The organism is Mesorhizobium sp. WSM1293 (assembly GCF_000513875.1).
Lineage (GTDB): Bacteria > Pseudomonadota > Alphaproteobacteria > Rhizobiales > Rhizobiaceae > Mesorhizobium > Mesorhizobium ciceri.
The window spans coordinates 389,440-445,970 of record NZ_AZUV01000001.1 but is presented as its reverse complement, the minus strand read 5'-3'; the positions used below and the strand labels follow the sequence as shown (position 1 = coordinate 445,970).

Here is a 56,531-nt window from a genome sequence, read left to right as displayed (position 1 = left end):
CCATGAACAAGGAGCAGGCCAAACGGGTTGCCAAGGCGGTCGGCATCGTGGTCGCCGAATCGAAGGTCGCCAGCCGCTTCGCCATCCAGAACAAGCATCCGATGAAGCCGCCCTATGTGGTCAAGCCAGTCAATGAGGGCTCAAGCTTCGGCGTCGTCATCGTGCATGAAGGTCAGTCGCATCCGCCGCAGGTTCTTGGCTCGTCGGAATGGAAATATGGCGATACCGTCATGGTCGAGCGCTACATTCACGGCAGGGAGCTGACCTGCGCGGTGATGGGCGATGTGGCGCTGGGGGTCTGCGAGATCATCCCGACCGGCCATTCCTTCTACGACTATGATTCAAAATATGTCGCCGGGGGATCAAAGCACGAATGCCCCGCAAAAGTTTCACCGAATATTTACCAAAAAATACAAACACTGGCGCTCAAGGCTCACCAAGCGATCGGCTGTCGGGGCGTTTCCCGGTCGGACTTCCGTTATGACGATCGGCATTCCGAAAACGGCGAGATTGTCTGGCTCGAGGTCAACACCCAGCCGGGTATGACGCCGACGTCCTTGGTGCCTGAAATCGCCGCCCAGGCCGGGCACTCGTTTGGCGATTTGTTGAGTTGGATGGTGGAGGACGCTTCGTGTCTGCGTTGAAATGGGGACAGGGTAGGGAGAGGGGCGCGGCCGGTCCGGCGCTGTTCGGCCTGTCGTTGTCGTTGGACCATTTCGTGCTGCCGCGGATGCTGCGCCGCCCGGTGCGCATTATGGCGCGCCTCGGTGTCGGGGAATTCCAGGCGCCACGCTTTTCCGCGGCCATGATGTCGGCCGTGCTGATTTTCTCGAGCAGTGCCTATGGCGCCTATCTCGGCGGTCATGTCGACGGTATCGTGCAGAGCATCACCGCCCGTACCGGATTTGCCGTCGATCAGGTCAAGGTGGTGGGCAATCGCCAGACCTCGGAAATCGATATACTCGACAGGCTTGAACTCGACGGCTGGACGTCGCTGATCGGCTTTAATGCCGAGGCCGCGCGGGAACGAATTGCGACCTTGCCGTGGATCGAGGTCGCGGCGGTGCGCAAGGTCTATCCGCATACGCTGGAAGTGCGTGTCGAGGAGCGTGAGGCTTTCGCGCTCTGGCAGCAGGGTGACGAGCTTTCGGTCATCGAGAGGAATGGCGCCATGATCGCGCCGTTCTCGGGCGGCAAGCAGGTGCTTCTGCCGCTGCTGATCGGCACCGGCGCGCCGGCGAGCGCGCCCGATTTCCTGGCCAAGGTCGAAAAATATCCCGAGCTCGCGAACCGGATCAAAGGTTATATCCGTGTCGGCGAACGGCGCTGGGACCTGAAGCTGGACAATGGCATCACCATCAAGCTTCCCGAGGACGACGAGGATCAGGCGCTCGCCGAACTCGTGAAGATGGATCATGACAACGGTTTGCTGTCGCGCGACATCGCCGCCGTCGACATGCGCCTGACGGACCGGCTGGTCGTCCAGTTGACGGCGGAAGCGGCGACGCAGCGCGAAGCCGCCCTCAACGAGAAACCCAAGAGCCTGAAGCGCAAGCCGGAGACGAAGATATGAGCTGGCTTGGCAGTCCTGGCGATGCCGCGTCGCGCCGGTCTGGCACCCTGACGGTGCTGGATGTCGGTTCGAGCAAGGTCTGCTGCATGGTGGCCAAGCTCAAGCCGTGCGATGACGGCAAGCTGCTGCGCGGGCGTTCGCACCGGATCCAGGTGATCGGCATCGGCCATCAGAAGTCGCAAGGCGTGAAGTCGGGTGTCGTGGTCGATCTCGACAGGGCGGAGCATGCCATCCGCCTTTCCGTCGACGCAGCCGAGCGCATGGCCGGGCTGACGGTCGATTCGCTGATCGTCAACATGACGGCCGGCCGGCTGAAGAGCGAAGCCTTCTCCGCCACCATCAATCTTGGCGGCCACGAGGCCGACGAGGCCGACATCAAGCGCGTTCTCGGTGCTGGCGCCAAGCAGGCGCTGAAGGCCGAGCGCGAAGTGATCCATTCGCTTCCCGTCGGCTTCTCGCTGGATGCCGAACGCGGCGTGCGCGATCCGCGCGGCATGGTCGGCGACGCACTCGGCGTCGACATGCATGTGCTGACCGGCGACGCCGCGCCGATGCGCAATCTGGAGCTGTCCATCAACCGTTCGCATCTGTCGGTCGAGCGCATGGTGGCGACGCCCTATGCCAGCGGGCTGGCGGCGCTGGTCGACGACGAGCTGGAAATGGGTGCGGCCTGCATCGACATGGGCGGCGGCACGACGACGATCTCGGTGTTTTCGGAAGGCAAGTTCGTCCATGGCGACGCCATCGCCATCGGCGGCAATCATGTCACGCTGGACATGGCCAAGGGGTTGTCGACCTCGCTTGATGCCGCCGAACGGCTGAAGGTGATGCATGGTTCGGCGCTGCCCGGCAGCGCCGACGATCGCGACCTGGTCTCGATCCAGCCGATCGGCGACGATGGCGACGTGCCCTTGCAGATCCCGCGCTCGGTGATGACGCGTATCGTGCGCGCCCGCATCGACGAGACGCTCGAACTGCTGCGCGACCGGCTGAACAAGTCCGGCTATGGCAATGCAGTGGGCAAGCGTGTGGTTCTTACCGGCGGCGCCAGCCAGCTTGCCGGCCTGCCGGAGGCGGCGCGCCGCATCCTGGGACGAAATGTGCGCATCGGCCGCCCGCTCGGCGTGGCCGGCCTGCCGGAAGCGGCGAAGGGGCCGGCCTTCTCGGCCGCGGTGGGGCTTCTGATCTACCCGCAGATGGCGAGCTTCGAGAGCCATCCGGCGAAAGGAATTTCCGGTCTCAAAATGACCGGAACGGGCGGAAAACTGCATCGCATGAGTCAGTGGTTGAGAGACAGTTTCTAAAATTGACGGGGACAGCCCCATAGGCGGCCGCGGCGGCGAAGCGGCGTGAAAGGCAAAGGACGGAGACAATGACCATCAATCTGCAAAAGCCGGACATCACCGAGCTTAAGCCGCGCATCACCGTGTTCGGTGTCGGCGGCGGCGGCGGCAATGCCGTCAACAACATGATCACCGCCGGTTTGCGCGGCGTCGAGTTCGTGGTGGCCAACACCGACGCGCAGGCGCTGACCATGTCGAAGGCAGGCCGCCTGATCCAGCTCGGCGCTCACGTCACCGAGGGGCTCGGTGCGGGATCGCAGCCGGAAGTCGGCCGTGCGGCGGCGGAAGAGTGCATCGATGAAATCCTCGATCACCTGACCAACACCCATATGTGCTTCGTGACAGCCGGCATGGGCGGCGGCACCGGCACCGGTGCTGCTCCCGTCGTTGCCCGCGCAGCGCGCGAAAAGGGCATCCTCACCGTCGGCGTCGTCACCAAGCCGTTCCACTTTGAAGGCCAGCGCCGCATGAAGACCGCGGACTTCGGCATCGAGGAATTGCAGAAATGCGTCGATACGCTGATCGTCATCCCCAACCAGAACCTGTTCCGGCTGGCCAATGACAAGACCACCTTCGCCGATGCCTTCGCCATGGCCGACCAGGTGCTCTATTCCGGTGTCGCCTGCATCACCGACCTGATGGTCAAGGAAGGCCTGATCAATCTCGACTTCGCCGACGTCCGTTCCGTCATGCGCGAGATGGGCAAGGCGATGATGGGCACCGGCGAAGCTTCGGGCGAGGGCCGCGCGATGGCCGCCGCCGAAGCGGCGATCGCCAACCCGCTGCTCGACGAGACCTCGATGAAGGGCGCCAAGGGCCTGCTGATCTCGATCACCGGCGGCCGCGACCTGACGCTGTTCGAAGTCGACGAAGCGGCGACCCGTATCCGCGAGGAAGTCGACCAGGACGCCAACATCATCCTGGGCGCCACTTTCGACGAGGAACTCGAAGGCGTCATCCGCGTCTCGGTGGTTGCCACCGGCATCGACAAATCGGCGGCTGAAATCGCCGCTGCGCCGATCTCGATCCGCACAGCGCCTCCGAAGCCGGTCAGCCGCCCGGTGGCTCAGATCGCGGAGGCTCGCCCGGCGCCTGTCCAGCAGGCGGCCTACGAGCCACGCGCTGTCGACCCTGTCGCCGAAGCCATCCAACTGGCCGAAGCCAATGCCGCGGCGATGGCGCAGGCGCGCCCGGCTCCTGTCGCTCACGCAGAAGATTTCCGCCCGCAGAGCAAAATCTTCCAGGCGCCGCCAGCACAGCCGATGCCGCAGCCGGTGGTCCAGCAGATGCAGCCGGCCCCGCAGCCGCGCGAGATGCTGCGCGAAGCCCCGCAGCCTGTTGCCATGGCGCCTCAGCGTATGCCGCGCGTCGAGGACTTCCCGCCGGTCGTCAAGGCCGAGGTGGATGCCAAGAGCCGCCCGGTTGACCACGAGAACAACAGCGGACCGATGGGCCTGCTGAAGCGCCTGACCAACGGACTGACCCGCCGCGAGGAAGAACCCGCAAGGCTGCAGCCGGCGCAGCCGCGCGAGCCCAAGCTGCGCCAGGCCGCGCCCGAAGTGCGCCGCCTCGCCAGCCAGGATGCGCAGCTCTATGCGCCGCGCCGTGGCCAACTCGACGATCAGGGCCGCCTGACGCCGCAGGTGAGGACGACTCAGGAAGACGATCAGCTGGAGATTCCGGCGTTCCTGCGCCGCCAGGCCAACTGATTGGTAAACGGACTGTAACATTTGTTAACAGGCAAGCGAGGAATCGCTTGCCTGTTAACGTTTTAAATGATGTGATTTCAACAACTTACAAAGTCGCACCCATTCCAGTTCGCGGTTACACAGAGTAAGAAACCGTGATTTGGAGTCTCCCTGACGGGACATTATCTTCGCTGCCTACCATCATCGGTTTGCCGGGATTTCGGGGGAAGTCGCCCTGCCAGCCGATTCACACAAGAGCCGCGCCCTCGGGCTGGAGAAGCGGACCTAGGCATTACGGGCTTATGGGGATTGTCTTGCACGACTATCAGACGACATTGAAGACGCGCGCGTCGCTTACCGGCACCGGCGTCCACAGCGGCAAGGAAGTGTCCATCAGCTTCATGCCGGCGGATGCCGACACCGGCATCGTTTTCCAGCTTTTCAACGGTGCCGAGCAGGGCCGCGAGTTTCGTGCCCTGGTCTCGGAAGTCGGCGCCACCGACCTGTGCACCATGCTTGGTGATCCCGCCGGCGAGCATATCGCCACGGTCGAGCACATCATGGCGGCGCTGTTTGGGCTCGGCATCGACAATGTCGCTGTCGAGATCGACGGTTCCGAGGTTCCGATCTTCGATGGCAGCGCCATGGCGTTCGTCGAAGCCATCGACCAGGCGGGCATCGAGACGCTTTCGGTCAAGCGCCGCTATATCAGGGTCATCAAGCCGGTCCGCATCGAGAACGGCGCCTCGTGGGCGGAGTTTCGGCCCTATGACGGAACCCGTTTCGAGATCGAGATCGACTTCGAAAGCCCGGCGATCGGCCGTCAGCTGTTTGCCTCCGACCTCAATGCCGATATTTTCCGTCGCGACATCGCGCGCGCCCGCACCTTCGGCTTCATGAAGGATGTCGAGCGGCTGTGGGCTGCAGGCTATGCGCTCGGCTCCTCGCTGGAGAATTCGCTGGTGATCGGCGACGACAACCGCGTCATCAATATGGGCGGCCTGCGCTATCCCAACGAATTCGTGCGCCATAAAACGCTGGACGCCATGGGCGACCTGGCGCTGGCCGGCGCCCGTTTCATCGGCTGCTTCCGCTCCTATCGCGGCGGCCACAGGATGAATGCCGCGGCCCTGCGCCGCCTGCTGTCGGATCGCACGGCGTTCGAGATCGTCGAGACGACGCGCCGGGAGCGTGGCCGCAGCGCCGAGATGAACGCCGTCAACGCGCCGCTCTACGCGCCCTGGATGATCTGATTTTCCCAGGTTTTTCGGGTTCCATGGGGGATTGCCCGTGTTGCAGGAATGCACCACCCGCCAGTGAAATTGCATTGATGTCCAAGCTGCGTCCGGCCGCCACAAAAATGTGCGATTGGCCGGAGATAGCGTTGCCGGGCAAGGCGGTTATGGTTTATGGCTGCTGCCGTCGATTAGTGCATGTCGTTCAAAAGTGGGGACCAGTTTTGAAACAATGGCATGCAACTGGCATTGAAATAGCGCCGAAAGGGCGAGATCCAATCATGTTCTTCAAGCGAGTTGGTCAATTGAAAGCACCGCAGAGGGCCGTTTTCCTGGCGCTTTCAGTAGTTGTTCCATCGCTCTTCCTGTCGGCCTGCATGTCGTCGGAGAAAGATATCGACCTGTCGACCTATGTCGACCAGACCGAGCCGGCCGATGTTCTCTACAACCAGGGCCTTGCCAATCTCAATGCCGGGCGCCTGCAGGAGGCGAGCCGCAAGTTCGACGCCGTCGACCGCCAGCATCCCTATTCGGAATGGGCCCGCAAATCGATGGTGATGGGCGCTTTCGCCGACTATCGCCAGGGCAATTACGATGAGGCTATCGGCTCGGCCAAGCGCTATCTCACGCTTTACCCGTCGACCGATGACGCCGCCTATGCGCAGTACATCATCGGCTTGAGCTACTACCGCCAGATCAAGGACGTGACGCAGGACCAGAAGGAAGCGCGCCAGACCGTGCAGACGATGCAGGATCTGGTCACCCGCTGGCCGACATCGGAATATGTCGACGACGCCAAGGAAAAGATCCGCTTCGCCAATGATCAGTTGGCAGGCAAGGAGATGCAGATCGGCCGCTACTATCTCGAGCGGCGTGAATACATCGCCGCCGTCAAGCGCTTCCGCACCGTGGTCGAGAACTATTCCAACACGCGCCATGTCGAGGAGGCGCTCGCTCGTCTGACCGAAAGCTATTACGCGATGGGTCTGACTTCGGAGGCGCAGACCGCCGCCGCCGTGCTCGGCACCAACTACCCTGACAGCTCGTGGTACAAGGATTCCTACAAGCTCTTGCAGAGCAATGGGCTTGCACCGCGCGAAAATGCAGGGTCGTGGATATCCAAGGCCGGAAAGATGATCACCGGCGCCTGACGTATGAGCATCGACTGAAGCGTTCACAGCGCTTTTCGGATTGATCCGGTGCTCAAACAAAAAGATAGTGCGGCGCTGCGACTGCAAATGGTCGCGTGCCGTTCTAGATTCGGGTTCTGATGCTTTCCAGACTGTCGATCCGCGATATCGTCCTGATCGAGAAGCTGGATATCGACTTCCAGCCGGGTCTTTCGGTGCTGACCGGCGAAACCGGTGCCGGCAAATCCATCCTGCTCGATGCCCTGTCGCTGGCGCTCGGTGCGCGCGGCGACGCGTCGCTGGTGCGCCATGGCGCGGCGCAAGGCCAGGTCATCGCCGTCTTCGACGTGCCGCGCAATCATCCGGCGCGTGCGCTGCTTGCCGACAATGCGATCGAGGATGACGGCGACATCATCCTGCGCCGCCTGCAAACGGCGGATGGCCGCACCCGTGTCTTCGTCAACGATCAGCCTTCGAGCGTCACGCTGATGCGCGATGTCGGGCGCGCGCTGGTCGAGATCCACGGCCAGCACGATGAACGCGCGCTGGTCGATCCCGGCGCGCATCGCGAGGTGCTCGATGCTTTCGGTGGCCATCTCGGCGCCGTCCGCTCGACCGGCGAGGCATGGCGGCACTGGCGCGCCTGCGAGCAGGAGTTGTCGCGCCACCGCGCCAAGGTGGCGGCGGCCGCGCGCGAGGCCGACTATCTGCGCGCGGCGGTGGCGGAGTTGACGAAGCTCGATCCGCAGCCGGGTGAGGAGACGGATCTCGCCGAACTGCGGGCGTCGATGATGCGGGCCGAGAAGATCGCTTCCGAAATCCATGATGCGCAGGATGTGCTGTCCGGCCCGTCCTCGCCCTTGCCGCAACTGGCCAGCCTGCTGCGACGACTGCAGCGCAAGGTGACGGAGGCGCCCGGCCTGCTCGACGACGTCGTCAAGTCGCTCGACGAGGCGATGCTGTCGCTCGACGCGGCGCAATCGGGCGTCGAGGCAGCACTTCGCGCCACCGAATATGATCCGCAGCGGTTGGAGAAGGCGGAGGAGCGGCTGTTTTCGCTGCGCGCGGCCTCGCGCAAGCACAGCGTCGCCGTCGACGATCTGGCGCAGCTTCGCGACACGATGTCGGCCGATCTTGCCGATCTCGATGCCGGCGAGGAGCGCCTGCACGGGCTGGAAAAACAGGCCGCCGCGGCACGCGAGGCCTACGACATTGCCGCCGCGCAGCTGTCTTCGCTTCGCCACGCGGCGGCGGTCGGCCTGACCAAGGCGGTGATGGCGGAATTGCCGGCGCTCAAGCTCGAACGCGCCGCCTTCATTGTGGAAATGAAGAGCGAGGCCGAGAGCCGCATGGAAGAGGGCATCGACCAGATCGAATTCTGGGTGCGCACCAATCCAGGCACGCGGCCCGGGCCGATGATGAAAGTGGCGTCCGGCGGCGAACTTTCGCGCTTCCTTCTGGCGTTGAAGGTCGCGCTGGCCGACCGCGGCTCGGCGCCGACGCTGGTTTTCGATGAAATCGATACTGGGGTGGGCGGCGCCGTCGCCGACGCCATCGGCCAGCGGCTGGCGCGGCTGTCGAAGCGCGTCCAGGTGCTCTCGGTGACGCATGCGCCACAGGTCGCGGCACGCGCGGCGACGCATTTCCTGATCTCCAAATCCGGCACCACCGACCGTGTCGCCACCGGCATTGCCGAGATGGACCGGCCGGCGCGGCAGGAAGAGATCGCGCGCATGCTGGCCGGCGCCACCATCACCGACGAGGCCCGCGCCGCCGCCGAGCGATTGCTGCGCGAGAACACCACGGCTGCATAAGAACAACGCGTGTCAGGGATCGAGTCAGGATATGGCTCCATCCTGCTGTTCAGGAATGATTTTCCCAAAATCCTGATCTATTGTGGCAGGCCACCGTCCGGGGAAGGAAAGCATGGCTGAAAAACCTGTCGATTCGCTCAGTGAGAGCGAGGCCGAAGCCGAGCTGAAGCGGCTGGCGGAAGAGATCGCCGAGCACGACCGGCGCTACCATACCGAAGATGCGCCTGTTATCACCGATGCCGAGTATGATGCGCTGGCGCGGCGCAACCTTGCCATCGAGGAGCGCTTTCCGGCGCTGGTGCGCGAGGATTCGCCATCGCTCAGGGTCGGAGCAGCGCCCGCGGAAGGCTTTACCAAGGTGCGCCATGCCGTGCCGATGCTCAGCCTTGCCAAGGCCTATACAGACGATGATGTCACGGATTTCATCGAACGCGGGCGGCGGTTCTTCGATCGCGACAAGGAACTCGACATTGCGTTCACGGCCGAACCGAAGATCGACGGGCTATCGGCTTCGCTGCGTTACGAAAACGGTGTGTTCGTGCAGGGCGCAACGCGTGGCAACGGCGCCGTCGGCGAAGACATCACCGCCAATTTGAAGACCATCGCCGACATTCCTGCAAAGCTGAAAGGCTCGGGCTGGCCCGAAACCATCGAGATCCGCGGCGAGGTCTACATGACCTATGCGGAATTCGAGGCGCTGAAGCAGCGCTCGGCCGCCGTCGGCGGCCAGGACTACGTCAATCCGCGCAACACGGCGGCCGGGTCGCTGCGCCAGAAGGATCCGTCCGTCACCGCCAGCCGAAATCTCAAATTCTTCGCCTATGCCTGGGGTTACACGACAGCGGATCCGGCTCCGACCCAGTATGATTCGGTGCAGAAATTCGCCGAGTGGGGGTTCAAGATCAGTCCGCTGATGGTGCGGGCGAAATCGGCCGAGGAGTTGATCGCGCACTATCATCGGATCGAGGAGCAGCGCTCCGCGCTCGGCTACGATATCGACGGCGTCGTCTACAAGGTCGACCAGCTGGAGTTGCAACGCCGCTGGGGCTTCGTCACCGGCGAACCGCGCTGGGCGATCGCGCATAAATTTCCGGCCGAACAGGCGATGACGACCGTTCAGAAGATCGACATCCAGGTCGGCCGTACCGGTACGCTGGCGCCGGTCGCGCGGCTGGCGCCGGTCACGGTCGGCGGCGTCGTGGTCGAGAACGTCACGCTGCACAATGAGGATTACATCAAGGGCCTGGACTCGACCGGCCAGCCGATCCGCGACGGCATCGACGTGCGCATCGGCGATACGGTCGTGATCCAGCGGGCAGGCGATGTCATTCCGCAGATCGTCAGCGTCGTCATCGACAAGCGGCCGGCCGATGCCGTGCCGTACGAATTCCCGCACACCTGTCCGATATGCGGCTCGCCGGCGACGCGCGAGATCAACGAGAAGACCGGCAAGGAGGATTCCCGCCGCCGCTGCACCGGCGAGCTGATCTGCCCGGCGCAGGCGGTGGAAGGATTGCGCCACTTCGTGTCGCGCGGTGCCCTGGACATCGAAGGCCTCGGCGCGGAGAACATAGACACGTTCTTCAACGCGGGATTGATCAGGACCGCCGCCGATATCTTCACGCTCAGGGATCGCCGTCCGGCTGTCACCAGGGCGCTGGCGGAACGGCGCGAGGAACAGGCGAGGCAGCGCGAGGCCGCATCGGGCAAGACGCGCAAGAACGTGCGCAGCGTCGAGGACCGCAATTATGAGGGCCTCGACAAGCTGTTCGCGGCCATCGACTCACGCCGCGAGCCGGAACTCGACCGTTTCATCTTCGCGCTCGGCATCCGCCATATCGGCGAAACGACGGCGGCTGTGCTTGCCCGCACCTTCTCGACCATCGAGGAACTGATCCGCGTGGGCAAGGAAACAGCGGCAGCGGAAGATCCGCACAGTGTCTTCCCCTCAGTCAACGGTATCGGCGATACCGTGATCGACGCGTTGCGCGACTTCTTCGGCAATGAGCGCAATGACGACGTGCTTGATGCGTTGCTCCGCCAAGTCAAGCCGAAGCCGTATATCGTCAACGTCTCGGCCGACAGCGAGGTCGCCGGCAAGACGGTCGTGTTCACCGGCTCGCTGGAAAAGATGACACGCTCCGAGGCCAAGGCGATGGCGGAGCGCCTCGGCGCCAAGGTCGCGGGCTCGGTTTCGGCGAAGACGGATCTGGTGGTCGCCGGGCCGGGTGCCGGCTCCAAGCTCAAGCTCGCCAGCGAACTCGGCATCGAGGTCATCGACGAAGATGCCTGGCTGGCGCGGATCGGCAAGGCCTGATGGACGGCGCATTCAAAGGGTTCGGCCCAAAAGCCATTCCGTTCCTCAAGGCGCTGGATTTCCACCAGAGCCGAGAGTGGTTTTTGGAGAACCGTGACTTGTTCGAACAGGAATTGCGCGATCCGCTCAGTGATCTCGTCGACACGCTGACCGAGCGCTTCGCAAAGGCGGGTCTCGGCCTGCGCGGCGACCGCAAGAAGTCGCTGTTCCGAATCAAGCGCGACGTGCGCTTCGCCAAAGACAAGCGGCCTTACAACAGGCATTTGTCGGCCATCCTGTCGCCCGACGGCACCAAGATGGAGCAGGGCGTGTTCTACGTCCATATCGGGCTTGAGCGCTGCTTTGCCGACATTGCCTGGTGGCAGCCGGAGCCGGCGCTGCTGCTGGCGATGCGCAAAGCCATCGCGACGAAGCCGGACAGGTTTCGCGCCCTGGTGGCGGCGTTGAAGAAGAACCGGCTTGAACTCGAGACCGAAGGCCGTATGAAGCGTACGCCACGCGGCTTCGAGGAAATCAGCGATCCCAACCTTGTCGCCGCCATCCGCAACCGGCATTTTGTCGTCCAGCATGTTATCGATCCCGCGGGAATCCATACGGCTGATCTGGTCGACGAGCTCGTCGATTTCACCTTGCGCGCCAAGCCGCTGCTCGACTGGGGCAGGGCGATCGAGGGCAAGATCCTGAAGGAATAAGCGTCTAACTCAGCCGATCCCGCGATCATTTCCGCTGATCGTTTGGCTCAAGCGAATTCGTGTGACACGGCAAGCCGCGCCACCTACATACCGCGCTTCCCTTGTTGTTGTGCATGTCGTTATCCCCTTTTGGGCGACATGCATCAGGAGTGGTTGATGGCGACGGACGTAATTTCCGAGAGCGGCGACAGAAGCGATTTCTGGCAAGGCGTGCGGCTGTCGATGCCTGTGGTGGTGGCCTCGGCGCCGTTTGCGGTGCTGTTCGGCGCGCTCGCCGTGGACAATGGCTTCTCGGTCCTGGAAGCCTTTCTGATGAGTGCGCTGGTCTATGGCGGCGCCAGCCAGATGGTCGGCATCCAGCTGTTCGGCCAGCATGTGGCGCCGTGGCTGATCGTGCTGTCGATCTTCGCCGTCAATTTCCGCCACGTGCTCTATTCCGCCGGCATCGGCCGGCGCATCGCGCACTGGCCTCTCATCCAGCAGGCGCTTGGTTATTTCATCCTGACCGATCCGCAATTCGCGGTGGCCGAAGCGCGGGCGCAATCGGGCCGGACGGTCGGCTTTGCCTGGTATCTGGGACTTGGCTTGCCTGTCTATCTGTTCTGGATCGTCGAAAGCGCGCTTGGCGCGCTGTTCGGCAAGCTGATCCCCGACACGCACGCGCTGGGCATCGATTTCCTGCTGCCGATCTATTTCCTCGGTCTCGTGCTGGGCTTCCGCAAGCGGCCTCTGTGGCTGCCGGTGGTCATTGCCAGCGCTGCCGCCTCCATCATCGCCTACAAGACCGTGGGCTCGCCCTGGCATGTCTCGATTGGCGCTGTTGCCGGTGTGCTGCTGGCGGTCATCCTGCCTCCCCACCATAGCGGCGTAAAGGCACGGCCATGAGCACGACCTTCTGGATCATTATCGCCGGCGCAATCGCGACCTATCTGACGCGCATCGGCGGGCACCTGGTGATATCGCGCTTCGATACCATCCATCCCCGCGTCGAGGCCGGCCTCAATGCCGTGCCGGCGGCGGTGCTGACGACGCTGGTGGCGCCCGAGCTGTTGAACGCCGGCCCGGCGGAATGGGCCGCACTGGTGGTCACCGCCGTGGTTTCGCTGCGCGGTGGGTTGATGGCGATGTTTTTGGCGGGCGCGGCGGTATTGATCGTGGCGCGGCAGTTCGTCGGGTAGGGCGTATCGATATTCAGGTGATGACGGCCTGCAAACGGCGGCTTCCTGCGCTTCCCAGTTCTACCGCATTGCGGTAGAACTGAGCTCCGTACCCAAAAGTACGCTCCGCTCCGGTTCACGGAACCCATCGTTTTCGGCTCGTCCTGACCTGAATCCCGACACGCCCTCGGCGCCTCAGAAAATCAAATCTTCGCGTCGTGCGGCAGCGGCGCGGTGGCCTTCTCCAGCCAGGCCAGCGTTTCGCCGTCGAGCATCGGGCCGATCTCAGCCAGCACGCGCGCGTGGTACGAGTCCAGCCAATGCAGCTCGTCACGCGTCAGAAGGTCCGACTGCACCAGCCTGGTATTGATCGGCGCCAGCGTCAGCGTCTCGAAGCCGTGCATGGCGATGTCGCCGCCCTCGATCTCTTGCGCCGGCGTCACCAGGATCAGGTTCTCGATGCGGATGCCGTAGGAGCCTTCCTTGTAGTAGCCGGGCTCGTTGGACAGCATCATGCCTTCGAGCAGCTTTTCGGTGCCGGTGCGGGCGATACGCTGCGGCCCTTCATGCACGGCCAGATACGAGCCGACGCCATGGCCGGTGCCGTGGGCGAAGTCGCAGCCGTGCTTCCACAGCGCCATGCGCGCGACGGCATCGATCTCGGAGCCGCGCGTGCCGGCGGGAAAGCGCAAGGTGGAAATGCCGATCATGCCTTTCAGCACCAGGGTGAAGCGTTCGCGCATCTCCTGCGTCGGCTGGCCGATCGGCACGGTGCGCGTGATGTCGGTGGTGCCGTCCTGATACTGCGCGCCGGAATCGAGCAGGAACAGCTCGCCGGCCTGCAGCTTGCGGCTGGTGGCGCGCGACACGCGGTAATGCATGATGGCGCCGTTCGGGCCGGCGCCCGAAATGGTGTCGAAGGAGACGTCGCGCAGCGGCATCTGGGTTTCCTCGCCGGTCTGCCGGCGCTGTTCCTCCAGCCTGGTGACGACAGCGATCTCGTCGAGCGAGCCGGGTTTTTGCCGCTCCAGCCAGCACAGCAATTTCGCCACGGCCGCACCGTCACGCCGATGCGCGGCGCGCGAGCCGTTGATCTCGGCCTGGTTCTTGGTGGCGCGCGGGATGCGGGCAGGGTCGGCTGCCGCAATCACCGTGCCGCCATTGTCCTCGACCAGCATGCGCAGCCGGTCAGCCGCCAGCACCGGGTCGAGCGCGATTTTCGCGCCACTCTTGGCAAGCGCTGTGATCGCGGCTTCGAATTCGCCGGGCTCATGCGGCTCGGCGAGCTGGGTGAGGTAGGCGGCGACCTGGCGCGAGAATTTGCGCTTATCCATGAAAAGCTGGTGCGATCCATCGGCGGCGAGGATGGCGAAGCCGAGCGCCAGCGGCGTGTGCGGCACGTCGCCGCCACGGATGTTGAAGGCCCAGGCGATGGAGGAGGGGTCGGTCAGCACCGCATGGGTGGCGCCGTCCTTGGCGATCGCCGCCGCCAGCCGCGCCAGCTTGTCCTTGGCGAGCTCGCCGGCAAAGCCGATCGGGTGGAGCTCGACGGGAGCCACCGGCGCGTCGGGCTGATCCTTCCAGATGATGTCGATCGGGTTTTTGTCGAGCGGCACCAGTACGGCGCCGTTCTTGTCGACTGAGGCCTGCAGCGCCTTGACCTCGCTGATCGTGTGCAGCCATGGATCGAAGCCGAGCCGTGCGCCCTTGCCAAGATTGTCTTTCAGCCAGACAGCCGGCGGATTGTCGACCAGGCTTTCGATTGAAAAGACGTCGAGATCGACCTCGCTGCGCACCTGCAGCGTGTAGCGCCCGTCGACAAAGACGAAGGCGCGGTCGCGCAGGATGATGGCGACGCCGGCCGAGCCGCTGAAGCCGGTCAGCCATTTCAGCCGCGCCGAACGATCGGCGACATATTCGCCCTGATGCTCGTCGGCACGCGGGACGATGAAGCCGTCCAGCCCGTTGGCTTCAAGCCATTGGCGCAGCAGCGCCACGCGCGGTTTGCCGACGGCCGGGTCGCCCGCGGAATCGAAGGTCTGGAACATGGTGGGCCTCCTGCATGTCCGCGCAACCGTAGCGTACGGTCGCGGAAATCGGAATCGATTTCCGGCTGCGCGCAACCTGCTACAGCATCGCCGGACTGACAACTGGGGGAATTTGGTCCAGGCTCGGTCGGTGCCGGTCTAATGCTTCAGGTGGATCGTCACCCAGCCCTCGCGGTGCAAGGTTCTGACATGGCGGAAATTCTGGCCGACATACGCCGAGATGACCGCGTCGCGCTGGCGCTCGAGGATGCCCGACAGCACGATCGAACCGCCAAGTGCGATATGATGGGCCATTTGCGGCGCCAGCCGCATCAGCGGCCGCGCCAATATGTTGGCGACGATCAGATCGAAGGGCGCGCGCTTGCCGAAGATCGGATGGTGAAAGCCGGGCGCGGTTGCTGTTTCCACCAGTGCCTTGACGTGGTTGAGCCGCGCATTGGCGGCAGCCACCCGCACCGCCACCGGATCGATGTCGGTGGCCAGCACCGGAATGTGCGCCAGCTTGGCGACGGCGATCGCCAGTACCGCGCTGCCGGTGCCGAGATCGAGCGCATTGCGCGGGTGTTCGCGCCGGACCACTCTTTCCAGCATTTCCAGGCAGCCGGCGGTGGTGCCGTGATGGCCGGTGCCGAAGGCGAGGCCGGCTTCGATTTCGATGGCGAGTTCGCCGCTGTGGCGTTTCCTGCGGTCATGTGCGCCGTGGACGAAGAAACGTCCGGCACGCACCGGCTTCAACTCTTCCAGCGAATGCGCCACCCAGTCGATGTCGGGCAGGGGCTCGCGCTCGATCGGCTTCGACAGGAAAAGGCCGGCAAGGATGTCCTTCAAGCGGGTCTCGACCGCATCGATGTCGCCATCGGCATAGAGCGACACTTCGTGGATGTCCTTGTCCTCGTCGACCTCCAAGACGGCGATCGGCAGCCCCTCTTCCTCGAAGGCCGCCTCAAGCGCCGCGAAAATGCTGACGGACTCGATCTTTCCGGTGGTGAAGTAAAGGCGCGTCTGGGTCATGAAATGGTAATCAGCCTTTCGCCGCCAGCCGCTTCAGCTTGGCGATGGCCGTATCGGCGCTTTCGCCGTAGGCGATTGTGCCGGCAAAATCGCCCTTGGCGTTGAGCAGCAGCACCGAGGCGGTATGATCCATCGTGTAGTCGCCGTCGCCGGTGTCGACCTTCTTCCAATAGATGCCGAACGACTTGGCCATGGCATGGACCTTGTCCGGAGCGCCCGTGATGCCGACGATACGGTCGGAGAAATTGCTGACATAGGCGTTCATCACCTCAGGCGTGTCGCGCTCCGGATCGACCGATACGAAATAGGCGTGCAGGTTCTTGCCGTCGTCGCCGAGCGTCTTCAGCCAGCCGGCCAGTTCGAACAGTGTGGTCGGGCAGACCTCGGGGCAATGGGTGAAGCCGAAGAAGACGACGCTGGGCTGGCCCCGGAAGGCGGCTTCGGTGATCGGCGCGCCTTTCTGGTCGACCAGAGTAAAGGCGGCCCCGAATGGCTCGCCGCCATAGTGGCCGCGATACCAGTCGAAGGTCAGCCAGCCGATGCCGGCCGCCATCAGGACGAGAATACCGACCAGGATAGAACGCATCATCAGAAAAGTCCGTCTGCAGAAATCGTCGCGCCGGCTCAATGCCGCGCCTGTGTGACAGTCTTAGCGGTTCGGCCCCGCACAGGCAAAGTGCCGCGTTGCCGCAACCGCTGCGGTGTCGACCTATCTGCTTGCAAAGCCGGGCTGCTCGCCCCACCTGTGACCGGCAACTCGAACCGCAGGAGGGTCCCTTGCAACGACTGATTGGGCACGGACTGATTGGGCGAAGACTGATCGGCGGTGCCTTGGCCGCGTGCGTTGTCCTAGGTGCCGGGGCCGCCGTGGCCGATGAAGTCGGCAAGGTCGGCGTCGACTGGCTCGGCAACGACATCATCGTCGAGGCGATCAAGGACCCCAAGGTGGAGGGCGTGACCTGCCATGTCTCCTATTTCGATCGCGGCATCATCGATCGCCTGCACAAGGGCAACTGGTTCGAGGATCCGTCCGATTCCTCGATCTCCTGCCGCCAGACCGGCCCGATCACCATCGGCGACATCGACATGAGCGAGGGCGGCGAGGAAGTGTTCAAGCAAGGCATCAGCCTGATCTGGAAGAAGCAGGTGGTGAACCGCATCTACGACAAGGCCAACGAGACGCTGATCTATCTCTCGCATTCGCGCCAGGTGCAGAACGGCTCGGCCAAAATGTCGGTCACCACCGTGCCGCTCTACGGCCAGAACGTGGTGTGGAGCAAAGGCAAGCCGCAATAGGCGATTCAGTTCCTTCCCGGGCGCACGATTGGCCCCGCTTGCAGGACCAATCGCCTAGGCGAATCCTTGCCGGGAAACGATCTGACGGACGATTGGCCCCGCTTGCGGGACCAATCGCCTAGGGGTAAAGCCGCCGGCATGGAACGTTCCGAAGATCTCGTCCCGAAAGACCCCGAGCCACGCATCCATCCGACCGCGGAGTTGAAGGCGTGCAAGCTTGGGCGTTATGCCTCGATCGGCGAGCGGGTGGTGCTTCGCGAGGTCACCGTCGGCGACTTCTCCTATTTCGAACGCCATTCGGAAGCGATCTACACGACGATCGGCAAATTCTGCTCGATCGCCGCCAACAGCCGCATCAATGCGCTGGAGCATCCCATAGAGCGGCTGACCCAGCACAAGCTCAGCTACCGGCCGAACGAGTATTTTCGCTGGCTGGGCGTTGATGCCGCCTTCCGCGAACGGCGGCAGGCGAAAGCCGTGACCATCGGCCATGATGTCTGGATCGGCCACGGCGCGGTGATCATGCCCGGGGTCACCATCGGCAATGGCGCGGTGGTCGGCGCCAACGCAGTGGTGACGCGTGATGTGCCGCCTTACGCGATCGTCGCGGGCGTGCCGGCGAAGGCTCTCCGGCCACGCTTCGCTCCGGATATCGCGGCGCGGATCGAAGCTCTCGCCTGGTGGAACTGGCCGGTCGAAAAGCTCGCCAGAGCGGTTCCCGACATGCAGGCAATGCCGATCGAAGCATTCCTCGATCGTTGGGAAAACGACGCCGTCTGACCAGCTCAAGACGTCGACGGTAACCAATTTTCTTAACGTAAAATATTAAAGTTAAGAAATGGAAAACGGATTGTATCCGTGAAATTAAACACTCCAAGGTTGCAAGACTTTCGGCAAAATGCACTACTCGTTTCGGAGGTAAGTCGTAAGAAGTCGAAGAAAACACTACTAGCAACAATGGAGAGAAGTCATGAAGAAGTTCGCTTTTGTACTCACCGCTGCTATGGTTTCGTTCTCGACTGTCGGCGCCTATGCCGGCGGCTGGGGAGGTAGCTCGGGTAGCCTGATCAATGTGTCGCCGTCCATCGGTGTCGGCCAGGTGACCGCGCTCAATGGCATCCTGAGTGGCAACAACATCCTGAGCGGCAATGTCGTCCAGGGCATTCTGAACGGCAACAAGACCAACGTCCTTACCGGCGTTCTCAGCGGTATCGGCGTCAATGTCCTTGGCGGCAACAGCTACAAGCTGGGCGGCCGTCACTGAGCAGGAAAGTCACGGGCATCCTTATGTCACGTGTCGTGGGCAGGAGGGTCTTCAACACCCTCCTGCCTCCGCTTGTGGGCCTACCCAGTCAAGCGCGGGAATGAGCTAGATCTTCGCCCGCAGGCCCACAAATGCATCGACCGTGTGTTCGCGCTCGTCGATCACGGTCTTGAAGGTCTCGGAAACGTCGACGCGAACGACAATGGCCATCGATTTGGTCGCGTTGTACGTCGCTTCGGCATAGACGCCCTTGCGGCGCTCCTGGTTCTCGTAGAGCAAATTGTCCTTGAGCTCATAGAAGATGCCGGAAGCGATGCCGAGGTTTTCGCGCACCTTCATGCCCAGTTCCAATTCCGCGCGCTGCAGCCACGAAGCCAGGGGGTCGTCGGTTTCGGACGTTTCGTAGCGACCGAAATAGGTGCCGCGCAGCTCGAAGCCGTGCGGCAGAGGCTTGCCGAACGTGACTTGCCAGGTCGGACGCCAGCGCTGGTAGATGTTATCGGCGCCACGCAGGAACTGCGCACCCAGCGCCACGCCGAGCGTCGAACCGTCGGTGGCCTTGTAGGCCGCCTCGGCGCGCAGCGTATAGGCGTTGAACGATAGGAACAGCGGCGGGTAACCGATTTCCTCGACGCTGGCGAAGAGCGCAGACGCGGACGCGCCGAAGGCAAGCTGGCCAACTGTCCGGGTGACCCGAGCCGCCAACTGGAAGAGATTGCGGTCGGCATGCAGCTTCGCCGGCAAGATGAGATCTTCCTGGAAATGCGTCGCGCCGAGCTTTTCGTAGCTGTCGGCGGCCTCGAGGATCAGCGATGTGGCGTTGCCGAGGTCGATGCCGAGTTGTGTCTGGGCGCCGAAGACCTGCTTGAACTCGCGCGTACCCAGCGTCAGCGGGCCGATATCCAGATTGTCGCCGGTGCTGGAGATGCGATAGCTCAGCGATCCCCTCAGTTCGAGACCCGGGCCGAGCCGGCGGAAGGCCTCGGCCGACAGCGACAATCCGCGGTCGTCCTCGATCGACGTCTTGTCGTAATGCGTTACCTGGAAGTCCGCGCTGAATTTCGCGTTGGCGTCGTTGTCGCCCCATTGCTGCTGCAGCGAACCGCGCAACAGTGTGTACCAGTCCTTGACCGCATGGTCGCTGTCCAGCGCGTTGTTGGTCCAATGCCTTTCGAGACTGCCGGTGATTGTCGGATCGGTCGCTATTTCGGCAGCCGGTGCTGTTGATGGTTCTGCCCTGGCGGTCACGGCCGCGCAGGCCATCAGCAGGCCTAGGCCGGCGCTGCCAAGCAATCTGCGGGAAAGTGGAGCGACCGTCTGTCCTTCTGCCGGTCGGCGCTTTCGGGAAACCATGCTCCGCGCTCTCCGGACTGAACCCCTTCCGCCATGCGGGGGTGGCGCAGCGGAAGGGGCTGGAGGTAAACCGCTGTGAAGCGGAAGGAACAGGCACTCTTGCCTGCAGGAGTACTGTGGCATTGAACCCATAAGGTGTGTTTTCCAGACTATTCTCCCTATGCGTGTAGGCAATTGTACCTGAGGTATTTGTTCGCATCGGGAACCTGAAGCGGTCGCTGATTGTTTCTCATCGCGCCGCAGCGTCGAGGATTTCGATAGATGGAAAAGCATTTCACCAAGGTTGCCAACTGGGTCGCCCGCATAGCCGGCCTGCCGCCGACATTCGCCGTCTGTTGCCTCATCATCATCGCCTGGGGGGTGAGCGGTCCGTTCTTCGGCTTTTCGGACACTTGGCAACTTGTCATCAACACGGGCACGACCATCATCACCTTCCTGATGGTCTTCCTGATCCAGAACACTCAGAACCGCGACGGCGCGGCGATCCAGGCCAAGCTCGACGAACTGATCCGGGTCGGCAAGGGCCACAACCACTTCATCGGCATCGAGCATCTGACCGAATCCGAAGTCGAGGAAATCCGCGCCAAATGCGAGCGTGCGGCAAAGCGGCATGACGAACAGATCGCCGACATCGCGGCGAAGAAGGCCGTGGCACAGAAGCGCGGGTCGAAAAAGCAAGCGGCCTGAAAATCAGCCTTTCATGAAGGCTGCGAAACTGCCTTTGTGGTCCGGATGCCAGCGCGACAAAGCGGGGCGGTTCTCGATGATGTCGCCGATCGCCCAGGCCATGCGCTTTTCATCCAGCGGCCGGGCCGCCTCATTGTCCGGGCACAGGATGTAGAAATCTCCCCTGGTCAGGGATTCCAGCATGAAATCCACAACCTGTTCGCCGGTCCAGGCGCCGGCCGGTTTTTCCGTCGCACCCTCGGTCAGACCGGTAAAGGTGAAGCCGGGGATCAGCAGATGGGCAGCGACATGGGCGCCGGGTTCGTTGCGCAACGCGTGCGCCAGGCCTTCCGTGAAGGTTTTCACTCCTGCCTTGGAGACATTGTAGGCAAGATTGCCGGGCGGCGTGGTGATGCCTTGCTTGGAGCCGGTGTTGACGATCAGACCCGGCCTGGCCGAGGCCAGCATGCGCGGCGCGAAGGCCTCCACGCCATGCACAACGCCCCAGAAATTGATGTCCAGCAGCCGTTTCCAGGCATCGCGGTTTTCCCACGGCTTTCCGGGGTTGTCGCCCACGCCGGCATTGTTCATCAGCAGCGACACGCCGCCGAAGGCGCCGAACGCCCTCTCGGCGAGACGGTCCATCTCATCCGCCTTCGAAACGTCGGCGGCGACGGCAAGCACGGCACCGTCGCCGGCAATCGCGGAAACGGCGCGCGAGGCGTCGTCAAGCCGCGCGCCGCCAATGTCGGCCAGCACGATCTTCATGCCTAGCAATGCAAGCCGCTTGGCGGCCGCCAGACCGATGCCGCTGGCAGCGCCGGTGATCACGGCGGCATTGCCTGGAGCAAGCGCGGGCAGGGCGGTCTGGATCTCGGCGTCGGTGATCATGGGCGATGGATTCCTTGTTCGATGGCGCCGAACTTAGCGCCGGAACGGGCCGGTGCAAGCCTCTGCTCGTCTTGTCGGGTTGACCAGTCCGGCCGAGGCTGCGCATGTTGCCCCTTGTCCCCGCAAAAGAGATTTGGGCCTGGGGACAAACGGAGGTTCCTGATTGACGGACTGGGTTGCAATTCTGAAGGAGCAGACCGCCATTGGCGACCAGATGGGCCGCGAGGTGCCGCAGATGCTGGCCAATCCCGACATCAGCGAAGCGCAGGTGAAGACACTCTTTTCCGCGCTGGAGAAACAAGCCGAGTTCGTCGAGAAACTGCGCATGGCGCTGGAAAAATTCGGCCATGATTTCTCGATCATCAAGGCCGCGGAACGGCTGGAGGAGCTCTATGCCGACCTCGCCGCATCGGTGGCGGAAAAACTGAAAGCGATGCGCAAGTAGGGCAACTCTGGGAAAGCCGTGCAGCGCTTTGCCTTGAAAATGTGTGAAGACAGCTACTTTTCAATCACCCGCGCAAAGCGCCTGTCCGGTACGAGCCATATCATCGCGACCAGCACATAGAGCGCGACGCCGATCCACTGGCTGACGAAGGTCAGCACGACGGCCACGATATAGACAGCCAGCGAGAGCTTCCCCTTGCGGTCATTACCCAGCGCCTTGGCAAAAGCGGTATCATTGCCGTGCAGGCGATGCAGCGCGGCGGCGAGTATGGTGTAGGCGATGGCGCATAGCGCGAGGTCGGTGCCATAGACTGCTACCGGCACCGGCGCAAAGTGGTTCTCGCCCATGAAGGCTGTGGTCACCGGCATCAGCGACAGCCAGAACAGCAGATTGAGGTTCGCCCACAGCACGCGCCCGTCGACCCGCTGAACGGTGTGGAACATGTTGTGCAGATTGTTCCAGTAGATGCCGACATTGATGAAGGACAGCACGTAGCAGAAGAAGATCGGCCACAACGGCACCAAGGCGGAGAAATCCTCGCCATGCGGCACTTTCAACTCAAGCACCATGATGGTGATGATGATAGCCACGACGCCATCGGTGAATGCCTCGACCCTGCCTTTGCCCATGGATCCCACCTTTGCCCGCGATGAATTGTCGAAAGAGAGTAAACGCTAGCGGATGTTGAGGAGCCAATAAATGGCAACCGTGAAATTCCTCAACCATGTCCAAGGAAAATCCGGCATCAGTCCCGTTGGCCAGGACGGTTACGGCCGCCCACCTGTTGACTTTTCTTGGCTTGGCCGCTCCTCTTGCAGGGCAATCTTGGCCGGAGCAGGTGAACGGCCGGGATTCGAATGGAGGGGACTGATGAGATTTCGTTTTCTGCTTGTGGCCGCGACCATCCTGGCCGCGGTGTTCGGGACGTCCGCCGCGGCCTTCGCCTACAGCGCTCACACCTCGACCAACCTCAACGTCCGCAGCGGGCCGGGAGCGGGATACGCCAGGGTGGGAACGCTGCCCGCCGGCTTCAGAGTCAATGTCACCGGCTGCCAGCCGGGCTGGTGTAGAATCCATGGCGGCGGCGTGAGCGGCTGGGCCAGCGCCGGTTATCTTGAACGCACCCAGATCGTTCGCCCGCCAATCATCATCGTGCGTCCGCCGCATCGGCCGCCACACTGGCACAAGCCGCACCGTCCTCCGCACCATCGGCCGCCGCACAGGCCGCGTCCTGGCAAGTGCAAGATCGCGCCCGGCTTTGCTTGCAGGTAACGCCGACCGGTTGAACGATAGATGACGGATCGGAGCCGCTGGCCCCGATCCGAGCCTGTTCAGCCGGCGGACTTCCCGCTCAAGCAATGTCCACCGTGCTGTCAGGAGCCTGCCTGCCGGCTGGAACGTCGTGGATGAAACCGCGTTAGACCCTCGATCCCCGAAATTGACGAGGTTGGCCATGGCCATTCGCGATTTTGCGCATACGCACGAAGGGGCAGGTGGCGATGCTCTCGCAATCCCCACCGTCGCCGCGATGATTGCGGTGCTGTTTGCCGGCAGCACGGTGCTGACGCCGCTTTACATCGTCTACAAGCAGCAATTCGGCTTTTCACAAATCACCCTGACGCTGATCTACGCCGTGTATGTCGTCGGCAATCTGGCGGCACTTCTGATGTTGGGCAGCGTCTCCGATATTGTCGGACGCCGGCCCGCGAGCCTGGCGGCCATGCTCGTCGCCATCGTCAGTGCGCTTGTCTTCCTGTTTGCCGTAAACGTCGTCTCGCTCGACGTCGCCCGCATCCTGAGCGGGCTTGGCATCGGCGTCGGCGCGGGGACCGGAACCGCGTGGATTGCCGAGCTTCTTCCCGGCGCGGACAAGTCGCGCGCCAGTGTGATTGCCACCAGCACCAACTTCCTCGGCCTCGGCCTCGGCGCACTGATTTCGGGATTTCTGGCTGAATACGAGCCATGGCCGTTGCGGCTGATCTTCATCGTCTATCTGGCAGCACTTGTGGTGGTGACGATCCTGGTCTGGCGCATTCGCGAAACGGTGGCGAAGCCGGGCGGCCTCGGGGGGATCTCCTTGCGGCCGCGACTTTCCGTCCCGGAGGAAATCCGTGCGCGCTTCGTCGCGCCGGCGGTGACCGGCTTCGGCGCGATGGCGCTGGTCGGGTTCTACGCCGCGTTGGCGCCGAGCATCCTGGCGCAGCAGCTGCATGAGACCAACCATGCCGTCGCCGGCGCGCTGTTCTTCGAGCTGGCGATCGTCACCGCGATCAGCATTGTCGTTCTGATGCACATGAAGAGCAGCAAGGCGATGCTGGCTGCGCTGGCATTGATGATCCCAAGCGTCTCGTTGGTGATGGCGGCGCAGATATTGGCCTCGATGGCACTGATGGTTGCTGCGACGGCCTGTTGCGGCGTTGCGGCGGCGCTTGGTTACCGTGGCGGCCTGCAAGTGGTGAACGAGATCGCGCCCAAGGATCGTCGCGCCGAAGTGGTGTCCAGCTTCTTCATCTGCTGCTTTGTCGGCAACGCCTTGCCCGTCATCGGCATCGGCATCGTTTCGACCTATGCCAGTCCCGTCGCTGCCAGCCTGGCGTTCGCCGGCATGATCGTGGCGTTTTCGTTGGTGGCGCTGGCTTTTGGGCTGAAACGGCGTTGAGGCCTGGAGCGGTCCAGCGGAACCGGGCTTCAGCCGTTCGGTGTTTCAGGCGAAAGATGCGCGCGTCCGCGCGGCACGCCAAGACCGGTGTCCGGCGGCTCGCCGGCGGCCGGCCTGTCCTCGATCATGTGCGTGGTGCGCCAGCGGCCGAAACGATAGTAGGCCGCCGCCAGTACAAGCGAGCTGATCGAACCCGCCGGGAAGCTCCACCACAGCGCTTCCTCGCCGATCACGCCACGCATGAAATAGGCAAAGCCGGTGCGCACGACCAGCACCGAGATGACCAGGATGATCAGCGGCGGCATCACGGCACCCGTGGCTCGTACGGTGGCAAACAGCACGATGGTTATGCCGAACAGGATGAACGACCACGAGGCGACATTGTTGATGTGGACGGCGATGTCGATCGCCGCGCTGTCGCGGCTCAGGAACAGGCTCAGCACCGAACGGTCGAAAACCGACAGCACGGCAACCAGCGCGCCGGTCAGGACCAGGTTGAAGCCGACGCCGGAGGCGGCGATGCGGCCGATCCGGTCCCAGCGCCCGGCGCCGACATTCTGCGCCGCCATCGAGGAAACGGCGGCGCCGATGGCGAGCGCCGGCATCTGGATGTAGGTCCACAGCTGGGCGGCGATGCCGTAGGCGGCGGCGACCTGTGAGCCGTAGGAATTGACGATGCCCATCACCGTCAGTGCCGCCGCCGAAATGACGATCATCTGCAGGCCCATCGGCACGCCCTTGAAGACGACGATGCGCAGCAAGGTGGGATCGGGCCGCAACAGAGCGAGATTGGCGCCGGCCAGCCGCAGCGGATGCTTGCGCACATAGAGAACGATCAGGATGGCGATCACGCTTACCGTCTGGCCGATCAGCGTGGACGTGGCGGAGCCCGCGATGCCGAGTTCGGGAAACGGTCCGATGCCGGCGATGAGCAATGGGTTGAGCACGATGTCGAGGACGACGGCCAGCGCCATGAAGAAGAAGGGGGTGCGTGAATCGCCGGCACCGCGCAGCACGGTCATGACGAAGGACAGAAGGTTCATCATCGGCACGGCGACGAAGATGATGCGCAGATAGGAGCGCGCCAGCGGCAAGGCGTCGGCCGGTGTGCCGAGCGTGTTGAGAATGGCGTCAACCCAGATCCAGCCGCAGACCGCGAAGATAACCGAGACGAGGAAGAAGAACGTCGCGCTGGTGCCGACAATGCGGCGCGCCTCGGGCAGGTCGCGGGCACCGACCGACTGGGCCACCAGGATGGTGGCCGCCATGCCGATGCCGAACACGGTGCCGAGGATCAGGAACAGGACGAGGTTGGCGTTAGAGGTGGCGGTCAGCGCCGATTCGCCGAGAAAACGGCCGACCCAGACGGCGTTGATCGAGCCGTTGAGCGACTGCAGCACGTTGGAGCCGAGCACCGGCAGGGCGAACAGCAGAAGCGTGCGCGGGATCGGGCCGCTGGTCAGGTCGCCGGTGCGCCGGCGCGCGGGCATTTTTTCGTCCATGGCGGGCAACTCGGCGGATGGTGATTTGGATCCAGTCCACGATGATATCGCAGGCGGGACCGAGATGCACCCTTGCGAACGCGCCGCACTGAAAGCCGCTGCTTCGTTCATGCCCAGCCGCGAGCCCCAGCGGACGCGCCAAGCGCGCCCGCCTGGGCAGTGGTGGTTACTTCCTGGCGAGACCCGGCAGCGTGACCTGATAGACCAGGAACATGGTGTCGACATCGGCGCCGTCTTCCGCCTTGTAGGGTGCGCCGACCTGAAAACCGTCCTGGGCGAGGAAGTCGTTGTCGTTGGCGACGAACAGGAAGTAGTCGTCGGGCAGCTTCGGATCGAGAACGCTGACCACCGACATCGCCTCCCACTTCTCCGACAGGTTGTTCTTGTCGTTCGGCGCGCCATTGTGCAGGCCGAAGCGGCCGAGTTCGCCCTTGTCGTTGATGTCGATGAACGGCGTCAGCTTGGCCGGCATCACCGACGGGTCGAGCACGCCCTTGGGCGCCAGCGGCTTGTCGGCGGCATCGAAGGCGCCGCCGGCGATGTCGGTCGCGGCCGAGACGTCGACGACGAAGATCTGGCGCACCAGCGAGGTGTCGCCCTTCAGCCCCTGGCCGTTGCCGCTGTCGCGCGCCAGCATCAGGAAGGTCTTGTCGGAGAGCGCCACGATCTCGCTCTGCGCGGCGATCTTGGTCTTGCCCTTGGCATCCTTGAACACCGGCAACGGCACGACATACTCATGCGCCAGTTTGAGGTGGGCGAGGTCGGACGCGTCATAGACCAGCGCACGCGTGTTCTGGCGCGTCGCGGGCGAATCGCCGCCATCCTGCCGGGGCGCCGATTGCAGCACCGCGATCAGGAACTTGCCGTCCGGCGTCATCGCCATTCCCTCCAGGCCCTGGTTGTTCTGGCGGCCGGTCTCGGGGTCCTTCGGATCGGGCTCGGCGGCACCGGGTCCCGGATTGTCCGAGGCGAAGTTCGGCGTGCCGTGGCGCATCGGCACGAAGGCGGCCGGTGGCTGGGTTGCCGACAGCAGATGCCCGTCGGCGGAAAACCGATAGATGTTCGGGCCGTATTCGTCGGAGATGAACATCGAACCATCGGGCAGCCGCACGATCGCCTCGTTGTCGAGCGCCAGCTTGCCATTGTCGGCTTGCGGCAGGATCGGCATGTCGCCGCTTGCCGCGCGCACGCCGTTGAGTGGGTCGAGGCCTGTGGCATCAGCCCCCTTGTCGTCGGTGAGAAGCATGGTGTCGGCGAGCGTTGCCTTGATGCCCGTCTGCTCCTGGCCGGCAGCAGGTGCCGCGCCCGGTGCGACCGGAGCAAATTCGATGGCGATCGTGTTGAGGCGCGGCCGGTAGTCGGTGGTGCCGACGACATTGTAGCCACGGTCCGGCAACAGCCAGAGCGAACCCCTGTAGCCGGCGGTGTCATGCGTCCAGCCTGATGCGTCGATCGCCATGCCGGAACCCGAGCCGAAGGTCTCGCCGAACTTGTCGCGCTGAGCGGCCGGGATGCGGCCGACGCCGACCAGCCCCTTGTTGACGAGGCCGCCGACGGTCGCGGTGCTGTCGGCGAGCGCCGGCGCCAAGGCGGTGAACAAGGCCAGCGCGACGCCAAGCGACGCGGGTCGATACAGGTGCTTCATGGATAATCCTCTTTGTGACGGATGTGCCGGAGCGGCCGCGGGACGAAAAACTGAAAGAGGTGCGACATCGATGATGCTGCGCAAGCCTCCCCGAAATGCGGTCTACGGCGCGAACATGATGCTTGCGTGACAGCGCGCAGTGCATGCCGGCGGTCGACGAAAAACGATGCGCGCGCCGGCACTGGACACTTATGTCTAGTAGATATATGCTCCAGTCTTCGGACCAACCGTGGAGGGGAAGCCTTGAAGTCGCACTACCGCGCAGTCGTCATCGGAGGTGGCGTGGTCGGAGCCTCGGTGCTCTATCACCTGACGCGGTTCGGCTGGAGCGATGTGGCGCTGATCGAGCGCGCAGAACTGACGGCCGGTTCGACCTGGCACGCGGCGGCAGGCTTCCATGCGCTCAACGCCGATCCCAACGTGGCGGCGCTGCAGGACTACACCATCAATCTCTACCGGGAGATCGAGGCCGAATCCGGCTGGGATATCGGCCTGCACATGACGGGCGGCGTCAACATCGCCAGCGATCCCGCACGCTGGGAGTGGCTGAAATCAGCCTGGGCCGTGTTCCAGTCGGTCGGCATCGAGACCGCGCGCCTGGTCACGCCCGACGAGATCAAGGCGATCTGCCCGATCGTCGACGTCACCGGCGTGCTAGGCGGCCTGCATGATTCCAACGAGGGTCACCTCGACCCGTACGGTACCACGCATGCCTATGCGGGTGCTGCGAAGAAGCGCGGCGCCGACATCATCTTGCGCAACCGGGTCGTCGAGCTGAAAGCACGTGCCGACGGGCGCTGGGACGTCATCACCGAGCAGGGCACCCTCATCGCCGAGCATGTCGTCAATGCCGGCGGGCTGTGGGCGAAGCAGCTCGGCCGCATGGCCGGCGTCGACCTGCCGGTGACGCCGATGGAGCACCACTATTTCATCACCGATGACATTCCGGAGATCGCAGCACTTGACAGGGAAATCGGCATCGCCGTCGATCTCGACGGCTTTTCATACCTGCGGCAGGAGCGCAAGGGTGTGCTGCTTGGCGTCTATGAGCAGAACCCAAAGCACTGGAACATGGACGGAGCGCCGTGGGATTACGGCATAGAGCTGATCCCGGAAGACATCGACCGCATCAGCCCGGAACTCGCCAAGGCGCATGAGCGCTTCCCTTGCCTGGCGACGGCCGGTATCCGCAAATGGGTCAACGGCGCCTTCACCTTCACGCCGGACGGCAATCCGATTGTCGGGCCGGTGCGCGGCCTGAAGAACTACTGGGTTGCCTGCGGCGTCATGGCCGGTTTCAGCCAGGGCGGCGGCGTCGGCAAGTCGCTGGCCGAATGGATGATTTTCGGCGAACCGCAGGCCGACATCTTCGGCATGGATATCGCTCGCTACGGTGCCTTCGCCGCCAACCGCGAATATCTCAGGCAGACGACGCGCCAGTTCTATTCGCGCCGCTTCGTCATGACCTTTCCCAATGAACGGCTGCCCGCCGGCCGGCCGCTGAAACGCCCCGGCGCCTATGACGGCATGAGCGCGGCGGGATGCGAATGGACGGCTTCCTGGGGGTTGGAAATCCCGGCCTATTTCGCGCCGATGGGATTTGCCGAGAACACGACGCTGCGGCGCTCTAACGCCTTCGACATCGTCGGCGAGGAGGCGCTGCAGGTGCGGCGCGCCGCCGGCCTGGTCGATATCTCGGCCTATGCGCGCTATGCGGTGTCGGGGCTGGGTGCGGAGGCGTGGCTGGACCGGCTGCTCGCCTGCCGATTGCCGAAGCCGGGGCGGGCCGGCCTGGCGCCGATGCTCGGCCATGACGGACGGCTGAAGGGCGACCTCACCGTCTTCAACTGGGGCGGCGGCTCTTATTGGCTGATGGGCTCCTACTATCTCCGGGAATTCCACATGCGCTGGTTCGAGAGCCATGCGGCGGAGGGCGTCACCATCGCCGACCTCTCCGACACGATGAGCGGCTTCCTGCTCACGGGGCCGAATGCGCGGGAGATTCTGGAGCGCACGACGCATCAGGATGTTTCCGGCGCAGCATTGCCGTTCATGGCCTGTGGCGCATTCGACATCGGTATGGTGCAGGCACGTGTGGCGCGGCTGTCGATCGCGGGCGAACTCGGCTTCGAAATCAGTTGCCCCGTGACCATGCACGCCACTCTGCGCGACACGCTGCTGGCTGCGGGCGAGGATCTGGGCCTTGCTGAAATCGGCTACTATGCGCTCAATGCGCTGCGGCTGGAGAAGAGCTTTGGCATCTGGTCGCGTGAATTCACGCGAGGCTATACGCCGGGCCAGACCGGCCTCGACCGCTTCATCGCTTTCGGCAAGAGCGACTTCATCGGCCGCGAAGCAGCGTTGAAACAGCGGGAGGCCGGCAGCGGCCAATGCCTGGTGACGCTGGAAATCGATGCGCTCGACGCCGATGCCAGCGGTTTTGAGCCTGTCTGGCATCAGGGCCGACGCGTCGGCTTCGTCACCTCGGGCGGCTATGGCTATACGGTCGGCAAGAGCCTGGCGCTGGCTCTGGTCGACCGCGATTTCGCGGGCGAGGGCACCGCGCTCTCCGTGCATGTCGTGGGTGAGGAACGGCCGGCGCGTGTCGTCGCGGCCTCGCCCTACGATCCCCTGGGCAAGGCAATGCGGCAATGAGGAGGATTTCCGATGGTCGATGACGCGGCACGGGACGGCAGGCGCGAGCGCCGGCGTGGACGCACGGGCGAGGCCGGCAGCGAAAGCAGCCGCCGTCCCAATTACCATTCGCTGAAGAACCCGTTCCTGCCGCAGCCGATCTTTTCGGACGACCAGGTGGCTTCGATCCACGACACGGCGCTGCGGGTGCTGGAAGAGCTCGGCATCAAGGTGCTGCTGCCGCAAGCGCGTGAGCATTTTGCCAATGCCGGCGCCCTGGTCGATCCAGACACCGACATGGTGCGCATCGGCCGTGACATGGTGACGGCGGCACTCGCCTCGGCGCCGAAGTCGATCCACGCTTACGCCGGTTCGCGCGCCCGCGATCTGACGCTGGAGCTCGGTTCGATGACCTTCCTGGCCGGGTGCGGGGCGCCGAACGTCACCGATCTCGAGCGCGGCCGGCGGCCGGGAACACTGGCGGATTTCGAGGATCTGATGCGGCTGGTGCAGCATTTCGATGTGCTGCATATGCTGGGGCCCTGCATCGAACCGCAGGATGTCGACAACCGCTTTCGGCACTATGCCGTCAACCGCGCGCAGTTGACGCTGTCGGACAAGCTCCCGTTCGTCTTCGCGCGCGGAACGCCGCAAGTCGAGGACGGGTTCGAGATGCTGCGGCTGGCGCGCGGCTTGTCGGAAGAGGAGTTTCTGGCAAGCGCGCATTGCTACACCGTCATCAACACCAACTCGCCGCGTCAGCTCGACATTCCGATGGCGCAAGGCATCATCGATTTCGCTCGCGCGGGGCAGGTCTCCGTCATCACGCCGTTCTGCCTGGCGGGCGCCATGGCGCCGATAACGGTCGCCGGCGCGCTGACGCTGCAGCATGCCGAAGCGCTGGCCGGGCTGACGCTGGCGCAGATCGTGAGGCCGGGTGCGCCGGTCGTCTACGGCTCGTTCTCCTCCAATGTCGACATGAAATCCGGCGCGCCCGCCTTCGGCACGCCCGAGCACGTCAAGGCGACGCTGGGCGCCGGCCAACTGGCGCGCTTCACCGGGCTGCCTTGGCGGTCCGGCGGCGGCAGTGCGGCCAACATCTCCGACGCGCAGGCCGCGCACGAGACGCAGTTCGCGCTGTGGGGCTCGGTGCTGGCCGGGGCGACGATGTGCATCCATGCTGCCGGCTGGCTGGAGGGCGGCCTCAGTGTCTCCTTCGAGAAACTGATCACCGACATCGAGGCGCTGCAGACGGTGGCTGAACTTTGTGCTGCGACGCCCGGCGACACCGACACGATTGGTTTCGAAGCTATCGCCGAGGTGCAGCCGGGCGGGCATTTCTTCTCGGCCAGCCACACCATGGCCCGCTACCGCACCGCTTTCTACGAGCCGCTGGTGGCGGACTGGTCGAATTTCGGCAACTGGACGCAAAGCGGCTCGAAGACGGCGAGCGAGCGCGCCACCGGTGTCTGGAGGCGGGTGCTTGCCGATTTCGCGCCGCCGACCTCGGCCGTCGCCACATCAGGCGTGCTGGACGAGTTCATCGCGCGGCGCACGGCAGAGGGCGGAGCGGCGCCGGTGTCTTGAGGCTGGCTCCCGCTGATCGCCCTGGTTGTGGCGTGATCCGGAACCTATAGCGCCTCCCGCGCATTCAAGGCTGCGGCCGGTGCACTGCGCACCGGTGTGCTGTTTGAGGGGAGGACGACATGGGTTTCGACCAGTATCACGAACCGCCTGAAGAACTGTCGCAGGAGGTGCGGACCTTTGCCCGCATGATCACCTCGCTGATCGAGGAGGCGGAAGCGATCAGCTGGTACGAACAGCGCATGTCGGTGGAGAAGGACCCGCAGGCGCGCGCCATCATGAAGAACGCGCAGGGCGAGGAGTTCAAGCATTTCGGCATGGATCTCGAATTCCTGCTGCGCCAGAAGAAGGACTGGCGCGCGGAACTGAAGGAAATCCTGTTCACCACGGGCGACATCGTCAAGGCCGGGGAGCGAGGCGAGAAGAAGGTGGACTAGGGTATGTCGATATTCAGGTGAGGCCGGCCTGCAAACGACGGCTTTCTGCGCTTCCGGTGCTCACGGACCCGAATGTCCGCTCCGCTCCGGTTCTCAAAAGCCATCATTTTCGGCTCGGCCTGACCTGAATCTCAACACACCCTGGCTCAGCGTTTGACAAATTCGCCAGGTCCTGCTGCTGCGATTAATCGCTGTCGCGCGCGACCAGCTCCAGCGGCCAGACCTCGCGGATGATCCGCGGACCCTCCGGGCCGGCGAAGGCGGGAAGCGACGCCAGCAGCATTTCCGCGAGCCGTTGTCCCATCGGCTCCAGCGCCGGGCGGAAGGCGGTCAGGGCTGGCGAGAAATAGCGGCAAAGCGGCGTGTCGACAATGACAGTCACTGCCATGTCGTGGCCCGGCCTGATGCCCATCTCTGCCAGCGCCTTGCAGCCGCCCAGCGCCATCGCGTCATTGTTGAAGATGATGGCGGTCGGCGGAGCCTTGGAGCGCATCACCTGCGGCGTCACCCCGTAGCCGCCGGCCTCGTTGATGAAGCCGGACGCGATCAGCTCGGGGTCGACCTCGATGCCGTGCCGCTTCAGGGCCTTGCGGTAGCCGGCCAGGAACAGATAGCCGAAGTTGAGGTCGAGCGACGGGCGGACGGCGGCGATGCGGCGGTGGCCGCGCGCCACAAGGCGGTCGACGGCGTCGGCCCCGGCCTTCTCGAAATCGAGGTCGAGGGAAGGGTAGGACTTGGTTCCGGAGCGGCTGCGGCCGAGCGTGGCGAAGGGAAAGCCGGCCTGGGTGAGATAGTCGATGCGTTCATCCTCGCGCCGCGTCCAGGCCAGCAGCACCGCATCGGCGCGGCGCGTCTCGACGACGCGGCGCAGGCGCTCCTGCTGGTAGTCGCCCGGCGCGCCCATGACCACGGTCAGGTCGAGCCCGCTTTCCGCAAGCCTGGCCTGCAGCCCGATCAGGAACGGAATGAAGAACGGCTCGCCATATTGCTGGTCGCCCGGATGCGGCTGCAGCATGAAGGCGATCGAATGGGTGGCGCCTTGCCGCAGACTGCGGCCGGACTGGTTCGGCGAATAGTTGAGCGTCCTGGCCGCCTCGAGCACGCGCTGGCGCGTGTCGGCATTGACGTCGGCGCGGCCGTTCAGCGCCCGCGACACCGTGCCGATCGAAATGTTCAGGTGACGGGCAAGGTCATGAATGCTGGATGCCAAGTGACTGTACTCCCCTTGCTTGGCTAGCACCGGTAGCCGCTCAGGCCAAGGCGACAGGACGATTTTCACGAGCGGCCAATTGACATTCTACGCCTTCGGGTGTGTTCTCGTAAACGTTTACGGAAAACGTTTACGGTCATGCCGTGGATGCCGTGATGATCGGTCTGGAGGGACCGAGCGGAGGAGGAGCGCCGGATGATCAATGCCGTCCTGGTCGGCTGCGGAGCGATGAGCAAGGCCTGGCTCGATGCCGCGCAGCAAGTCGACGGGCTCGCCATTGTCGGCCTCGTGGATCTCGATGCCGACAGGGCACGGGCGCGGGCGCACGAATACGGCCTCACCAATGCCGTCATCGGCAGCAGCCTCGATACCGTCCTCGATCAGATCAAACCGCAAGCGGTGTTCGATGTCGTGGTTCCCGCCGCCCGGCGCGCGGTCGCGCTGTCCGCCTTTGCGCACAATTGCCATCTGCTGACGGAAAAGCCGCTCGCCGACAGTCCGGAAAATGCGCGCGCCATCGTCGAGGCCGCGCGCCGCGCCGGGCGCATCCATGCGGTCGTGCAGAACCGCCGCTATGTCGCCAATGTCAGGCGCATCCGGAGGTTCCTGGACTCCGGCGCCATCGGTGCGCCGACCAGCATCCACGCCGACTTCTTCGTCGCGCCGCATTTCGGCGGTTTTCGCGAGGAGATGGCCCATGTGCTGCTGCTCGACATGGCGATCCACACCTTCGACGCCGCCCGCTACATGGTGAATGGCGAGCCGGCCGGCGTCTATTGCCAGGAATGGGAGCCGGCCAGTTCCTGGTACAGGCAGGGATCTTCGGCCAGCGCCGTCTTCGATCTCGGCGACGGCAAGGTCTTCACCTACGCCGGCAGCTGGTGCGCGGCCGGCTTCCGCACCAGTTGGGAAAGTGCATGGCGCATCGTTGCCGAGCGCGGCAGCCTCATCTGGGACGGTCATGACGATTTGAGGGCAGAAGCAGTGATGCCGGGCCGCGAGGGAATGTTCGACAAAACCCAGCCGATCGAGGTGCCGCCGCTCGATGCGTCCGATCGCGTCGGCGGCCATCTCGGCATTCTCCAGGATTTCATGCACGCCATCGAGACCGGCACCGAGCCGGAAACGCGCGGCGGCGACAACATCAAGAGCCTGGCCATGGTTTTTGGCGCCATCGAAAGCGCCGAGACCGGCCGCCGCGTGACAATCGCAGAGGAAGCACAATGACGCCGAACCCGCTTCTCGACATCCGGATCGGCACCATGGTGCGGGCCAATCTCGACGACCCGGCGGCTTACATCAAGCAGATCCTGCCGCTCGGCTTCGAGAGCATCCAGCCCTTCTTCTGGCAGACGCTGGGCGGCAAGGATTTGCCGCGGCTGGCCGGCCAGATCCGCGAGGCGATCGGCGATGCCGACGTCACCGTGTCCTCGCTCGGCGTGTTCGGCAATCCGCTGGAAGACGGCGAGGTCGATCGCGGCGTGCTCAAGGCCTGGGAGACGGTCATCGACAATGTGCATCTGTTCGGAACCTCGATGGTCAGCGGCTTCACCGGCCGCCTGCGCGGCAAGAAGCTGACCGACAGCCTGCCGCGCTTCAAGGAGGTCTGGGGACCGCTGGCCAGACGCGCCGCCGACAAGGGCGTGCGCATCGCCTTCGAGAACTGCGCGATGGACGGCAACTGGGCCGCCGGCGACTGGAACATCGCCCACAATCCGGACGCCTGGGAGCTGATGTTCAACGAAGTGCCGGACGACAATCTCGGACTGGAATGGGAGCCCTGCCACCAGCTCGTCTATCTGATCGATCCGATGCCGCAGATCCGCAAATGGGCGCCGCGCATCTTCCACGTCCACGGCAAGGACGCGACGGTGCGCTGGGATGTCATCCGCGAGCATGGCGTGTTCGGCCGGCTGCCCTTCGTGCAGATGCGAACGCCGGGCTTCGGCGACAGCGACTGGACGCGGGTGATCAGCGAATTGCGGCTGGCCGGATACAAGGGCGCCATCGACATCGAAGGCTGGCACGACCCTGTCTATCGCGGCGACCTCGAGATCACCGGCCAGGTGCGGGCGCTGGAATATCTCAAGCAATGCCGGGGAGGGGCCAGCTACCTGCCGAACCCGATGTGAGGATCGGCCGGCGGGAGGAGCCGGCCGGGATGTCTGCAACGCACATTGCCGAAGCGAATGTCGAAACCCCTCGCTTGCGAGGACAAAAAGGGAGGATAAGTGCATGAGCATGACGATGAGAAGGACAGTTCTGCGCTCGACCGTCGTGGCCGCCGCCACGGTGCTTGCCGCTGCGATCTCCACCTTGCCCGCGCAGGCGCTCGACGCCAAATGGTGCAAGGACGTCCACATCCGTTTCTTCGTCGGCGGCGCCGAGGGCGATGCTTTCGGCACCATCGTCTACAATGGCGCCAAGCAGGCAGAGGCCGATCTGGGGCCGAAGGTCGACTACATCTTCTCCCAGTGGGACATCGAAAAGATGGTGCAGCAACTGCGCGAGGCCGTCGCGGTCAAGCCCAACGGCATCGCCATGATGGGCCATCCGGGCGACGCATCAATCATGCCGCTCGCCGAACAGGCGCACAAGGATGGCATCAAGATGATGTACCAGAACGTGCCTGTGCCGAAGGTGGTGGAAGCGTTCGGCGGCGGCTATGTCGGCGCCCAGCAGGAACAGCAGGGCCGCGCGCTCGGCGCCGAGGCGTTCAAACTGGGCAAGCTGAAGGCCGGCGACAAGGCGATCATGATCGGTCCGTTCGAAAACGAAAGTCGCGGCGCGCGCGAACGTGGCACGGTGGCGGCGCTCAAGGAAGCCGGCGTCGAGGTCATCCAGTTGTCCTCACCGCCGAGCGGCGAATGGGCGTCCGATCCCAATCTGGCCATTCCGGTGATCACCGCGGCGCTGCTCAACAATCCCGACGTCAAGGCGGTCGGCTATCCCGGCGGGCAGATGCTCGGCAATGTCTCGACCTATATGCAGGCGGCCGGACGCAAGGCGGGCGAGATCTTCAATTTCGGCTTCGACACCAGCCCGCAGATCGTCGAGGGTTTCAAGGGTGGCTGGGTGCAATTGACCGCCGACCAGCAGCCGTTCCTGCAGGGCTATCTGCCGATCCTCAGCCTCTGCCAGCAGGTTGTGCTGGGGCTGGCGCCGATGAATGTCGACACCGGCGCCGGCTTCGTCACGCCCGAAAATTACGAGATCGTCGCCGAGCTCGCCAAGCAGGCGCTGCGCTGACCTCCCAAGCCGCCGGCCGGGATCTCAGGCCCCGGCCGGCGGGACCGCTGGCGACGACGCCGGCACGAGACAATGAAAGCGAGCATCCGATGGCCGAACGCCTCATCGAACTGCGCGACATCAGCAAGTCCTATGGCCAGGTCTATGCACTGGGCGGGGTTAATCTCAGCGTCGACCGCGGCGAGGTGGTCGGCCTGCTCGGCGACAATGGCGCCGGCAAGTCGACGCTGATCAAGATCCTCTCGGGCGTGGTCAAGCCGACCAGCGGCGAAATCCTCGTGCGTGGCAAGCCGGTGACCGGGTGGAGCGCGGCGCGTTCGCGCGAGGCCGGCATCGAGACGGTGTTCCAGGACCGGGCGCTGGCCGTGCAGCAGACCATCGTTCGCAACATCTTCATGGGCCGCGAGCTGACCGGCTTCATGGGCTTTCTCAGGGTCAACAAGGAGATCGAGGAGGCAAGCCGGCTGATGCGCGAGATCGGCTTCACCTCGAAAGTGTTCACGCCGCAGTCGATCGTCGGCCAGCTTTCGGGCGGCGAACGCCAGGGCGTGGCGATCGCCCGCGCCATCTACAAGCAGGCCGAGCTGATCGTCCTCGACGAACCGACGACGGCGCTGTCGCTGACCGAGACCGCCAAGGTATTCCATTTCGTGCGCCAGGTGCGGGCGAGCGGCCGCTCGATCCTGTTCATCGGCCACAACATCCATCATGTCTTCGACATCGCCGACCGCTTCGTGGTGCTGGACCGCGGCAAGGTTGCACTGACGACCGACCGCAGCGAGGTCAAGTCGGCCGAAGATCTCATCAACTTCATGGAAGAGGTCGCGCATCCCGGCGGATTGGCCGGGCTGCACGATGCCGGCGACGCGGAGCAGAGAGCACGATGAGCAAGACCATGGAGCCCGACCTGCACGAGCCGTCCTCCGGCATTCCCCGTCCCAGTTCTCAGAAAGAATGGAGGCACCCATCCGATCACTGGATGCGCGGCTTCATCCTTGACAACCGTGCCGCGCTCGGCACGCTCGCCGTGTTCATCGTCATGATGACGGTGTTCCTGATCGCCAACCCGACCGTTTTCACCACCTGGTATCTCTACCGTTCGGTGCTGACGACGCTCCCCGTTGCGCTGTTCGTGGTGGTGCCGCTGGTCTTCGTCGTCACCTGCGGCGAGATCGACCTGTCGTTTCCGGCAACGATGGGCTTCGCCTCATGGGTCTTCGCGCTGGTCGTGCAGGCCGGCTACGATCCGTTTCTCGGCATCGCCGCGGCACTCGTCACCGGCATGCTGCTCGGCTTCCTGGTAGGCTCGCTGGTCGTCTATGGCGGGCTGTCGTCGTTGATCGCCACGCTGGGCATGAATTTCCTGCTGCGCGGCCTGATCCAGATCATCAACGAGGGCAAGTCGATGGCTCTGACCAGCCTCAGCGACAGCTGGGCCTACACGATCTTCTCCAGCCAGCTCCTGGGCATTCCGGTGCAGATCTTCTGGGCCATCGGCTTCGTCGTGCTGTCGGCGATGCTCTATAACCGCCATCGTTTCGGCGCGCAGGTGAGGGTGGTGGGTGACAATCCCGACAGCGCCCAGCAGATGGGCATCGACGTCAAGCGCGTGCGGGTGAAAGTGTTCGTCTTCGTCGGCATCGGTGCGGCGATCGCCGGCACCTTCTCGGTGATGATCAACTTCACCTGGTGGCCGACCGCCGGTGACGGCTATCTCCTGCCGGTGCTGGCCTCGGTATTCGTCGGCGGCACGCCGACCTGGGGCGGCATCGGCACCGTCGTCGGCGGCGCCATCGGCGCGGTCACCGTGTCCTTCATCCAGACCGGCGTCGTGGCGGCGGGATTGAGCGGTTTCTATGTGCAGTTCTTCAACGGGCTGATCATCATCCTGTCGCTGCTGGGGCACAAGTGGAATCAGGCGCGGTATCGGTGAGGGGCTGTTTCGTTGGCGGACCGCATGCCTTGACGATTGGCGTAGACATCAATCACTTCGTCATCCTCGGGTCTGCGCCGCGTCGCTACGCTCCTTGCTTCGCCCGTGGATGACGAAGGTGAGGCTTCCGCGGGGAAAACGCCATCTTCACACCGCAGCCACAAACCCATCCAGCACGCGTTTCTGGCCGGCTTTGTCGAAGTCGATGGTCAGCTTGTTGCCTTCGATGGCCGAGATGTTGCCGTTGCCGAATTTCTGGTGGAAGACACGGTCGCCGACGTTGAAGGCGGACGGCTTGTCGGAGACGGATTTGGCGACCAGTTCGCCGTCGATGGTGCGGCCCTTGACCGAGGTGCGGCCGGCGCCGTAGCCGCTGTCCGTCTCGCCGTAGCCGATGCGCTCGACCTGGTGGCCGGAGCGCGAGCCCCAGTTGCGGTCGGTCGCCTCGGTGCGGTTGGCCTGCGCGCGCTGCCAGCCCGGCGTCGCATAGGTGTTGGAGAAGGCGCCGGATTTTTCGCTGTCGGCGCCGACATTGTCGAAGCGCGAGGCGCCATAGGGGTTCTGCCGTCCTGCGCCCTGGCCGCCGCGGCCGGAGGCAAAGGAACCGCCGCCATAGGAATTGCCGTAGCCGCCGTAGGAGTTGCCGCTTTCAGCGACCTCGACATGGGCGTTCGGCAATTCCTCGAGGAAACGCGACGGGATCGTCGACTGCCACAGGCCATGGATCTGGCGATTGGAGACAAACCAGATATGCAGGTTCTTCTTGGCCCGCGTCAGGCCGACATAGGCGAGGCGGCGCTCTTCCTCCAGCCCGGAGCGGCCGCCTTCATCGAGCGCGCGCTGATGCGGGAACAGGCCTTCCTCCCAGCCGGGCAGGAACACGGTCTCGAATTCGAGGCCCTTGGCCGAATGCAGCGTCATGATCGAGACGGCATCGAGCCCGGCATTCTGTTCGGCGTCCATGACCAGCGCGACGTGCTCGAGGAAGGAGCGCAGCGATTCGTACTCCTCCATCGAGCGGATCAGCTCTTTCAGGTTCTCCAGCCGGCCGGGGGCTTCGACCGAGCGGTCGTTCTTCCACATGTCCGTGTAGCCGCTCTCTTCGAGAATGCTCTCGGCGAGTTCGGTGTGCGGCGTGGTTTCCAGCGCCTTCTGCCAGCGCTCGAAATTGGCCGCCACTTCGCGCAAGGCGGCGCGCGGCTTCGGCTTCAACTCGTCGCTTTCGGCGAGCTTGGCGGCGGCCTCCAGCATAGGGATGCGCAGCGCACGGGCGGTGTCGTGGATCTGGCGGATGGTGGCTTCGCCCAAGCCGCGCTTGGGCACATTGACGATGCGTTCGAAAGCGAGGTCGTCGGCGCCTTGCGCGACGACACGGAAGAAAGCCATGGCGTCGCGGATTTCCAGGCGCTCGTAGAAGCGCGGGCCACCGATGACGCGGTAGTTGAGGCCGAGTGTGATGAAGCGATCCTCGAAGGCCCGCATCTGGAAGGATGCACGGACAAGAATAGCCATGTCGTTGAGATTGTGCTTCTGGCGCTGATAGGCCTCGATGGTCTCGCCGATGGCGCGGGCTTCTTCTTCGGAATCCCAGGCGGCGTGGACATTGACCTTGCCATCCTCGGGATCGTTGCGATCCGTGAACAGCGTCTTGCCGAAGCGGCCCTCATTGTGGGCGATGAGGTGGGAGGCGGCACCAAGGATGTGCGCGGTCGAGCGGTAGTTGCGCTCCAGCCGGATGATGGTGGCGCCGGGAAAATCCTTGTCGAAACGCAGGATGTTGTCGACCTCGGCGCCGCGCCAGCCATAGATGGATTGGTCGTCATCGCCGACGCAGCAGATGTTTACGGTGGCGCGGGTTTCGGCCGAAGAGCGCCCAATCTCCCCCTCAAGGGGGGAGATCGGCTTGCCTTGAGGCCTTTGCGCCAACAGCCGCAGCCACATGTACTGGGCGGTGTTGGTGTCCTGGTACTCGTCGACGAGGATGTACTTGAAGCGCTTATGGTATTCCTTCAGCACGTCCGGATTGGCGCGCAAGATGCGGATCGGGTGGCAGAGCAGGTCGCCGAAATCGCAGGCGTTCAGCGTCTTCAGCCGCTCCTGATAGGCCTTGTAGAGTTCGCGGCCCTTGCCGTTGGCGAAGGCGCGCGCGTCGCCCTCGGCAATGTCGGCCGGGCCTTGCCCCTTGTTCTTCCAGCCGTCGATCATCTGGGCGAACTGCTTGGCCGGCCAGCGCTTGTCGTCCAGCCCCTCGGCCTGGATCAACTGCTTGATCAGCCGCACGACGTCGTCGGTGTCGAGGATGGTGAAGTCGGAGCGCAAACCGGCGAGTTCGGCATGTCTGCGAAGCAGCTTCACTCCAATCGAGTGGAAGGTGCCGAGCCACGGCATGCCCTCTACATTGCCTTCGCCGATCAGCACGCCGATGCGGATCTTCATCTCGCGCGCGGCCTTGTTGGTGAAGGTCACCGCGAGGATCTGCGACGGGAACGCCTTGCCGGTGGCGAGGATGTGGGCGATGCGGGTGGTGAGCACGCGGGTCTTGCCGGTGCCGGCGCCGGCCAGCACCAGAACCGGACCCTCCGTTGTTTCAACAGCTAGCCGCTGCTCCGGGTTGAGTCCCTTCAGATAGTCGGGTGCGTTGTTGTGTCCGCTGCGGGCAGCCATGGCGCGCGCGGCGATACCCGACGGGGCCGAGGGCCGCGCATTGGGTTCGTCGAAAAAGGGCATGTCTTCGGAAAAGCCGGACATCGCCCCCGAATGTAGTGATTCGGTGGGGAAAGACCAGAACTGTCTACGTTTTGTTCCGCTAAAGTGCTGGCGGCAAGGATGTACGGGCTGTTCAGGCCTTGCGGTAGCCGAGAGCGACGAAAAATCGCTGCCCTAACGAACGCGCCTCATCGGTCATCACGGCGCCGAGTGCCGTCTGCATCCGGTCGTAGTAATGGCTGCCCGCAGGGGACGCGAGAAATGCCGCGTAAAGCCTGAGATCGTCGAGCGACAAGTCACGATAGGCGAAAGCATTTCCTTCCATGATCCCCTTTTCGGCTTTTTCACGAAGGTTGCCGGCCTGCTTATGCACCAGCACCATTATCTGCTGATCCGATAAAGGCTGCCCGGCTGCCGCGAGCATTCCCGAAACCATCGCATAGCCCATGTTCAATGCGATCGCTTCAGCCATGTCCACGGCGCTGGTATCGTCGACGATTTTCCGGTACAACGCGAGCCGTGCCGGATCTCCCGCCTGAAGTCCTCCAAGGATTTTCGGACCTTCGATCTTCTTGCGCCCCACGGCTTGCGGATCGGACGCTTGGATCTCCAGGGCTGTGACCCGCCTGCCCAATGGTGAATCGAAGAAAGCAGCCAGATCGGTGAGATCGACGGGCTGCAACCGGCCCCTCATCCGCGCCTCTACGGCTTTCTCCATCCTGTCAGCGTCAAAAGCGCCTTCAGCGGCGGCGGACAAGGCTTCCTTGACTTTTTCCGGCCCCGGCACGGATTTGATGCCGGCGACTATGCTTGGGCCGAGGCCGGCCAGCATCTCGTGGAAGCCGCTTGCCTTGTTGATCTCCTCGAGCGTTTGTGCCGACGCCGGTTGACTGCCAGCCATAAGCACGACGAAGCCGAACAGCGCGCCGGCAATGCGCATCCATGGCGGAAAGACGAAGGGCATGACTCGGTCTACTCCACGGTGATGCTGCGACGGAGACTGCTCGATAACCCGACCGCAGGCAAGATGAATTGCCACCTTGGCGTGTGGGCCAGCTTGACAGGCGGGGCGGGCAGGAGAAAGCTGTGCGCAGGGCAGGAACGGGACATCGGGCTGTCCTTGGCGTGGCAAAGCGCAACAGTCGAAGGAGTATCATCTTGGCTGTCACCATCACCTCCCTCATTCTTTTCCTCATCGGCCTGGCACTCGGCGGCGGCGGCGTCCGCCTGGCGATGCTGGGCGGCAGCTGGTACTATGTCGTTGCTGGCCTTGCCTTCCTGATCGCCGCCTGGCTGCTCTACCGGCGCCGGTCCACCGCACTGTGGCTCTACGCGGCGATCGTGCTCGGCACGCTGGCCTGGGCGGTCTGGGAAACCGGCTTCGACTGGTGGGAACTCGGGCCTCGCGGCGGCGTCATCGTGCTTCTCGCTTTGTGGCTGCTGACGCCGTGGGCGAGGCGGGGTCTTGTCGGCCCTGACGCACGCGCGCCGCTGATCCTTGCCGTGCTGGCATCACTGGCCGTCGCCGGTTATTCGATGACTTCGGATCCGAAGGACATTGCCGGCGAACTCGGCACCGACAAGGTGGTCGCCAACGCCAATCTCGGCAATGACGTGCCGGCCGGCGAGTGGCACTATTACGGCCGCACGCAGTTCGGCCAGCGCTATTCGCCGCTCGACCAGATCACACCGGACAATGTCGCCAAGCTGCAGCCTGCCTGGACCTACCAGACCGGCGACGTGAAGGGACCGGACGATGTCGGCGAGACCACCTATCAGGTGACGCCGCTGAAGATCGGCGACACGCTCTACATCTGCACGCCGCATAATTTCGCCATCGCCATCGATGCCGCGAGCGGCAAGGAGAAATGGCGCTTCGATCCCGAGGTCAAGCTTGACAAGGACCGCCAGCACCAGACCTGCCGCGGTGTGGCCTATTACGCCGATGCCGCCGGCGCCGCCGGGCAGCCCTGTGCGACCCGCGTCTACCTACCGACCTCGGACGCGCGGCTGATCGCGCTCGACGCCGCCAACGGGCAGATCTGTCCGGCTTTCGCCGAGGGCGGCACGCTGAACCTTCTGACCAACATGCCCTATCCGAAGTCGGGCTATTATTACTCGACCTCGGCACCGCTGATCTCAGGCGGCAAGATCATTGTCGGCGGCGCGGTCAACGACAATTATTCGACACAGGAGCCGTCCGGCGTCATCCGCGCCTACGACGCTGCCACCGGCGCGCTGGTGTGGAACTGGGATTCCGGCAATCCGGACCAGACGACGCCGCTGCCGGCCGGCCAGACCTATACCGCCAACTCGCCCAATATGTGGTCGACGCCGAGCGCCGACGAGAAGCTCGGCCTGCTCTACGTGCCGCTCGGCAACCAGACGCCGGATCAGCTCGGCGCCGGGCGCAGTGCCAATGTCGAGAAGTTCTCGTCGTCGATCACCGCGCTCGACCTCAACACCGGACAGGTCCGATGGGTGCGGCAGACCGTGCACCACGATCTCTGGGACATGGACGTACCGGCGCAGCCGAGCCTGATCGACATCACCAAACCCGACGGCACGGTGGTGCCGGCGCTGGTCGGACCGACCAAGCAGGGCGATCTGTATGTGCTCGACCGCCGCACCGGTGAGCCGGTCATCGCGGTCAACGAAGTGCCGGCGCCCGGCGGCGCGATCGAAGGCGACCACACATCGCCGACGCAGCCGGTCTCCGACCTCACCTTCATGCCGAAGCCGCTGACCGGCGCCGACATGTGGGGCCTCACCATGTTCGACCAGTTGGCCTGCCGGATCGAATTCCAGGGCCTGCGCTATGAGGGTCGCTATACGCCGCCTTCCGTCCAGGGCTCGCTGATTTACCCCGGCAATTTCGGCACCTTCAACTGGGGTGGCGTCGCCGTCGACCCGGTCCGGCAGGTGCTGTTCGGCATGCCGACCTATCTGGCGTTCAAGTCGCAGTTGATCCCGCGCGATCAGGTGCCGCCGCCGGACGAAGGGCGGGGCAGCGAACAGGGGCTGAACCGCAACGAGGGCGCGCCCTATGCGGTGGTGATGGGACCGTTCCTGTCGCCGCTCGGCATTCCTTGCCAGGCGCCGCCCTGGGGCTATGTCGCCGGTGCCGATCTCAGGACCGGCAAGATCGTCTACAAGCACCGCAACGGCACCGTCTACGACATGACGCCGCTGCCGCTGCCGCTGAAGGTCGGCGTGCCCGGCATCGGCGGGCCGATGATCACCGCCGGTGGCGTCGCCTTCCTGGGGGCCGCAGTCGACGACTACCTGCGCGCCTACGACCTGACATCGGGCAAGCAGCTGTGGCAGGCGCGGCTGCCGGCCGGCGGGCAATCGACGCCGATGACCTATACGGTCGCCGACGGCCGCCAGTTCGTGGTCATCGTCGCCGGCGGCCACGGTTCGGTCGGCACCAAGCCTGGTGACTATGTGATGGCCTACGCGCTGCCGAAGTAGGGGCGACAGGGTGACGCGATCTTTCAGAGGTCGCGCCGCCCCTCATCTGTGCCGGTGTCCTTTCCCCGCATAGTGACGGGGAAAAGTGCCCGACTGGGCGATGAGGGGCGGGAATCTTCCGATCGGCCCGTTGTCGATCAGCCAATCCCCAAATGACCCTTCAGGCTGGGCACCGAGCCGAGCACCTTGTTGGTCAGGTCGGGGCCGGCGGCGGCTTCGGCCTGCTGGATCAGCGTCGCGCCGGCCTTCTGGATCTGCGCCATGTCGAGCCCGGATGCCTTGAGCGCGGCGATGCCGTTGATCAGCGCGCCGGCCTTCTCGCCGAGAACGCCGCCAAGCGCGCCCTGCAACGACGACAGAAAACCGCCACCGCCGGCCGGAGCGGCGGCCATGACGTCATATTGATGGGCGAGGTCGTCGGCGCCGGGGATCTTGGCGAAGAACGCCGAGGCGCTGGTGCCTTCCGCCTCGTGTTCGAGCACCGAGAAAATGGTGCCGACGACTTTCTCCGTCGTCGCCTGGTCGAGGCCCGCCTTCTGCGAAACGGTGTTGACGATGTCCTGGACGTTCATGGCGTCACCTCAACCCTGGGTTTTCGTGTTGCGGTTCCGCTCAGTGCGGACCCTGATCAACGATAGTCTGCCTGCATTCACAACCATCGAGCGCAGGGCCAAAGCGGCGGCCACCGCAAGGACGACCGCGCTGGCGAGGATCGGGGAAGGCATGGTCATGGTCTCGCTTCCTTCTGGGTCTGAGGCACGCGGTCAAGATACCGTCGATAGCCACCTTCCTTCACGATTGTGGCAGCGCCAGCAGGATTTATCGCCAATGACTAAAAAGTGATGACACGGCCGCGCATGGGCACCGGCTTTGCTGCCCGGACGCGGCCGGCGGCATACGCCTGAGGCGATCGACGGCAGCGATGAGTGCTCGACTGGATGATGCCGGCTTGGTCCCTATGTAGCTGGGAATTGAAGCCCGAAGCAGAGGAGCCCATCCATGACGAGACCCAAAGCCAAGCCCACCATCACCCAGGCGATGATCGACGCCTATGACGAGTACACGCATCTGACGCTCGATCGCCGCCGGTTCATGGAGCAGTTGACCCGGCTTGCCGGATCAGGTGCGGCGGCGGCAGCGATCGCGCCGCTTCTGGCGGCCAATTCGGCGCAAGCAGCAATCGTCGCCGACAACGATCCGCGCGTGAAGGGCGAGGACATCAGCTACCCCGGCGACAGCGGCGAGATGAAGGGCTATCTGGTCAAGCCGGCGAACCAGGCGGGCAAGCTCGGTACCGTCATCGTCGTGCATGAGAACAGGGGGCTCAACCCGCATATCCGCGATGTGGCGCGGCGCGTGGCGCTGGAAGGCTTCGTGGCGCTGGCGCCGGATTTTCTGTCGCCGCTCGGCGGCACGCCAACCGACGAAGACAAGGCGCGCGACATGTTCGGCAAGCTCGATCCGGCGCAGACCATCGCTGACGGTGTTGCGACCGTCGCTTTCCTCAAGAGCGACAAGGACGGCAACGGCAAGGTCGGCGCTATCGGCTTCTGCTGGGGCGGTGGCACGGTCAACATGCTGGCCGTCAACGCGCCCGATCTCAGTGCCGGCGTTGCCTACTACGGCATGCAGCCGAAGGCCGCCGATATATCCAAGATCAAGGCGGCCTTGCTGCTGCACTATGGCGGACTGGACAAGCGCATCAATGCCGGCATCGACGCCTTCAAGAAGGAACTCGACGCGGCGCATGTCGACTACACGGTCTATGTTTATGAAGGCGCCAACCACGCCTTCAACAACGACACGTCGGCGGCGCGCTACGACAAGAAGGCGGCTGACCTCGCCTGGGGCAGAACGATCGCCTTCCTTCGGGAAAAACTGAAATGACTTCAGCTGTCATGCCGCCGGCGCCCAGGCGGTTTCGAAGGCCGGCGACAGGGTGAAGCCGGCCGGCCGCGCCGAAACGGGGGGCGGGCGGCGCACGCCTTCCTGCAGGTACCGCAACGCCGACGTCAGCCCGTTCATCGTGTAAGGCTTGGCTATGACGCCGATCGCGCCGGCGAAATGATCGGGGATGCGCTTCGGATTGGCGGTCATGAACACCACCGTCGAACTCTTCCTTTCGCCTATGTACTTGGCCACGTCGATGCCGGACGGCCCGTCACTCAGATGGATGTCGACGAAGGCGATATCGGCTTCGGTCGCATCCGCCATGGCCATGGCTTCCGCCGAAGAGGTCGCCCAGCCGACGACGCTGTGGCCGGCGTCCTCGACAAGGCTCTCCAGCTCCATTGCCAGCAGCGCTTCGTCCTCGATGATCAGGACCTTGAGCGGCTCAATCATGACACATTCCCTTTTTCCTGAGGTTCGTTCGGGATCGAGATAACGACCTTCGTGCCGGGGCCGGTGTCGCGCCATTCGATCTCGGCATGCAACTGGCGGGCGAGCGATTTGATCAGCCGCATGCCGAACGAGGCATCGCCGTTGGCGTCGGCCATGCCGACGCCGTCGTCCGACACCTCGATATTCAAGTGGCCGTCGGGCTGGCTCATTTTGATGCCCAGGCGGCCGGCCGACATTCCGTCGGGCTTGGACTTGAAGGCATGCTTCAGAGCATTGGTGACGAGTTCGTTGACCATCAGAGCGACGGGCGTTGCCTTTTCCGCGGAAATGACGATCGGTTCCAGGTCGAGAGCCGGACTGATCTCAGAGCGCCCCGACGCCGTCAGCAGGTCTGTCACCAGATCCTTGGCGAAATCCGCCACATCGAACTTGCTGACGTCCTTCGACTGATAAAGCCGCCGATGCACGGTGCTCAGGGCTTCGATGCGCTCCAGCATGGTGGTCAACGAACGCCTGATCGCTTCGTCCCGTATGGTCCGCCGCTGCATAATGATGAGGGAAGAGATCATCTGCAGGTTGTTTTTCACCCGGTGGTCCACCTCATGCAGCAAGGTGGTCTGCGCCTCGAGGGCGGCTTCCAGTTCCGCGGTGCGTTCCTTCACCGCCTTTTCGAAGCGGTCCTTGTCCGCGTTGATGCGACTCTCCGATTGTTTGCGATCCGAGACGTCGAGCTGCGATGCGAAAAAGAACTGCAAATCGCCTTTGTCGTTCGAAACGGGGCTGATGTAGAGCGCGTTCCAGAAGGTCGAGCCGTCCCTGCGGTAGTTCAGGATATCGACGCTGACATCGGTTTCATCCTCGATCGCCGCGCGTATCTGTTCGACAGCGGCCTTGTCGGTCTTCGGTCCCTGCAGGAAGCGGCAGTTCCTGCCCAGAACTTCATGACGCTCATATCCGGTCAGTCGCAGGAAAGCGTCATTGGCGAACACGATAGGATTGTCCTGCTGTCGGGGATCGGTAATGATCATCGACATGCGGGTGGCGCGGATAGCCGCCGCGAACGGATCGCCTTTGCCGTGCTCGACATGCAGATCGTCCGTCATGTGCCATGCGTCGGCAGGCTCCCTGGTCCGTTTCCATTCCATTCTGTCACTCCAAGCCATTTTCGCGGGTGACAACGGATCAGACGCCGATTTGGTTCAATCTTGAGCCTTCCTGTCGCAGTTCGTACCTAGAATCAGGTCTCCGGAGTTAGCCGGCCGATGCCGGCTTGTGGAAGGCGACGCCGGCGACCACCAGCGCAATGCCGAGGCAATCGATAAAACTCGGAATCTGGCGCAGCACGACGACGCCGATCAGCGTCGCGGTGACCGGCAGCAGCGACAGCATCAGCGCGAAGCTCGCGCGTGGCAGCCGCGACATGGCGAGCTGGTCGCAGATGTAAGGAATGACCGACGAGCAGATGCCGACGCCGATGGCGGCGAGCAGCAGCGGCAGTGAGAAAAAGGCCGGCAGCGCATCGGTGAAGCCGATCGGAAGCACGACGATGAAGGCGATCGCCATGGCAGCACCCAGGCCGGCGATGCCGCTGCCGGCGCCTGAAGCGGCGACGCGATGGCCGAGTACGATGTAACCGACAAACAGCGCCCCGTTGAGGATGGCCCAGAACAGCCCGATGGGATCGTCGGACCATCTGACATCGATGAGCAGCAAGGTGCCGGCGACGGCGATGGCAAGGGCGGCGAGATTGCGCGTGCTCCTGAGGCCGATCGCCGCGACGCCGATGATGCCGACGAATTCGATCGCCGCCACCAGCGAGATCGGCAGTCGGTCGAGCGCCAGGTAGAACGAACAGTTCATCACCGCCAGACAGGCGCCGAAGGCCAGCAACAGCAGCCGCGTCGTGCGATCGGCGCGTGCGAAGCTTCGCCATGGACGGGTCAGGGGTGCGAAGATGAGTGCTGCCGTGGCGATGCGCAGCCACGCCATGCCGAGCACGCCGACATGCGGGAAAAGCAGCACGGCGAAGGCCGGCCCGAGATAGTGGAAGACGGCGCTGACGCCGAACCAGACATGCGGCGGCAGTTTTTCCGTTAGCTTGCCCAGGGTGAAGTTGCCCGGGGCAGGGGTCGCCGCGAGAGCTTGCGTTTGATCATCCATCGGATCAGTATCGCAGGCAGATTTGCCTATTTATATAGATGATGATTAGCTCTTTCGGCTATCTTTCTCCCGGAATAAAGGAGTTTTCCATGAAGCGCCTTCGAACTGAAAGCGCCGATCTCGATGCCGCCGACATGAAGATCCTGCGCCTGCTGGAAAAGGACGCGCGCACCAGCACGGCGGAGCTGGCACGCTCGGTGGGCCTGTCGGCACCGAGTGTGGCTGAGCGCATCAAGCGGCTGCAGGAAAGCGGCGTCATCGAGGCCTATTCGGTCAGGATCAACCCGACGGCACTCGGCCTGCCGCTGTCGGCATGGCTGCGCATCCGGCCAGTGCCGGGGCAGTTGGCCGTCGTGGCCGAGATCATCCGCGAACTGCCGGAGATCGTGCAATGCGACCGCGTAACCGGAGAGGATTGTTTCATCGCGCTGGCGCATGTCGGGTCGGTGGTCGACCTCGAGCGGGTGATCGACCGCATCATTCCCTACGCGATGACCAACACGGCGATCATCCAGTCCTCGCCGGTGGTGGCGCGTTCGGCCCTGGCGGCGTTGAGGCGCCAGGCTTGACCTGCGGGGATTGTTCCGTTCGAGGACCTTATGCGTGGCCGCGCTTCATGCGCGCCTGTTTCAGGATGGCGCGCCAGCGGATCATGTCGAACGGGATCGGCTCGTTGTTGTTGGCGATGTGGAAGATCTCATTGTTGACGTTCTTGAGCGAGCGCCAGAAATCGTAGTCGGTGATGCGCGGATCGGCAGCCAACCTGTCCACCTCGACCTTGATGTCGGTTTTCATGCACTTTCCTCGAACCGGCGCCGCGCCGCCCGTGTCGCTACCTCGATGCAGATCGTTTTCGACCGGCCCGCTGAGTCGCGCAACGGCTCAAATGGCTTGTTCCCGTTAAAACCTTGGTAAGGTTAACGAGGGCGCCGCGCCGCTTCAAGCGCCGCCGCCGGTCGATGGCAAGGTTCTGCGATTTTAGATCGCCGGTGTGGCTTTGAAGCCGGAAACGAGAGGTGTCGGCATCGCCCTATTTGCGTTTGATGCCGATCGAGCGGCCGGCCCGTTCCGGCATCGGCAGGGCCGAATGGGCGGCGCGCATGTCTTCGACCCTGGCCAGCACATCGGCGGGGAAGGGCGCCACCTTCGGCCCGGACATGTCGACATGCAGCGACAGCGATTCGGAAGTCGCGGCCAGCCAGCCGTCGACATGGCGGATTTCCTGATAGGCCCGCAGCCGCTTATCGTCATGGTCGATGAGCTGGAAAGAGACCGTGACCTTGTGCTCGAGATGCAGCTCCTGCACGTAGCAGACATGGACTTCGGCGGTGTAGATGGTGAGGCGGCGATCCCTGGCATAGTTCGGTCCCATGCCCATTGCCTCGAAGGCGTCGTCCGAGCAGCGGTCGAACAGCACGTTGTAATAGGCCATGTTGAGATGGCCGTTGTAGTCGATCCAGTCCTTCTCGATGTCCATGGGTTTCGAGACGAAGGGAGTGGGTATGGGCATCGAAACTTCCTTCTGGTGCTGGACAGAGCGTGGCTCCGGAGACTCTATTTGTTCTGACGCAATTTCGGACGGAAAACCGCTTCACACTTTTCCTGGAATTGCTTTACGCATCCATAGACGCATAACAAGCATGGACGCTGGTCCATTCGCGGAGGAATTCATGGCTCTGAGCGACCTCAACCCGGTCGAACGCAACGAGGAAGGCATCGCTGCGGTGCTCGGCATCCTCAAGCAGCAGCTCGGCGAGCGATTCCAGACCGGCCAGGCGATCCGCTCGCAGCATGCACATACCACCACCTACATACCGACGCAGGCACCGGATGGCGTTGCGTTCCCCGAGACGACGGCCGAGGTGCAGGAGATCGTGCGCGCCTGTGCGGCGCACCGCGTGCCGGTGATCGCCTTCGGCGTCGGTTCCTCGCTGGAGGGTCACACCAACGCACCCGGCGGCGGCATATCGGTCGACACCTCGCGCATGAACCGTATCCTGGCCGTCAATCCACAGGATCTCGACTGCACGGTCGAACCCGGCGTCACCCGCGAGGATTTGAACCGGCATCTGCGCGACACCGGCCTGTTCTTTCCGATCGATCCCGGCGCCAATGCCTCGCTGGGCGGCATGGCCGCAACGCGGGCCTCCGGCACCAACGCGGTGCGCTACGGCACGATGCGCGAGAACGTGCTGTCGCTGACCGCCGTCATGGCCGACGGCGAAATGGTGACGACCGGCAAGCGGGCGAAAAAGAGCTCGGCCGGCTATGATCTGACGCGGCTGCTGGTCGGCTCGGAAGGCACGCTCGGCATCATCACGTCGCTGACCTTGAAGCTGCAAGGCATCCCGCAGGCGATTTCGGGTGGCGTCTGCCCGTTTCCGAGCGTCGAGGCGGCCTGCAACGCGGTTATCGCGACGATCCAGATGGGCATCCCGGTGGCGCGCATCGAACTGGTCAACGCGTTGCAGATGCGGGCGATGAAGAATTATTCCAAGCTCGACTATCCCGAGAGCCCGTGCCTGTTCGTCGAATTTCATGGCAGCGATGCCGGCGTTGCCGAGCAGGCCGAGACCTTCGGCATGATCGCGGAAGAGAATGGCGGTGGACCGTTCCTGTGGACCAGCGTCGCCGAGGAGCGCACCAAACTGTGGAAGGCCAGGCACGACGCCTACTGGTCGTCGCTGACGTTGCGGCCAGGCGCCAAGGGGCTGTCGACCGATGTCTGCGTGCCGATCTCGCGCTTTGCCGAATGTGTCATGGAAACCGAGGCCGACATCGCCGAAATGGGCCTTATCGCGCCGATCGTCGGCCATGCCGGCGACGGCAATTTCCACGTGCTTGTGCTGATGGACGTAGACGATCCCAAGGAAATTGCGCTGTCGGAAAAGTTCGTCGCGCGGCTCAACATGCGGGCGATCGCCATGGACGGCACCTGCACCGGCGAGCACGGCATCGGCCAGGGCAAGATCGGCTTCCTGCGTCACGAACTCGGTCACGGCGTCGACATCATGCGCACGATCAAGCAGGCGCTCGATCCGCTCGATATCATGAACCCGGGCAAGATATTGCCGCGAGGCTAGCCGGTTCTTCGACGCAAGGTTCGCATGCGGCTTTGTCTTTGACGGCGCCACGTTTCAGGCCGAGATCGGCCGCACGGTGGGGTCTGGAACTGCCCGCATCCTCGGAACCGATTCCCGGCTTTCACGTTGCGGCAACCAACGGATATCGTCAAAGCGGAGCGGCCGCCCATGAACTGGAAAGGCGTCTGGAAGAATCAATACGGGTCCATTGTCGAGATCACCGATGATGCGGACAATCGTATATCGGGATCGTTTCGAACCGCGCTGCCGGATAGCGGGTTCCATGGCCAGGAAATTCCGATTTTGGGCGTCCACCGCGGCGACTGCATCAGTTTTGCCGGCGGCGGGAAAACGGCGGTTGGGGATGCGATCGTTTCCTACACCGGCCTCCTTCGGGAGGGAAAAATGGAGACGTTGTGGTTTGTCGTCTCGGATGCGGCGATAAAGGCCAGCGGCGAGGGCCAACCCGCGAAAATCGAAAAACTGAATTGGTGGCGTTCGATGTCGACCAGCGCGGACACGTTCCAAAGAAGCTAGTCCTGATGGCAGAGAAGCTAATCCCGATTTGGCCGCTTCGCGATCGCCATGGACGGCACTGGCGAACACGGCATCGGCCAGGGCAGGATCGGCTTCCTGCGCCGCGAACTCGGCCATGGCGTCGACGTCATGTGCACGATCAAGCAGGCACTCGGTCCGCTTGATATCATGAACCCGGGCAAGATCCTGCCGGCAGCGGGTTAAGGACGTCAAACAGCTCGTCTTGACCGCAACGCCATTCGGGCCGAGACTTCGCCGAGCGGCGAGGCCTGAAACAGACAGGCGTGCCAGCGGAGGAGGAATGTCATGGCGATTTCACGCAAGGAAGCGGCGCGTGCGCTGAGCGCGGACGAACAGGAGCTGGTGGGGAAATCGCACCATCCGGCGGTGCAGGAGCTTTCCGACGCCGATCTTGCCAGCCTGGTCAAGCTGTTGCGGGAACGGCGCGACAAGGCGCAGACCCAAGCACACCGCCGCCGGCGTGAGATACGCGGCAAGGGCGCGCCGAAAGGTGCTGCATCCTCAAAGTCCGATGGCGGTTCGCAGACAAAGCTTGCGGTGCTGGCCATGGCCATGCGGCGGCTGAATGGCGAGGCCGAACGGCGGCGCCAGCTGGCGGCTCGCGTTTCCCTGGTTGGGAATGCGCACAAGGCGCTGGCCATGAAGCAAAATGCGCCGGCGGACGGTCCCGCGCTCAATTCGCGGACGGCTCACAAGGGCATGCGTGCCGTGGCCAACAAGCGGGCGCCGGCGCTGGTCCGGCCGGCGGAACTCGGCCGGCAGCGCAAGGCGGGCAAGGTGGCACAAGCGAAGCGCGACGCACGCTGATCCTCGGGGATAGAGGCCCTCAGCCGTCCTCTACCGGGCGGCGGGAAGCTTCTCCTGCGCGCCCTCGACAAGGGCCTGCAGCATGGGGCGGGTTGGCGCGAAGAAGGTCGTGCCGGTCTGCGGCGTCGAGAAATCGAGCAGGCGGTCGTGGGCGCCGGGCGGCTCGCCGATATACATGCGCTGCAGCATTTTTTCGGTGACCCAAAGATATCTGGAATAGCCGATGAAGTAGGTGCCGAACTCGTTCTGTCCGGGCCTGCCGAACGGCATGTTGTCGCGCAAAATGTCGTACTCGTTGCCATCGGCATCCTCGATGGTGGCCAGCGACTTGTGCGATTTGCGCGGCGCGTCATCATCGTCGATTTCGATATTGTCTATCTTGGTGCGGCCGATGATCTCCTCCTGGAGAGGCGTCGGCGTCCGCCCCCATGCCTGAAGATCGTGCAGGTATTTCTGGACGACGACATAGCTGCCGCCAGCGAAGTCGGCGTCTTCATCACCGACGAGTGCCGAGGCGGGCAAATCGAGGCCTGTCGGGTTGGCGGTGCCGTCGACGAAGCCGAGCAGGTCGCGCGCATCGAAATAGCGAAAGCCGGAAACCTCATCGATGACGCTTACGCCGTCACCGAGATTGTCGAGCAGGATGCGCTCGAACTCGAAGCACATGTCGGGTCGCTCGGAGCGGATGTGGAAGAGAAGATCGCCGGCGGTCGAAGGCGCCGAATGAACGGCACCCTTGATCGGCGCGAACGGTTTCAGTTCCAGCGGCCGCCGGTCTGGAGAGAGACGATCCCAGAGATCGCGGCCGATGCCGGCGATGCACGACAGCCGCCCGGAAAGGTCGCGGAACCCGACATTTTTGACCAGGTCGTCGAGTTTGCCGAGCACCGACGCAACCTTGGCGAGCGTGCTCTGCCCACTGGCGACGGCGACGACAAGAAAGACCGCCGAAAGCGACAGCGGAGCGTCGACACTTTGCGCATCGATCGGCACGCGATCCCAGTTCTTGCCCGACATCCGATTTCTCCGCTTCGCCGGGATTTGTTTCAGATCACCGGAGATCGCGCAACTGGATGAATTGCCTCTTTATCGACACGCGGATGCGGGTAGAGTGCGGCAGAATTTCATTCAACCCATTCGGAGCTGATGCTCGCACGCCTGTTCGTGATCTTCGGTGGCCTGTTCGTGCTGGTGCTGTGTGCGGCGCTGGTGGTGCCGTATTTTATCGATTGGACCGGCTACCGCGCCGATTTCGAACGCGAAGCGAGCGCAATCCTCGGCCGCAAGGTGACCGTGCAGGGCGAAGCCACGGCAAGGCTGTTGCCGTTCCCCTCGGTGACCTTCTCGAATGTCGCCGTCGCCGGCGGCCCCAACGGCCAGCCGGCCATGACGGTCGAGACGTTTTCGATGGATGCGGAACTGGCGCCGTTCCTGCGCGGCGAAGTGCTGATCTTCGACATGCGGCTGGTGCGGCCGAAGGCGACCATCGATATCGCCAATGACGGCACGGTCGACTGGGCGATGCGGCCGTCCTCGCCCTTCGACCCAAGCCAGATCTCGATCGAGAAGCTGACGGTGACGGAGGGTCAGATCGAAGTTCGCCATGCCGCTGGCGGGCGCAGCCATCTGTTTTCCGAGATCAACTCGACCATATCGGCCAAGTCACTGGCCGGCCCATGGCGCATGGACGGCACGCTGCGGCTGGACGGGTTGCGCACCGCGGTCACCGCGTCCACCGGCAAGGCCGAAGGCTCAGGACAGATGCGGTTTCGGCTGAAGGCCGATCCGGACGCGTATCCGCTGGTCATCGAGACCGACGGCAATGCCGGCATCGTCAATGGAGCCGCCGTCTACTCCGGCCAGTTCAAGATTTCCGGTGCCGACAAGAACAGCGCCGAGCTGCGCGGCACCGATGGCGAGACGGTGAAAGTCTCGGCCGGTAAGCCCGATCCGGGCTTTCGGCTGAACGGCAAATTTTCGCTCGACCACCAGAAACTCGGGGTCGACGAATTCCGCTTCGAGACCGGGCCGCTCGACAACCCCTACACCGCCGATGGCAAGGCTTCTGTCGATCTCGGGCTGAAACCGAGTTTCGCCATCGAGGCCAATGGCGCGCAGGTGCAGTTCGACGAGGCGGTGGGCGCCGAAGCCGGCGCCGGCCTGACGCTGGACCAGCGCATCGCGGCGTTCGAGCAAGCGCTGCTCGATATGCCGAAGCCGACCATCCCCGGCACGGTCGAGGTCAAGCTGCCGGCGGTGGTGGTCGGCGACACCACGGTGCGCGACGTGCATCTTTCCGCCGAGCCGGTCGATGGCGGCTGGTCGGTGAAATCGCTTGCCGCGACCTTGCCCGGCCGCACCACGCTGGAAGCGGATGGCATGCTGGTGCTCAATTTGGAGGGTCATTTCGGCTTCAACGGCTCGCTGCTGCTGGCCGTGGCCCAACCTTCCGGCTTTGCCGCCTGGCTGTCGAAGGATGTCGACGAGGCGATCCGCCGCCTGCCGGCCGCCGGCTTCAAGGCCAAGGTCGACCTCTCGCAGAAGCGCCAGGCCTTCAGCGATCTCGAACTGATCCTGGGCAAGGCGAAGTTTTCCGGCCGCATCGATTCCAGCCAGCCCGACGA

At 63.8% G+C, this 56,531-nt stretch carries 52 protein-coding genes and 1 pseudogene (2 of these 53 only partly in view); 34 read left to right on the top strand and 19 right to left on the bottom strand.

Going from position 1 to position 56,531, the window contains the following annotated elements; all coding sequences use genetic code 11:
• The 11 genes from M729_RS0102270 to M729_RS0102220 all read left to right on the top strand — a co-directional run.
• Positions 1-644 carry the 3' portion of a D-alanine--D-alanine ligase gene (locus M729_RS0102270; protein WP_024501463.1) on the top strand. Its footprint begins 283 nt before the window's first position, so the window shows 644 of its 927 coding nt (coding positions 284-927); the start codon falls outside the window, past its left edge; its stop codon occupies positions 642-644.
• Positions 632-1,573: a cell division protein FtsQ/DivIB gene (locus M729_RS0102265; protein WP_024501462.1), complete on the top strand. Its 942-nt coding sequence runs from the start codon at positions 632-634 to the stop codon at positions 1,571-1,573. Before M729_RS0102270 ends, M729_RS0102265 begins: the two co-directional genes overlap by 13 nt.
• Complete coding sequence (ftsA, locus tag M729_RS0102260; protein ID WP_013530962.1) at positions 1,570-2,877, top strand: cell division protein FtsA; 1,308 nt, start codon at positions 1,570-1,572, stop codon at positions 2,875-2,877. The genes M729_RS0102265 and ftsA overlap by 4 nt, the downstream gene beginning before the upstream one ends.
• Before the next feature lie 68 nt (positions 2,878-2,945).
• Positions 2,946-4,625 carry a cell division protein FtsZ gene (gene ftsZ, locus M729_RS0102255; RefSeq protein ID WP_027160634.1) on the top strand — a complete coding sequence of 560 codons (1,680 nt, stop codon included), beginning with the start codon at positions 2,946-2,948 and terminating at the stop codon, positions 4,623-4,625.
• Positions 4,626-4,906: 281 nt separating this feature from the next.
• Entirely contained in the window at positions 4,907-5,857 is a 951-nt protein-coding gene (gene lpxC, locus M729_RS0102250) for a UDP-3-O-acyl-N-acetylglucosamine deacetylase (protein ID WP_013530964.1), read from the top strand.
• Between the two features lie 263 nt (positions 5,858-6,120).
• Positions 6,121-6,990: an outer membrane protein assembly factor BamD gene (locus M729_RS0102245; RefSeq protein ID WP_013530965.1), complete on the top strand. Its 870-nt coding sequence runs from the start codon at positions 6,121-6,123 to the stop codon at positions 6,988-6,990.
• A 119-nt stretch (positions 6,991-7,109) separates the two neighbouring features.
• Positions 7,110-8,783, top strand: a complete 1,674-nt coding sequence (gene recN, locus M729_RS0102240; RefSeq protein ID WP_013530966.1) for a DNA repair protein RecN — start codon at positions 7,110-7,112, stop codon at positions 8,781-8,783.
• Between the two features lie 112 nt (positions 8,784-8,895).
• Positions 8,896-11,100: an NAD-dependent DNA ligase LigA gene (ligA, locus tag M729_RS0102235; protein WP_013530967.1), complete on the top strand. Its 2,205-nt coding sequence runs from the start codon at positions 8,896-8,898 to the stop codon at positions 11,098-11,100.
• Positions 11,100-11,792: a TIGR02453 family protein gene (locus M729_RS0102230; protein ID WP_027160633.1), complete on the top strand. Its 693-nt coding sequence runs from the start codon at positions 11,100-11,102 to the stop codon at positions 11,790-11,792. The genes ligA and M729_RS0102230 overlap by 1 nt, the downstream gene beginning before the upstream one ends.
• A 156-nt stretch (positions 11,793-11,948) precedes the next feature.
• Positions 11,949-12,677, top strand: coding sequence for an AzlC family ABC transporter permease (locus tag M729_RS0102225; protein WP_027160632.1), 729 nt, complete (start codon positions 11,949-11,951; stop codon positions 12,675-12,677).
• Positions 12,674-12,970 (top strand): AzlD family protein, encoded by a 297-nt coding sequence (locus M729_RS0102220; protein WP_013530970.1) that lies wholly within the window; start codon positions 12,674-12,676, stop codon positions 12,968-12,970. Before M729_RS0102225 ends, M729_RS0102220 begins: the two co-directional genes overlap by 4 nt.
• Before the next feature lie 182 nt (positions 12,971-13,152).
• Here the strand turns inward: M729_RS0102220 and M729_RS0102215 are convergent, their stop codons facing one another.
• From M729_RS0102215 to M729_RS0102205, 3 genes are all read right to left on the bottom strand, one after another.
• A complete protein-coding gene (locus M729_RS0102215) occupies positions 13,153-14,997 on the bottom strand; it encodes an aminopeptidase P family protein (protein ID WP_027160631.1) in 1,845 nt (614 codons plus the stop codon).
• A gap of 138 nt (positions 14,998-15,135) precedes the next feature.
• Entirely contained in the window at positions 15,136-16,008 is an 873-nt protein-coding gene (locus M729_RS0102210; RefSeq protein WP_027160630.1) for a 50S ribosomal protein L11 methyltransferase, read from the bottom strand.
• A 10-nt stretch (positions 16,009-16,018) separates the two neighbouring features.
• Positions 16,019-16,597, bottom strand: coding sequence for an SCO family protein (locus M729_RS0102205; RefSeq protein WP_013530973.1), 579 nt, complete (start codon positions 16,595-16,597; stop codon positions 16,019-16,021).
• Positions 16,598-16,785: 188 nt separating this feature from the next.
• Between M729_RS0102205 and M729_RS0102200 the strand changes: the two genes are divergently transcribed.
• The 3 genes from M729_RS0102200 (at position 16,786) to M729_RS0102190 (ending at position 18,568) form a co-directional block, all read left to right on the top strand.
• The gene (locus M729_RS0102200) at positions 16,786-17,304 is read left to right on the top strand and encodes a CreA family protein (RefSeq protein WP_024501452.1); all 519 of its coding nucleotides are present in this window, start codon (positions 16,786-16,788) and stop codon (positions 17,302-17,304) included.
• A gap of 138 nt (positions 17,305-17,442) precedes the next feature.
• Complete coding sequence (locus M729_RS0102195; RefSeq protein WP_027160628.1) at positions 17,443-18,084, top strand: DapH/DapD/GlmU-related protein; 642 nt, start codon at positions 17,443-17,445, stop codon at positions 18,082-18,084.
• Positions 18,085-18,274: 190 nt separating this feature from the next.
• Positions 18,275-18,568, top strand: coding sequence for a hypothetical protein (locus M729_RS0102190; protein WP_013530976.1), 294 nt, complete (start codon positions 18,275-18,277; stop codon positions 18,566-18,568).
• A 105-nt stretch (positions 18,569-18,673) separates the two neighbouring features.
• Here M729_RS0102190 and M729_RS0102185 read toward each other — a convergent pair whose 3' ends face one another.
• Positions 18,674-19,921 carry a hypothetical protein gene (locus tag M729_RS0102185; RefSeq protein WP_027160627.1) on the bottom strand — a complete coding sequence of 416 codons (1,248 nt, stop codon included), beginning with the start codon at positions 19,919-19,921 and terminating at the stop codon, positions 18,674-18,676.
• Positions 19,922-20,182: 261 nt separating this feature from the next.
• On the opposite strand from M729_RS0102185, the gene M729_RS0102180 reads away from it, so the two are divergent.
• Positions 20,183-20,608 carry a low affinity iron permease family protein gene (locus M729_RS0102180; RefSeq protein ID WP_013530978.1) on the top strand — a complete coding sequence of 142 codons (426 nt, stop codon included), beginning with the start codon at positions 20,183-20,185 and terminating at the stop codon, positions 20,606-20,608.
• 3 nt (positions 20,609-20,611) lie between these two features.
• Here the strand turns inward: M729_RS0102180 and M729_RS0102175 are convergent, their stop codons facing one another.
• Positions 20,612-21,478, bottom strand: a complete 867-nt coding sequence (locus M729_RS0102175; protein WP_024501448.1) for an SDR family NAD(P)-dependent oxidoreductase — start codon at positions 21,476-21,478, stop codon at positions 20,612-20,614.
• Positions 21,479-21,641: 163 nt separating this feature from the next.
• Between M729_RS0102175 and M729_RS0102170 the strand changes: the two genes are divergently transcribed.
• Positions 21,642-21,923: a hypothetical protein gene (locus tag M729_RS0102170; protein WP_027160626.1), complete on the top strand. Its 282-nt coding sequence runs from the start codon at positions 21,642-21,644 to the stop codon at positions 21,921-21,923.
• Positions 21,924-21,976: 53 nt separating this feature from the next.
• Here the strand turns inward: M729_RS0102170 and M729_RS0102165 are convergent, their stop codons facing one another.
• Positions 21,977-22,552, bottom strand: coding sequence for a TMEM175 family protein (locus M729_RS0102165; RefSeq protein WP_013530981.1), 576 nt, complete (start codon positions 22,550-22,552; stop codon positions 21,977-21,979).
• A gap of 241 nt (positions 22,553-22,793) precedes the next feature.
• Between M729_RS0102165 and M729_RS0102160 the strand changes: the two genes are divergently transcribed.
• Positions 22,794-23,195 carry an SH3 domain-containing protein gene (locus M729_RS0102160; protein WP_013530982.1) on the top strand — a complete coding sequence of 134 codons (402 nt, stop codon included), beginning with the start codon at positions 22,794-22,796 and terminating at the stop codon, positions 23,193-23,195.
• A 181-nt stretch (positions 23,196-23,376) separates the two neighbouring features.
• The gene (locus M729_RS0102155; RefSeq protein ID WP_027160625.1) at positions 23,377-24,582 is read left to right on the top strand and encodes an MFS transporter; all 1,206 of its coding nucleotides are present in this window, start codon (positions 23,377-23,379) and stop codon (positions 24,580-24,582) included.
• 29 nt (positions 24,583-24,611) lie between these two features.
• On the opposite strand, the gene M729_RS0102150 is transcribed toward M729_RS0102155, so the two are convergent.
• Both M729_RS0102150 and M729_RS0102145 read right to left on the bottom strand, forming a co-directional pair.
• Complete coding sequence (locus M729_RS0102150) at positions 24,612-26,072, bottom strand: MATE family efflux transporter (protein WP_224621288.1); 1,461 nt, start codon at positions 26,070-26,072, stop codon at positions 24,612-24,614.
• Positions 26,073-26,250: 178 nt separating this feature from the next.
• Positions 26,251-27,729: an esterase-like activity of phytase family protein gene (locus M729_RS0102145; RefSeq protein WP_027160624.1), complete on the bottom strand. Its 1,479-nt coding sequence runs from the start codon at positions 27,727-27,729 to the stop codon at positions 26,251-26,253.
• Positions 27,730-27,972: 243 nt separating this feature from the next.
• Between M729_RS0102145 and M729_RS0102140 the strand changes: the two genes are divergently transcribed.
• The 3 genes from M729_RS0102140 to M729_RS0102130 all read left to right on the top strand — a co-directional run bounded on the left by M729_RS0102140 (position 27,973) and on the right by M729_RS0102130 (position 32,384).
• Positions 27,973-30,384, top strand: a complete 2,412-nt coding sequence (locus tag M729_RS0102140) for an FAD-dependent oxidoreductase (RefSeq protein ID WP_027160623.1) — start codon at positions 27,973-27,975, stop codon at positions 30,382-30,384.
• Between the two features lie 12 nt (positions 30,385-30,396).
• Complete coding sequence (locus tag M729_RS0102135) at positions 30,397-31,950, top strand: trimethylamine methyltransferase family protein (RefSeq protein WP_027160622.1); 1,554 nt, start codon at positions 30,397-30,399, stop codon at positions 31,948-31,950.
• Between the two features lie 119 nt (positions 31,951-32,069).
• Positions 32,070-32,384, top strand: a complete 315-nt coding sequence (locus M729_RS0102130; protein ID WP_013530988.1) for a hypothetical protein — start codon at positions 32,070-32,072, stop codon at positions 32,382-32,384.
• 184 nt (positions 32,385-32,568) lie between these two features.
• Here the strand turns inward: M729_RS0102130 and M729_RS0102125 are convergent, their stop codons facing one another.
• Positions 32,569-33,594 carry a LacI family DNA-binding transcriptional regulator gene (locus M729_RS0102125; RefSeq protein ID WP_027160621.1) on the bottom strand — a complete coding sequence of 342 codons (1,026 nt, stop codon included), beginning with the start codon at positions 33,592-33,594 and terminating at the stop codon, positions 32,569-32,571.
• A gap of 195 nt (positions 33,595-33,789) precedes the next feature.
• Between M729_RS0102125 and M729_RS0102120 the strand changes: the two genes are divergently transcribed.
• The 5 genes from M729_RS0102120 (at position 33,790) to M729_RS0102100 (ending at position 38,776) form a co-directional block, all read left to right on the top strand.
• Positions 33,790-34,821, top strand: a complete 1,032-nt coding sequence (locus M729_RS0102120) for a Gfo/Idh/MocA family oxidoreductase (protein WP_027160620.1) — start codon at positions 33,790-33,792, stop codon at positions 34,819-34,821.
• A complete protein-coding gene (locus M729_RS0102115; protein ID WP_027160619.1) occupies positions 34,818-35,726 on the top strand; it encodes a sugar phosphate isomerase/epimerase in 909 nt (302 codons plus the stop codon). The genes M729_RS0102120 and M729_RS0102115 overlap by 4 nt, the downstream gene beginning before the upstream one ends.
• Positions 35,727-35,829: 103 nt before the next feature.
• On the top strand, positions 35,830-36,843 hold the full coding sequence (locus M729_RS0102110) for a substrate-binding domain-containing protein (protein ID WP_013530992.1): 1,014 nt from the start codon (positions 35,830-35,832) through the stop codon (positions 36,841-36,843).
• An 89-nt stretch (positions 36,844-36,932) separates the two neighbouring features.
• Positions 36,933-37,730 carry an ATP-binding cassette domain-containing protein gene (locus M729_RS0102105; protein WP_013530993.1) on the top strand — a complete coding sequence of 266 codons (798 nt, stop codon included), beginning with the start codon at positions 36,933-36,935 and terminating at the stop codon, positions 37,728-37,730.
• Positions 37,727-38,776, top strand: a complete 1,050-nt coding sequence (locus M729_RS0102100; protein ID WP_027160618.1) for an ABC transporter permease — start codon at positions 37,727-37,729, stop codon at positions 38,774-38,776. Before M729_RS0102105 ends, M729_RS0102100 begins: the two co-directional genes overlap by 4 nt.
• Positions 38,777-38,923: 147 nt before the next feature.
• On the opposite strand, the gene M729_RS0102095 is transcribed toward M729_RS0102100, so the two are convergent.
• On the bottom strand, positions 38,924-41,524 hold the full coding sequence (locus M729_RS0102095; protein WP_027160617.1) for a UvrD-helicase domain-containing protein: 2,601 nt from the start codon (positions 41,522-41,524) through the stop codon (positions 38,924-38,926).
• Positions 41,525-41,615: 91 nt separating this feature from the next.
• Positions 41,616-42,446 (bottom strand): DUF2059 domain-containing protein, encoded by an 831-nt coding sequence (locus M729_RS0102090; protein ID WP_027160616.1) that lies wholly within the window; start codon positions 42,444-42,446, stop codon positions 41,616-41,618.
• 194 nt (positions 42,447-42,640) lie between these two features.
• Between M729_RS0102090 and M729_RS0102085 the strand changes: the two genes are divergently transcribed.
• Positions 42,641-44,956 carry a glucose/quinate/shikimate family membrane-bound PQQ-dependent dehydrogenase gene (locus M729_RS0102085; RefSeq protein ID WP_027160615.1) on the top strand — a complete coding sequence of 772 codons (2,316 nt, stop codon included), beginning with the start codon at positions 42,641-42,643 and terminating at the stop codon, positions 44,954-44,956.
• Positions 44,957-45,093: 137 nt separating this feature from the next.
• On the opposite strand, the gene M729_RS0102080 is transcribed toward M729_RS0102085, so the two are convergent.
• Together M729_RS0102080 and M729_RS1000000136820 are read right to left on the bottom strand one after the other, a co-directional pair.
• The gene (locus M729_RS0102080) at positions 45,094-45,528 is read right to left on the bottom strand and encodes a hypothetical protein (RefSeq protein WP_013530999.1); all 435 of its coding nucleotides are present in this window, start codon (positions 45,526-45,528) and stop codon (positions 45,094-45,096) included.
• 9 nt (positions 45,529-45,537) lie between these two features.
• On the bottom strand, positions 45,538-45,687 hold the full coding sequence (locus tag M729_RS1000000136820; protein WP_084652542.1) for a hypothetical protein: 150 nt from the start codon (positions 45,685-45,687) through the stop codon (positions 45,538-45,540).
• 268 nt (positions 45,688-45,955) lie between these two features.
• On the opposite strand from M729_RS1000000136820, the gene M729_RS0102070 reads away from it, so the two are divergent.
• Complete coding sequence (locus M729_RS0102070; protein WP_027160614.1) at positions 45,956-46,843, top strand: dienelactone hydrolase family protein; 888 nt, start codon at positions 45,956-45,958, stop codon at positions 46,841-46,843.
• Positions 46,844-46,852: 9 nt separating this feature from the next.
• On the opposite strand, the gene M729_RS0102065 is transcribed toward M729_RS0102070, so the two are convergent.
• The 3 genes from M729_RS0102065 to M729_RS0102055 form a co-directional block, all read right to left on the bottom strand.
• Entirely contained in the window at positions 46,853-47,299 is a 447-nt protein-coding gene (locus M729_RS0102065; RefSeq protein ID WP_013531002.1) for a response regulator, read from the bottom strand.
• Positions 47,296-48,444, bottom strand: coding sequence for a histidine kinase dimerization/phosphoacceptor domain -containing protein (locus M729_RS0102060; RefSeq protein WP_027160613.1), 1,149 nt, complete (start codon positions 48,442-48,444; stop codon positions 47,296-47,298). The genes M729_RS0102065 and M729_RS0102060 overlap by 4 nt, the downstream gene beginning before the upstream one ends.
• A 106-nt stretch (positions 48,445-48,550) precedes the next feature.
• Entirely contained in the window at positions 48,551-49,459 is a 909-nt protein-coding gene (locus M729_RS0102055) for a DMT family transporter (protein ID WP_024501431.1), read from the bottom strand.
• An 89-nt stretch (positions 49,460-49,548) separates the two neighbouring features.
• Here M729_RS0102055 and M729_RS0102050 point away from each other — a divergent pair, with 89 nt between their 5' ends.
• Positions 49,549-50,028, top strand: a complete 480-nt coding sequence (locus M729_RS0102050) for an Lrp/AsnC family transcriptional regulator (RefSeq protein ID WP_013531005.1) — start codon at positions 49,549-49,551, stop codon at positions 50,026-50,028.
• Between the two features lie 28 nt (positions 50,029-50,056).
• Here M729_RS0102050 and M729_RS0102045 read toward each other — a convergent pair whose 3' ends face one another.
• Together M729_RS0102045 and M729_RS0102040 are read right to left on the bottom strand one after the other, a co-directional pair.
• The gene (locus M729_RS0102045; RefSeq protein WP_013531006.1) at positions 50,057-50,254 is read right to left on the bottom strand and encodes a hypothetical protein; all 198 of its coding nucleotides are present in this window, start codon (positions 50,252-50,254) and stop codon (positions 50,057-50,059) included.
• Positions 50,255-50,489: 235 nt separating this feature from the next.
• Positions 50,490-50,969, bottom strand: coding sequence for a thioesterase family protein (locus M729_RS0102040; protein ID WP_013531007.1), 480 nt, complete (start codon positions 50,967-50,969; stop codon positions 50,490-50,492).
• A gap of 160 nt (positions 50,970-51,129) precedes the next feature.
• Between M729_RS0102040 and M729_RS0102035 the strand changes: the two genes are divergently transcribed.
• The 4 genes and pseudogenes from M729_RS0102035 to M729_RS0102020 all read left to right on the top strand — a co-directional run bounded on the left by M729_RS0102035 (position 51,130) and on the right by M729_RS0102020 (position 53,907).
• A complete protein-coding gene (locus M729_RS0102035; RefSeq protein ID WP_027160612.1) occupies positions 51,130-52,542 on the top strand; it encodes an FAD-linked oxidase C-terminal domain-containing protein in 1,413 nt (470 codons plus the stop codon).
• Positions 52,543-52,710: 168 nt separating this feature from the next.
• Positions 52,711-53,079 (top strand): avidin/streptavidin family protein, encoded by a 369-nt coding sequence (locus M729_RS0102030; RefSeq protein WP_027160611.1) that lies wholly within the window; start codon positions 52,711-52,713, stop codon positions 53,077-53,079.
• Positions 53,067-53,283: pseudogene (locus M729_RS1000000136815) on the top strand (FAD-linked oxidase C-terminal domain-containing protein); the annotation flags it as partial. The gene M729_RS0102030 and the pseudogene M729_RS1000000136815, both read left to right, overlap by 13 nt.
• 102 nt (positions 53,284-53,385) lie before the next feature.
• Complete coding sequence (locus tag M729_RS0102020) at positions 53,386-53,907, top strand: hypothetical protein (protein ID WP_027160610.1); 522 nt, start codon at positions 53,386-53,388, stop codon at positions 53,905-53,907.
• Between the two features lie 30 nt (positions 53,908-53,937).
• Here the strand turns inward: M729_RS0102020 and M729_RS0102015 are convergent, their stop codons facing one another.
• Positions 53,938-54,924, bottom strand: a complete 987-nt coding sequence (locus M729_RS0102015) for a Dyp-type peroxidase (RefSeq protein WP_027160609.1) — start codon at positions 54,922-54,924, stop codon at positions 53,938-53,940.
• A 129-nt stretch (positions 54,925-55,053) separates the two neighbouring features.
• Between M729_RS0102015 and M729_RS0102010 the strand changes: the two genes are divergently transcribed.
• On the top strand, positions 55,054-56,531 hold the start of the coding sequence (locus M729_RS0102010; protein WP_027160608.1) for an AsmA family protein. 2,485 nt of this gene lie beyond the right edge of the window; only the first 1,478 of its 3,963 coding nucleotides appear in the window; its start codon is at positions 55,054-55,056; the stop codon falls past the right edge of the window.

Coding starts and splice junctions, on each gene's coding strand:
- M729_RS0102130 (WP_013530988.1), top strand. CDS start 32,070: ATGGGTTTCGACCAGTATCACGAACCGCCTGAAGAACTGTCGCAGGAG.
- M729_RS0102150 (WP_224621288.1), bottom strand. CDS start 26,072: ATGCCCGCGCGCCGGCGCACCGGCGACCTGACCAGCGGCCCGATCCCG.
- M729_RS0102135 (WP_027160622.1), top strand. CDS start 30,397: ATGGTCGATGACGCGGCACGGGACGGCAGGCGCGAGCGCCGGCGTGGA.
- M729_RS0102120 (WP_027160620.1), top strand. CDS start 33,790: ATGATCAATGCCGTCCTGGTCGGCTGCGGAGCGATGAGCAAGGCCTGG.
- M729_RS0102095 (WP_027160617.1), bottom strand. CDS start 41,524: ATGTCCGGCTTTTCCGAAGACATGCCCTTTTTCGACGAACCCAATGCG.
- M729_RS0102180 (WP_013530978.1), top strand. CDS start 20,183: ATGGAAAAGCATTTCACCAAGGTTGCCAACTGGGTCGCCCGCATAGCC.
- M729_RS0102190 (WP_013530976.1), top strand. CDS start 18,275: ATGAAGAAGTTCGCTTTTGTACTCACCGCTGCTATGGTTTCGTTCTCG.
- M729_RS0102105 (WP_013530993.1), top strand. CDS start 36,933: ATGGCCGAACGCCTCATCGAACTGCGCGACATCAGCAAGTCCTATGGC.
- M729_RS0102220 (WP_013530970.1), top strand. CDS start 12,674: ATGAGCACGACCTTCTGGATCATTATCGCCGGCGCAATCGCGACCTAT.
- M729_RS1000000136820 (WP_084652542.1), bottom strand. CDS start 45,687: ATGACCATGCCTTCCCCGATCCTCGCCAGCGCGGTCGTCCTTGCGGTG.
- ftsZ (WP_027160634.1), top strand. CDS start 2,946: ATGACCATCAATCTGCAAAAGCCGGACATCACCGAGCTTAAGCCGCGC.
- M729_RS0102015 (WP_027160609.1), bottom strand. CDS start 54,924: ATGTCGGGCAAGAACTGGGATCGCGTGCCGATCGATGCGCAAAGTGTC.
- M729_RS0102145 (WP_027160624.1), bottom strand. CDS start 27,729: ATGAAGCACCTGTATCGACCCGCGTCGCTTGGCGTCGCGCTGGCCTTG.
- M729_RS0102045 (WP_013531006.1), bottom strand. CDS start 50,254: ATGAAAACCGACATCAAGGTCGAGGTGGACAGGTTGGCTGCCGATCCG.
- M729_RS0102040 (WP_013531007.1), bottom strand. CDS start 50,969: ATGCCCATACCCACTCCCTTCGTCTCGAAACCCATGGACATCGAGAAG.
- M729_RS0102080 (WP_013530999.1), bottom strand. CDS start 45,528: ATGAACGTCCAGGACATCGTCAACACCGTTTCGCAGAAGGCGGGCCTC.
- M729_RS0102155 (WP_027160625.1), top strand. CDS start 23,377: ATGGCCATTCGCGATTTTGCGCATACGCACGAAGGGGCAGGTGGCGAT.
- M729_RS0102205 (WP_013530973.1), bottom strand. CDS start 16,597: ATGATGCGTTCTATCCTGGTCGGTATTCTCGTCCTGATGGCGGCCGGC.
- M729_RS0102035 (WP_027160612.1), top strand. CDS start 51,130: ATGGCTCTGAGCGACCTCAACCCGGTCGAACGCAACGAGGAAGGCATC.
- ftsA (WP_013530962.1), top strand. CDS start 1,570: ATGAGCTGGCTTGGCAGTCCTGGCGATGCCGCGTCGCGCCGGTCTGGC.
- M729_RS0102230 (WP_027160633.1), top strand. CDS start 11,100: ATGGACGGCGCATTCAAAGGGTTCGGCCCAAAAGCCATTCCGTTCCTC.
- M729_RS0102160 (WP_013530982.1), top strand. CDS start 22,794: ATGAGATTTCGTTTTCTGCTTGTGGCCGCGACCATCCTGGCCGCGGTG.
- M729_RS0102060 (WP_027160613.1), bottom strand. CDS start 48,444: ATGGAATGGAAACGGACCAGGGAGCCTGCCGACGCATGGCACATGACG.
- M729_RS0102020 (WP_027160610.1), top strand. CDS start 53,386: ATGGCGATTTCACGCAAGGAAGCGGCGCGTGCGCTGAGCGCGGACGAA.
- M729_RS0102110 (WP_013530992.1), top strand. CDS start 35,830: ATGAGCATGACGATGAGAAGGACAGTTCTGCGCTCGACCGTCGTGGCC.
- M729_RS0102185 (WP_027160627.1), bottom strand. CDS start 19,921: ATGGTTTCCCGAAAGCGCCGACCGGCAGAAGGACAGACGGTCGCTCCA.
- recN (WP_013530966.1), top strand. CDS start 7,110: ATGCTTTCCAGACTGTCGATCCGCGATATCGTCCTGATCGAGAAGCTG.
- M729_RS0102225 (WP_027160632.1), top strand. CDS start 11,949: ATGGCGACGGACGTAATTTCCGAGAGCGGCGACAGAAGCGATTTCTGG.
- M729_RS0102050 (WP_013531005.1), top strand. CDS start 49,549: ATGAAGCGCCTTCGAACTGAAAGCGCCGATCTCGATGCCGCCGACATG.
- lpxC (WP_013530964.1), top strand. CDS start 4,907: ATGGGGATTGTCTTGCACGACTATCAGACGACATTGAAGACGCGCGCG.
- M729_RS0102215 (WP_027160631.1), bottom strand. CDS start 14,997: ATGTTCCAGACCTTCGATTCCGCGGGCGACCCGGCCGTCGGCAAACCG.
- M729_RS0102165 (WP_013530981.1), bottom strand. CDS start 22,552: ATGGGCAAAGGCAGGGTCGAGGCATTCACCGATGGCGTCGTGGCTATC.
- M729_RS0102030 (WP_027160611.1), top strand. CDS start 52,711: ATGAACTGGAAAGGCGTCTGGAAGAATCAATACGGGTCCATTGTCGAG.
- M729_RS0102210 (WP_027160630.1), bottom strand. CDS start 16,008: ATGACCCAGACGCGCCTTTACTTCACCACCGGAAAGATCGAGTCCGTC.
- M729_RS0102055 (WP_024501431.1), bottom strand. CDS start 49,459: ATGGATGATCAAACGCAAGCTCTCGCGGCGACCCCTGCCCCGGGCAAC.
- M729_RS0102090 (WP_027160616.1), bottom strand. CDS start 42,446: ATGCCCTTCGTCTTTCCGCCATGGATGCGCATTGCCGGCGCGCTGTTC.
- M729_RS0102100 (WP_027160618.1), top strand. CDS start 37,727: ATGAGCAAGACCATGGAGCCCGACCTGCACGAGCCGTCCTCCGGCATT.
- M729_RS0102195 (WP_027160628.1), top strand. CDS start 17,443: ATGGAACGTTCCGAAGATCTCGTCCCGAAAGACCCCGAGCCACGCATC.
- M729_RS0102245 (WP_013530965.1), top strand. CDS start 6,121: ATGTTCTTCAAGCGAGTTGGTCAATTGAAAGCACCGCAGAGGGCCGTT.
- M729_RS0102070 (WP_027160614.1), top strand. CDS start 45,956: ATGACGAGACCCAAAGCCAAGCCCACCATCACCCAGGCGATGATCGAC.
- M729_RS0102065 (WP_013531002.1), bottom strand. CDS start 47,299: ATGATTGAGCCGCTCAAGGTCCTGATCATCGAGGACGAAGCGCTGCTG.
- M729_RS0102115 (WP_027160619.1), top strand. CDS start 34,818: ATGACGCCGAACCCGCTTCTCGACATCCGGATCGGCACCATGGTGCGG.
- ligA (WP_013530967.1), top strand. CDS start 8,896: ATGGCTGAAAAACCTGTCGATTCGCTCAGTGAGAGCGAGGCCGAAGCC.
- M729_RS0102175 (WP_024501448.1), bottom strand. CDS start 21,478: ATGATCACCGACGCCGAGATCCAGACCGCCCTGCCCGCGCTTGCTCCA.